This is a genomic window from Marinobacter sp. UBA3607, assembly GCF_002375525.1.
GTDB classification, from domain to species: domain Bacteria; phylum Pseudomonadota; class Gammaproteobacteria; order Pseudomonadales; family Oleiphilaceae; genus Marinobacter; species Marinobacter vinifirmus.
The window spans coordinates 12,367-68,649 of the sequence record NZ_DFLY01000017.1; the positions used below are offsets into that span (position 1 = coordinate 12,367).

Consider the following 56,283-nt stretch of genomic DNA (forward strand, 5'->3'; position numbering starts at 1 on the left):
GTGCAGGTCAGCCCCGAGAGCCAGTACAACACCGGTACCGGCTTGCCATTGGCGCCCAGTGCCGCCGGGGGCAGGAAAACCGCGAATTCCATCGCGCACTGCAGCGTGGCCGAGGTATGGCGATAGCGGCGGTGTTCGCCGTCAAAACAGACGTTGGTCGATAACAGTTCCATAGCAGTCCTGATTCTGTTGAATGGGTGCCTCAGTCCTCGGCACTGGCAAAGCGGGATTTCTCCATCGTATAGCCTGCCTTTGCCAGCTGGGACAGGATGGCTGTACGGGTAACAATACCCACCAGTTTCCCATGATCAACCACCGGATACACTTTCGGTTTACCGGCACCCAGGTTCTGGGCCAGGTCTACCACCGACATATCCGGGGATACCGTCAGCGGGTTATGGAACATCACGTCGTCTACCATGGGCTCGCCTTCGCCATGGTAGTTACTCACCAGCAGTGCATGAATGCAGTCCTGCTCCGATACAAAGCCCAGCACATGGCGCTGGTCGTCCACTACCGGCAGCCCGGAAACGTGGTTCTCAAGCAGCGCCTTCACCACCCGTGGCAGCGGTGTGCCACAGCGGATGGGTTCAATATGGTTCCACATCACTTCGGAAATCTTCAGTGAGCGCATCAACTGCTCCCCTCGGTGTCAGATTCAACTGGCCGGAAAGCGATTCCGGTTACCCTAAACATAGGCAATTCGCCCGCAAATAGGAAACCACGGCAGTAAAAACGGTTTACATGAAAAAATAGTCGACTAAACTCAATGAGTTATGCCTGAACAAGGCCAAAAAACATAATAAATCCGTGGCAAAAACCGGGAGTCTCCATGGAAGCCATTTCAAATTTTGTTAATGATATCAACGGGCTGGTTTGGGGCCCGCCCATGCTGGTCATGATTCTGGGCGTCGGCCTGTTCCTGAGCATCGGCCTGAAACTGATGCCGATCATGAAACTCGGCGCCGGCTTCCGGCTGATGTGGAGCGGCCGGGCCCGGGGCGATGACGACGACGGTGACATTCCGCCGTTCCAGGCCCTGATGACGGCGCTGTCTGCCACCGTGGGCACCGGCAACATTGCCGGCGTGGCCACGGCGGTCTTCCTCGGCGGCCCTGGTGCGCTGTTCTGGATGTGGCTGACCGCCCTGGTGGGCATGGCCACCAAGTATTCCGAAGCCGTACTGGCGGTTCGCTTCCGGGAGGTCGACGAGCGCGGCAATCACGTGGGTGGCCCCATGTACTACATCCGTAACGGCCTGGGCAGCAAGTGGGCCTGGCTGGGTGTCTTGTTTGCCGTCTTTGCCTCGATCGCAGCCTTCGGCATCGGCAATACCGTACAGGCCAACTCGGTGGCTGATGTACTGGCAACCAACTTCAACCTGCCGCACTGGGTAACCGGCGTTATCCTGATGGTACTGGTGGGCATGGTGCTGATTGGCGGTATCAAACGCATCGGCCAGGTTGCCAGTGCGCTGGTGCCGTTCATGGCGGTGTCCTACGTGCTGATCGGCCTGATTGTCCTGGCCATCAACGCCAACGCGATTCCGGACGCCATCAGCATGGTCTTCAGCTATGCCTTCAGCCCTGCCGCAGCCGAGGGTGGCTTTGCCGGTGCCGCGGTGTGGGCGGCCATCCGCTTCGGTGTGGCCCGGGGCATTTTCTCCAACGAAGCCGGCCTGGGTTCCGCTCCCATTGCCCATGCTGCGGCCCAGACCAAAAACCCGGTCAAGCAGGGCATGGTGGCCATGCTGGGCACCTTCATCGATACCATCATCGTGTGCAGCATCACCGGCCTGGTGATTATCACCTCCGGCGCCTGGACCTCCGGTGAAACCGGTGCAGCGCTTACCTCACTGGCCTTTGAAACCGGCCTGCCGGGCTTCGGTAACTATGTGGTCGCCATCGCACTGGCCATCTTCGCCTTCACCACCATCATCGGCTGGTCGTTCTACGGCGAGCGCAGCATCGAGTTCCTGTTCGGGGTGAAAGCCATTGTGCCGTACCGGGTGCTGTGGATCATTGCGATTCCGGTGGGCGCCACGGTGAACCTGGGCTTTATCTGGCTGGTCGCAGATACCCTGAACGCCATGATGGCGCTGCCTAACCTGATCGCCCTGTTGCTGCTCAGCCCGGTGGTGTTCAGGCTGACACGGGAATATTTCGAGAAGCAAAAGGCTGCCGGTTACCGTTAACCGCCAGGGATTGTCATAAGGATGTGACCAAAGTGTTGGATGATCCGGGTCAACTACCCCTTGTTATCCGGATCATCCGGTACCAGAGTTACTGGTAGACACTGGCAAAGTGGCCGTACAAAAACCGTGCAAAGGAAAGGAGACTGACTATGACCTTGCGTCTTGGAGATACCGCACCGGATTTCGAACAGGAATCCAGCGAAGGCACCATCCGGTTCTACGACTGGCTCGGGGACAGCTGGGGCGTGCTGTTCTCTCACCCGGCGGACTTCACACCGGTTTGCACCACCGAACTTGGCCTGACCGCCAAGCTGAAGGACGAGTTCGGCAAGCGTAACGTCAAGGCAATCGCCCTGAGTGTCGACCCGGTGGACTCCCACAAGGAGTGGATCAAGGACATCAACGAAACCCAGGGTTGCAGCGTTAACTTCCCGATCATTGCCGACCACGACAGCAAAGTGGCCAAGCTGTACGACATGATCCACCCCAACGCTGACAGCACCCTGACTGTTCGCTCGCTGTTCGTGATCGACCCGAACAAGAAGGTGCGCCTGATCATCACCTATCCGGCTTCTACCGGTCGTAACTTCAACGAAGTGCTGCGGGTGATCGACTCGTTGCAGCTGACTGACGAACACAAGGTGGCCACCCCGGGCAACTGGGAAAAAGGTGGCGATGTGGTGATTGTGCCGTCCCTGCAGGACGAAGAGGAAATCAAGAAACGATTCCCGAAAGGCTACAAGGCCGTTAAGTCCTACCTGCGGATGACACCAGACCCGTCCTCCAACTGGAGCGGCGACTGAGCCTCCGGCTCTGTAAAGCAGTCACGAAAAGGGCAGGTTGAACACCTGCCCTTTTCTGTTTCCGGCTTACCAGCTGGCCGCCACCCGGGTGCCGTCCGGTGAAATGGCCATGTGGTCAGAGCGGTAGCCTTCCACCTGGAAGCGCCAGGCAATCTTGCCGGTAGCCGTTTCAATGGCCACCACATCGGCAAAGCTGGGGCGGGAGACAATCAGCAGCCGGCCGTCCTGGGTGCTGTACATGTCGTCCACGTACTGGTCATGGCCTTCGCCGATCAGGTAGCGAACTGCCTTGAAAAATACCAGCCGCACCGGGTTGAACAGGATTTCGGTCATACGCCGGCGCTTGTCGGGAATACCGTTGATGCGCCCGATATTCTGGTAGGTGTCGGCGTCGATCACATCGATCATGCCTTCCCAGTTGTTACCAACAAAGATCACATCGCGGGTGTCTTTGGCCTGGGCGGTCGTCGCGGTGACGGTCAGCACGCAGGACAGCAAATAAAAAAGGACAGGTCTCAGCCTGTCCTTTTGATTTCAGTCGGTTACCCGGTTGGTATCAGAACGCCGGGACTACCGCACCTTCATACTTCTCCATGATGAAGTCTTTTACCGCATCGGACTTCAGGGCGTTGGCCAGCTTCTGCATGGCTTCGCTGTCCTTGTTGTCCGGACGGGCAACCAGGATATTCACATACGGAGACTCGGCACCTTCAATCACCAGGGCATCTTCAGACGGGTTCAGGCCTGCTTCCAGCGCGTAGTTGGTGTTGATCAGGGCAACGTCTACCTGGTTCAGGATACGCGGCAGCGTGGCGGCTTCCAGTTCCTTGAAGTCCAGGTCTTTGGGGTTGTCGGCAATGTCACGCGGGGTGGCAGTGATCTTGCTCTCGTCTTCCAGGGTGATCAGACCGGCTTTCTGCAGCAGCAACAGGGCACGACCGCCGTTGGTGGGATCGTTGGGGATAGCCACAACAGCGCCGTCTTTCAGCTCGTCCAGGGACTTGATCTTGCTGGAGTAGGCGCCAAACGGCTCAACGTGGACACCGGTGACAGTCACCAGGTCTGTGCCGCGGCCGGCGTTGAACTCATCCAGGTACGGCTGGTGCTGGAAGAAGTTGGCGTCCATACGCTTCTGGTCGACCTGGATGTTCGGCTGTACGTAGTCGGTGAAGACTTTCACGTCCAGCTCAACGCCTTGTTCAGCCAGTGCCGGCTTCACAAATTCCAGCAGTTCCGCATGGGGAACGGGCGTAGCAGCTACCGACAGCTTTTCAGCGAAGGCGGCTGAGGAGAAGGTTGCTACGGCAGCGATGGCTACCAGGGTTTTCTTGAAGTTCATTTTTGCGTTCTCCTGTGGAGCATCGTGTTTAACTTTGGTTTACGGCACGCTGCTGGGAGGCTCCTTCCGAAAAACGCCCGTGAATACGTCCCTGTAGGGCTTCGTCGCGCCGTCCATGGCGCTCCAGACTTTCGGAAGGAGCCTCCCAGCAGCCTGCCTATACCGGGCTTGGCATGGCTTTCCCGGCTCAATCACAGTCTTACTTTCTGCTGAAATACAGCACCAGACGATCACCCGCCATCTGCAACAGCTGTACGAAGATTACCAGCAAGGCCACGGTAATCACCATCACGTCGGTCTGGAAGCGCTGGTAACCGAATCGGATGGCCAGGTCGCCCAGGCCGCCGCCACCGATAACGCCGGACATAGCCGCGTAGGACACCAGCGTGATGGCAGTAACCGTAATACCCGCGATAATGCCGGGAAGCGCTTCCGGCAGCAAGGCACCGAAGATGATCTGCCTTACGTTTGCACCCATGGCCTGGGTGGCTTCGATGATGCCGCGGTCGACTTCCCGCAGGGAAGTTTCCACCAAACGGGCGAAGAAGGGTGCGCCACCGGCCACCAGCGGCGGGATGGCCCCGGCTACGCCCAGGGAGGTGCCGATCAGCATGACGGTGAACGGGATCATCACGATCAGCAGGATGATAAAGGGTACCGAGCGCAGTACGTTGACTACAAACGACAGCACCGCGTAGGCCACCGGTTGTTCCAGCAGCTGGCGTTTGCCGAACAGGAACAGCAGTACGCCGACGGGCAGGCCGATCAGGACGCTGAACAGCAACGACATACCGACCATCACCAGGGTGTCCCAGCTGGCCCAGCCGATTTCGGCCCAGTCTACGTTGCCCATCAGGGTTTCCATTAAAGCTTCCATCAGCGCACCACCTCCACGTGAACGTCGGCGGCTTCCAGCGCCTGCATGGCAATGTCGAGATCACCGCCCACCAGTGACAGGGTCAGCTGGCCGTAGGGGGTGTCTTTAATGTGGTCGATCCGGCCGGACAGGATGCTGAAATCCACACCGGATTCCCGGGCCACGCTGCCCAGCAGCGGCTTGTAGGTGGATTCGCCCTTGAAGGTCAGTCGCAGGATGCGGCCGTTGGCTTTTTGCAGGTCTTCCTGCAGTTCGTCGCGGTCTACGTTCTCGCTTTCGAACACGAAATCCCGGGTGGTGGGGTGCTGCGGGTGCAGGAACACGTCGCTCACCGGGCCCATTTCCACAACACGGCCGGCGTCCATCACGGCTACCCGGTCGCACACCCGGCGCACCACGTCCATTTCGTGGGTGATGAGCACGATGGTCAGGCCCAGTTCCTTGTTGATGTCGCCGAGCAGTTTCAGTACCGACTGGGTGGTTTGCGGGTCCAGGGCGCTGGTGGCTTCGTCACACAGCAGGATGGTCGGGCGGCAGGCCAGGGCCCGGGCGATGCCCACGCGCTGTTTCTGGCCGCCGGACAACTGGGACGGGTATTTGTTGGCATGTTCGCTCAGGCTGACCCGGGCCAGCAGTTCTTCCACCCGTTCCCGGATCTCGGTTTTCGAGTAGATACCCGCCAGCTTCATGGGGAAGGCGATGTTATCGGCCACGGTTTTGGACGACAACAGGTTGAAGTGCTGGAAGATCATGCCCACTTTGCGGCGGAAAGCCCTGAGCTCGGCGGCGCTGTAGCGGGTGATGTCTTCGTTATCGATCAGGATGCGGCCGCCGGTCGCTGGCTCGAGCATATTGATCAGGCGGACAAGGGTCGACTTGCCCGCACCGGAATGGCCGACGATGCCGAATACTTCGCCGGTTTCTATGGTCATACTGGTGGCATGCAGCGCGGGGATCGCCCGGCCGGCCACCTGATACGACTTCTGTACCTGGTCAAATACAATCACGGTCAGTGCCCTGGTTCAGTGCCTTGAGGGTGCAGGATAAAACCGGCGATTATAGCCTATTCGCTGATCAAACCCGAATCACTGCCGTGTGTACTTGCCCTTATCCGTCAATGCAGGGCGCGCATCTGCCGGGGGTAGAGCGCGGCACTCACTTCCGGCTCTTCCAGCAGGTTTGCCAGCTCCTGGTCGATATCGGTTTGCTCGCCTTCGTCCGGCAGCGGCTCGAACAGGGTACTGAGCCAGGCCGCCACGGAGGGCGCGTTATCCCGTTCGTAGTCGGTGGACAGCGCCTTGATCCGGCGGAAGCCGATGATGCGCTGGTGCCGCGGGTCGCGGATTTGTTCGAAGCCACGCCAGTAAATCCTGTCGCGGGTGTGCAGCTGTACGAACAGGGTGTCGATGGGGCCTTTGTCGTCGTCTGCATTCCCGTCATCGGCTTCTGAAGCCTGCACGTCGGACTTTTCAGACTCTTCGGGTTCTTCGCTTTCAGCCGGCTTGCGGCGGATGGTGGTCCAGGCCGGGTAAAGCACAGCCACCGCGTCGGCTTCTACATGCTCACGGGCGGCACGCAGAATCAAGCCCCAGCGGGCCTTGTCGGCATCGGTTTCCAGGGAGTTGATGGGCAGGTCGTAGCTCTCATCGCTGGAGAGAACAATTGCCATCATCGGGGCATCCAGCTCCCCCATGGCTTCGGCCTGTGCTACGGATACCAGATCGTCGATTGCCATCGATTGGTTCATAAGATGCTCGCCTCCTCGATGCCATCAGGGTGGTCAGGGAGCGGAGTCCCTGCCCTACAGCATAGCCTGTTCCACATGGAAAGATAAACGTGGAGTTTGTTGGCCCGGATCACAACCCCTGACCAACAAATCCGCACAGTTTCTTCAGAATGCCGATTCCAGGCGCTCGTAGTTGGCAAACCAGGGGTTGGCTTCCTCCAGCTGGGCGGCCAGTTGCAGCAAGCCGCCTTCGCCGCCGTGGGCCGCACCGAACTGAACGCCCACCGGCAGCCCGTCGCGGGTCCAGTGCATGGGCACCGACATTGCCGGGGTTCCGGTCAGGTTGGCCAGCTGGGTGAAGGGGGTGCGGGCCAGGCTTTCCAGGGCCATCTGGTCTACCTGTCCTGAACGGTGTACCAGTTTGCCGGCTTTCAGGCCCAGCATCAGCCGGGCGACCAGCTTCAGGTGCGCCGGGGTATCCATCTGGCCAATCTGTGCCGGCAACTGGCCGGTCGTGGGGCTCAGATACAGGTCAAAGCGGTCGAAGAACGCCCCCAGGGCCCGGGCAAAGTCATTCCACTGCTGGCGCCGCCGAACGTAGTCCGGCAGCGGCATGGTGCGGCCGAGCATTCCCAGCAGGCGGGTTTCCAGTTCAAAGTCTTTATCCGTGGCACCGAAGCGTTCCCGGGCGCTGTCCATCAGGGCCGAGACTTCCCCGAAATACAGGGACAGGTAGCACCGGGCCAGGGCCATGCCGTCAAAGTCCGGACGGGCGTATTCCACCTCATGCCCTAGCCCCTCCAGCATTCTCGCGGTTTCTTCCACCGCCGCCACGCATTCCGGGGCCACGTCGGTGTCGTAGGGTGAGGAGGTGAACACACCGATTTTCAGCTTGCCGGGGGATTGCTGCATCTGTTCGAGAAACGACGATTCGGGCGCAGGAATGCGGAACGGGTCACCGCTGGCGGGGCCGGACAGCACATCCAGCATGGCCGCGCTGTCTCGCACGGTGCGGGACACCACGTGATCGGTGGAGGCGCCTGTCCAGGCCTCACCCATGTGCGGGCCCACCGAGATGCGGCCCCGGGACGGTTTCAGGCCGAACAGGCCGTTGTAGGCCGCCGGAATACGGATGGAACCCCCGCCATCATTAGCTCCGGCCATGGGCACAATGCCAGCCGCCACCGCAGCACCGGAACCACCGCTGGAACCGCCGGGGGTAAGGTCGGTGTTCCAGGGATTGCGGCTGGGGCCCCAAAGCTCGGATTCCGTCACCGCCTTCAGGCCGAATTCCGGCGTGGCCGTGCGCCCCAGAAACACCAGCCCGGCGTTGCGGGCACGGCGCACGAATTCCGAATCCCGGGTCGGTACATTGGTGCTCAGGGCCCGGCTGCCATAGCTGCAGGGATGGCCGGCCTGCTCCTGGGCCAGGTCTTTCAGCAGTATCGGTACGCCGGCAAAGGGCCCGTCCTCAGGAAAACCCTGTTCCAGGGCTTCGGTGAACTGCGGATGACATATCGCGTTGAGTTTGCCATTCACCCGGTTGGCCCGGTCGATGGCCGCTTCGGCCACTTCCCGGGCGCTGACGTCGCCCCGGCGAATCAGGTCAGCCAGTGCGGTGGCATCAAAGCTCAGATATTCAGACTGTTTCATCGGCAACCCTGCTTGTTGTTTTGTGGTGCAATCCGGCTGGACATTTGGGGTGTAATCCGGAAACTCCGGAGCTTACGACAATCGTTAGGTGAGTGCCATGGATCTGCTGTTCCCGGAGGCCCTGAGCACGGGCGTGGGATTATTCCTGCTGGCGGCCTCCGCCGTTACCTCCATGCTGACTGCCTTGCTGGGCGCCGGTGGTGGTGTATTGCTGCTGGTGCTGATGGCCACCTGGATTCCGCCAGCGGCGATTATTCCTGTCCACGGCATGATCCAGCTGGGCTCTAACACCGGCAGGGCTGTACTGACCTTTCGCCATATAGACTGGCGGGTGATTCTCGCCTTTGCGCCGGGTGTTGTGGCGGGGGCGGCCCTGGGTGCCTGGTTACTGGTCAACCTTCCCGCTCACCTCTGGCAGCTGACCATTGCCGGCTTCGTGCTGTATCTGTGCTGGGGCCCGAAACTGCCCAAGGCCTCTTTCGGGCCGGCCGGTATTTTCCTGGCCTCGGCCATCACCAGTTTTATCAGCCTGTTTGTGGGTGCCACCGGTCCTTTGGTAGCCGCATTCATCAAGCAGATTCACACCGACCGTTTCAAAACCGTATCCACCTTTGCCGCCGCCATGACCCTGCAGCATGCGCCCAAAGCCCTGGTGTTCGGCTTTGCCGGCTTTGTGTTCTCGGAATGGCTACTGTTCATTGTCGCCATGATTGCCTGCGGCTTTGCCGGCACCTGGCTGGGGCTGCGCCTGCTGAACACCATGACCAACCGCTGGTTCAGCCTGGCGTTCAACGTGGTGCTGACCCTGTTGGCACTGCGGCTGTTATGGCAGGCGGCGCAGTCAGCCGGCTGGTTCGGCTGACACACCTCCGCACTGTTTCGAAAAGCAGCCAGCCCGTTGCAACACATTCGCATTCCCACTTGCAATTCCAGTGATAATAGTTATTATTTAGTTCTGTTTTCATTTTTCCGAGTGTTGCTTCATGGAACCCTTCAGCGCCGTAGCCGAGCCCCTTACCGAACTCAGTCCGTTAAACCAGCTGGTCGACATGGGCGGCCCGATCATGGTTGTGCTGATTGCCCTGGCGGTGATCGGTACCGTTACCTTTGTCTACCTGATGCTGTACGGCAGCTTCTACGCCCCACGATACACCCGCAAGCTGCGCACCCTGGTAGACCAGTGGCAATCTGCCCCGTCGGACACCCGCCCGGAACAGGTGCGCCAGCAAGCAGGCTTTTTCGGGCGCGGCAACCCGCTGATGCACCTGCTGGTGAATACCATGAACGCCTGCCAGACCAACCCCAACACCCCGGCCGTGCGCGAGACCGCCGTGCGGGATGCCCAGGGTGCACTGGAACCCTTTGAAGCACCGCTGAAAATCATCGAAGTGATTGCCGCCCTGGCTCCACTGCTGGGCCTGCTGGGCACCGTCATGGGTATGATGGAAGCCTTCAGCGCCATGGCCGCCACCGAAGGCCGGGCCAACGCCAGCCAGCTCAGTGGCGGTATCTACGAAGCCCTGATGACCACCGCTGCGGGTCTGATTGTCGCCATTCCCTTTGCCGCCCTGGCCGCCTGGATCGAATTCCGCCTGCGCCGCATCCATAAAACCATCAACAGCGCACTGGTCAGCGTGTTCAATGTGGTGCCCTCTGGCGAGGCCGCCGGCGCGCCGCAGGCTGTCCCAGCGGATGAATCCTTAAAAGCCGCTGACACCCGTAATTATTCCGGCAACGATAGCCCGCGCTTCGCCCATGCAGCTGGTTGAACCCCGGCCCAACCGGCCACTACCGATCCGGATTACGCCACTGATTGATGTGGTGTTTATTCTGCTGGTGTTTTTCATGCTGACCACCCGGTTGCTGCCCGTGGACTACCTGGAGCTGGGCAATAACACCGAAAGCCGCAGCAGCGTAACCGGCGAGCCCCTGCCTGAACTGCAGGTAAGCGCCAGCGGTCAGGTAATGTGGCAGGACAACCGCTACAGCCTCGGGGAATTGCTGGAAGCACTGAAGGCAGCCGGCATCCGGGAAGCCAATCTGGGCACCACCGCCGATACCCGCCTGGCAGATTTCACCCGCACCCTGAGCGCCCTGGACAACGCTGGCGTGGAAGCGCACTGGAATCGCCAAAGCACCAACGACCTATGACAGAACTGGTTCCTCCTCCATCAACCTCCGGAAAAGGCCTGCTGGACCGGGTTGAAGACGCCCTGCTGCCGCTGATCAACCTGGTGTTCCTGCTGCTGATCTTCTTTATCGTGGCCGGCCAGCTGACCAACGAGCCCCTGCCCGAGCTGCCCGGTGCAGCCCGACAGCAACAGGAACGTGCCCCCGAAGCCGACCTGATGGTCGCGGCTGATGGCCAGTGGAAAGTACAGGGCAAGGTGCTGGGCGAAGAACAGCTGCTGGCCGCCCTGCCGCAACCCGATGACAACAATCCCCTGAGAATTGCCGCAGACCAGTCGCTTACCATGTCCGACCTGGAAGCGCTGCTGTCCGTCCTGGAGCAGGGCGGCTACACCGAGGTTCTGCTGCTGACGGAGCCCGGGCAATGATGCCGGAACACAAGGGCTCCAAGTTGTTGTTTCTGGTGCTGGCCATAGCCGCTGCCGGCTTCGGGCTGACGCTGGCGGCACCGGACAAACCCATACCCCTGGCTACCCTGGGCGACAGCGCTGTGAACACCGCACCGGCTATCAAGATCAGCCTGGCTGGCCGGAAAACACCTGCGCCGGTGGAAACACCCGCGGCTCTCCCTGCCAAGCCAGAGCCCGCGCCGAAACCGAAACCCGAGCCCAAGCCAAAGCCCAAACCCGACCCCAAGCCCGAACCGGCTCCGAAACCCGAACCTCGGCCAGAACCTGAACCCGAGCCAACACCGGAGCCTGCTTCGGAACCGGCACCCACGCCGGCAGAGCCTGCCCCTGCGGCGGATGTTTCAGAAGCGACTGAGACATCCGGGGAAGAGGGCGATGCCTCGGAAAGCCAGGATGCGGTACCCCTGCAGACCGCCGGCAACTCCGCCGACGTGAACAGCTATCTGAGCAAACTCAGCCGCCACCTGGCCCGCTACTACGACTACCCGCGCCGGGCGCGCCGGCTGGGCCAACAGGGCACACCGGTGATCGTGTTCGAGTTCACCCGCGACGGCAAGCTTCTCGAGCACTCACTTCGGGACAGCTCAGGCCACCGCCTGCTGGACGATGCCGCCCTGCAAATGCTGGAACAAGCCGCGCCACTGCCTGCCGTGCCGCCGGAAATGCGGGGCCGAACCTTTGCCTATGCCCTGCCGGTTCGGTTCAGTTTGCGCTGAAAATGCACCAGCGCCTCGCAGGCTGCACTGCATCAGTGCTGCTGACCGCGCCAGGACTAGCCGGCTAACCATGCGCACACACTCGCCTTGCTATTGAAATCACTGCTTTTTCTTTAGAACTTCCGAAGCTGGCACGAACCCTGCTGAGACTCCTTCAGCAGACCAGCACTCTGCCACACCGAAAATGAACGACTTCAGACGACGGCGTCTGCTCACCTTCGCTCTCAGCGCGAATCGTGAGCGGCGCCTTTTTTTTGGCGCCGGCAACCGCGTCAGAAAACCAGGAGGAATCCGTTATGTCCTACATTCTGCCTTCCGAGTTCGTCACCAAGATGGTCGACGCCGGAGAATCGAAAATCTATATGGCCACCCGGGATGTCCTGATCCGGGCCTTCATGGCCGGTGCCATCCTGGCCCTGGCCGCCGTCTTTGCCATCACCGTCACCGTCCAGACCGGCAGCCCCCTGGCCGGAGCCATGCTGTTCCCGGTCGGCTTCTGCATGCTCTACCTGATGGGCTTCGACCTGCTCACCGGCGTGTTCATGCTCACGCCGCTGGCGCTTCTGGACCGGCGCCCGGGCGTGGATACCCGGGGCATTCTGCGCAACTGGGGCTGGGTGTTCCTGGGTAACTTCGGCGGTGCCCTCACCGTGGCCGCCATCATGGCCTTCGTCTTCACCTACGGCTTCAACACCGAGCCCGGTGTGGTAGGCGAAAAAATCGCCTCCATTGGCAAAGCCCGCACCCTGGGTTACGCCGAACACGGCGTAGCGGGCTGGTTTACCATCTTTCTGCGGGGCGTGCTGTGTAACTGGATGGTGTCGATGGGCGTGGTCGGTGCGATGATCTCCACCACGGTGCAGGGCAAGGTACTGGCCATGTGGATGCCGATCATGCTGTTCTTCTACATGGGCTTCGAGCATTCCATTGTGAACATGTTCCTGTTCCCGTTTGCCCTGCTGATGGGCGGCGAGTTCGGCATCATGGACTACTTCATCTGGAATGAAATTCCCACCGTGCTGGGCAACCTGGTGGGCGGCTTGTCCTTCACCGGCCTGACCCTCTATGCCACCCATATACGCACTGCGCCCAAGCGCACGCTGGCAGCGGACTACCGCGCACCAGCCAGCACCCGCAGCGCCTGATCACGGCTGAAGCCCCCGGTGCCGCACACACCGGGGGCTTCACTGGTTCATATCCATGTCCAGCACCCAACAGCTCACGATAGAAGCCGGGCAGTTCAGCAGCGCCGGCCGGAAACCCGTCAACCAGGACTTCCACGGCCTGCTGGTACCCGACAATCATCAGCGCCACAGCAAAGGCATTACGGCGGTGATCGCCGACGGCATCAGCTCCAGCAATGTCAGCCAGGAGGCCAGTGAAGCGGCGGTGGCAGGCTTCCTGAGCGACTACTACTCGACCCCCGAGAGCTGGTCGGTGAAACAGTCGGCCGAACGGGTAGTTCGGGCCACCAATGCCTGGCTGCACGCCCAGACCCGGCAAAGCCGTTATCGCTACGACCAGGACCGGGGCTACGTCTGCACCTTCAGTGCCCTGGTGCTGAAATCCGCAACGGCGCACCTGTTTCATGTAGGAGACGCCCGGATTTACCGGCTTCAGGGCAACACCCTGGAACAATTCACGACCGACCACCGGGTCTGGCTTTCGGCCGAGGAAAGCTGCCTGAACCGGGCCCTAGGGCTGAGCCCGCAACTGGACATCGAATATCGCAGTGTCGCCCTGCACCGGAACGACGTATTTCTGATGATGACCGATGGTGTATACGAACAACTGTCTGCAGGGGATATCACCAGATGCCTTGCAGACTGCGGGGACAATCTGGATCACGCTGCCCGGGCATTGGCGAACCTGGCACTGGAGCGGGGAAGTGAGGATAACCTGACCGTTCAGGTACTGCGCGTACTCCAGTTACCCTCTCGGACACAGGACGTCAGCGCCCAGGAGACCTATCGCGAACTGCCCTTCGCGCCCGAGCCCGCACCCGGACAGGTGCTGGACGGGTACCGGATCATCCGGGCCCTGCACATCAGTAGCCGAAGCCACGTTTACCTGGCCGTGGATGAAAGTTCCGGGAAGCAAGTCGCAATCAAGTTTCCCGCCATGGAGTTACGACAGTACCCGGACGAACTGGAGCGATTTGCCACCGAACGCTGGATTGCCCAGCGCGTGCAGAGCCCCCATGTGGTCGCCATCTTTGCCCCGGAGCGCCCGCAAAGTTGCCTGTACCTGGCCACTGACTATGTGGAAGGCTGTACCTTGCGGCAATGGATGCTTGACCACCCTCAGCCAGACCTGGAAACCGTGCGACAACTGGCCGAGCAGATTATCCGGGGACTCAGGGCCTTTCACCGGCTGGAAATGGTGCATCAGGACCTGAAACCGGAAAATGTCCTGATCACACCCGATGGCCAGGCCATGCTGGTCGATTTCGGAGCTACCCGGGTCGCCGGTCTTGAAGAAGCCGGCAAACCTGCCACCGACTATCCGGTTGGCGCAGCCCTCTACTCGGCCCCGGAACTGTTTCTCGGCGAGCCGGGCACCTGGCAGTCGGACCAGTACGCCCTTGGCGTGATTGTCTATCAGCTGTTGACCGGGCACCTGCCCTACCACACCGATGTACCCCGAATCCGCACTCGCAAACAACTGCGGGCCCTGACATACCGGCCAGCCAGGGCCTGGCGCGAAGACCTGCCACCGTGGCTGGACGCCACCCTGGCCCGGGCCACCCACCCGGAACCCCATCGTCGCTACCCGGCGTTATCGGAACTGCTCTATGAACTCCGACACCCCGGGCAGGACTGGCGCGCCCGACACCATCCTCCTCTCATGGAACGGCACCCGGTACGTTTCTGGCAAGGCGTCTCAGCCCTGCTTCTGCTGGCGCTATTAACTTCCCTGGCCGGAGGCTCCTGGATCTGAGCTCCGGGCCATTTCTTGCCCGGCCAGCAAAAGCTCGCCCGTACGCCAGGCAACGCGTTGCCCGAAGGCACTCAGGAAACGCCAGAAAAACACATAACCATATGTTTTATATAATAATTAAAAAACTGGCACGGGGATTGTTATCAGTTATGCCGTCCAGGGAACAACCTTGGGACACTCACTCACACATTGTCATGGAGCAGACTATGCCAACTCCTTGTTATATCAGCATCGAAGGTAAAACTCAGGGCAACATCACCGCCGGCGCATTCACTTCCGATTCTGTAGGCAACATCTACGTTGAAGGTCACGAAGACGAAGTGCTGGTTCAGGAATTCAGCCACGTTGTCACCGTTCCGACTGACCCCCAGTCCGGTCAGCCTTCCGGCCAGCGCGTGCACAAGCCGTTCAAGTTCACTTCCGCCCTGAACAAATCCACCCCGCTGATGTACAACGCCCTGGCTTCCGGCGAAATGCTGCCGAAAGTAGAGCTCAAGTGGTACCGAACTTCCGTAGAAGGCAAGCAGGAGCACTTCTTCTCCACCATCCTGGAAGATGCCACCATCATCGACATCGACTGCAACATGCCCCACTGCCAGGACGCCGCCAACGCTGACTTCACCCAGCTGGTAACCGTTTCCCTGTCCTACCGCAAGGTAACCTGGGAGCATGCCGTTGCCGGTACCTCCGGTGCAGACGACTGGCGCTCGCCAATCGAAGCCTGATTTTTCAGGTTCGATCCTCGGAAAACGGCTGGCCTTCGGGCCGGCCGTTTTTGTTTCCGGGCTTCATTGTCAGGAACAAACCATTGTGTAAACATACACAATAAGGATCTTATCTTGTGAAAAGTGCTGACCTGATTAAACGACTCAAAGCCGAAGGCTGGGTCAAAGTCGGTGGCAAGGGAGATCACGAAAAGTACAAACATCCGGACAAACCGGGTCATGTTGTGGTTCCGCACCCCCGAAAAGATATTCCCATCGGCACCCTGAGAAGCATTTATCGTCAGGCCGGCTGGGACTGGAGGTAAACGTGCTTTATCCCGTATACGTACACAAGGGCGACGACGAGCACGCCCACGGCGCAGAAATTCCGGACTTCCCCGGCTGTTTTTCCGCTGCCGACCAATGGCAGGAGTTGCCGGGAAAAATCCAGGAGGCCATTGAGCTTTACTGCGAAGACGAAGACATGGAGCTTCCCTCGCCGTCCTCCCTGGACGACCTGATGAATAACCGTGACTATCAGGGTGGTCTCTGGATGATGGTGGATATAGACGTTAACCGCTTGAAAACCCGATCTGTCCGCCTTAACGTCAGCCTTCCGGAAGGCCTGTTGCGTCGCATTGACGAGGAGGCCCGGAGCAGACATATGAGCCGGTCAGCCTTTTTGGCAATGACGGCTCGCAAAGAACTGGAAGCCCGTTAACTCGTGACATCTTCACTCCCCGAATTTACAAAGACACTCGGCACTCTCATGTGCCAGGCCACCCGGGACATTCTATGGGCGCCGGCTGCAAGCTGGGTTCGAAAACAGAACCAGTGTGCAGGACTGGTGCTGCGCGTAGGCTCCGGGCAAGCCACTTACCACCGTTATGATCCCCGCAAGAAGCAACACTTGATCACCTACGGGGCCAGGATGATTGCCGCCAAGCATCAACCGGAAACCGCCCAGGGCTGGTTATCCACCCGGGAAATCCGGAGCCGCGGCTATTTTGAGGGGGAAGTGAGTGTGCTGAACCTGCTGGCGCACACCTGCTGCCATGAGTTCGCCCATTTGCTGCAGCACAGCGCCGGGCAACGGCATTACGGCTCGGTGCATAACCGGCATTTCTATGAAGCGCTGGATGAGTTGCACCACAGCGGTGCCGCAAACGCCACCCGGCTATACCTTGCGGAACAGGCCAGCGGCTGCGGGATCGAGCTATCCGCCGGGCCCTTTGAGTTTCCGAGTCCCGCTGCAGAGCATCGGCACTGGCAGGTGGGGGATTCAGTGGTATTCGACGACGGCAGACGCGAAATTCAAGGCCAGGTGGTGCGCGTTAACCGCAAGACTTGCACCGTGACTGTCAGCCAGCATGCCCGGATCCTTCGTTACCGGGTGCCGCTGTCGCTGCTTCGGCGGGCTGCTGCGGCCTGACTCAGGCGGGTTCCCGGGCCCCAGTGCGAGCAAGCAGGTCCTGTATCTCCGGAAGGCAGGAGCCACAGTTGGTACCACACTTCAGGTGCTCGCCCAGTGCCTCCGGGCTGGCCATGCCCTGCTCAATGGCTTGGGCAATCTGGTGCTCACCCACGCCAAAACAGCTGCAGATAATCGGCCCCGCCGCCTCGCCTTCCACCGTCTCTGCTGCCAGTAACGACCGGCGTTGTTCCGGCCCCAGCTCACCGCTGCCGAAGCAACTGTCCAGCCAGTCCAGATCCGGCATGGCCTGAGCACAGGGTTCAACCAGTAACACGGCATCCAGGCGATCGCCGCTGAGCCAGGCGGCTCGGTAACGCTGCCTGGCGCGGTCCTCCATCACCATTTCCGGTTCCCGGGAAAAACCCCCTTGCCCCCAGTCATCCCAGTTCATGTCATGGCCACCGGCGAACCACCAGCTGTGACTGTGGGGCAAGCGCTGGCGGCTCCAGTAGACAAGGGCAGTGGTGTCCAATGAAACATCGCTGGCGTCATTCAACATCAGCCTCGCCTGCCAGCAAGTCACCAGGGGCCGGATTGTCGCCACCCCGTGCTTGCCTTCTGGCTGGCCGGAGATGGGGTCCACAACCGGCCGGATCAGGCTGGAGGCCAGGGCAGCAGAGGCAAACCGGCCATTCCAGTGAATGGGCACAAACACTTCACCGGTACGCTGCCCGGTGCTGGCCCGCACCCGACCAACGTAACCGGCACCGCCCTGCCCACGCAGCAACGCCAGCGCGCCTTCCGTCAGGCCAAAGTTGGCAATATCCGCCGGGTGCAGCTCAATAAAGGGCTCGCTGCGATGGGCAAGCAGTCTGGGGGCCACGGCCGTTCGGGTCATGGTGTGCCATTGGTCCCGGATTCGCCCGGTATTCACCACCAGTGGATACCGGGGGCTCGGTTGCTGCCCGGGCGGCAAACTGGACACAGGCACCAACCGGGCCCGGCCATCCGGCGTAGGGAACCTGCCGTGCGAAAACAGCCGGCGGGTTTGCATCCAGGCTCCTGGATTACCATCCGTAACCGGCCACTGCACCGGCGCCAGTTCGTCGTACTCCTTGTCACTGAGCTGAGACAACGCCGAAATATTGAACACACGCTCGCCCCCGTTTCCATAACCGGACAACGCAGCATGTTCACGAAAAATATCGGCCGGGGAACGGTAGTCGAAGGCTTGGGCATGGCCAAGGGCCCAGGCAACATCCCGCATAATCTGCCAATCCGGCCGAACCTTCTCCGGCAGGGTTAGAAACCGCCGTTGGCGCGAAATGCGACGCTCCGAATTGGTCACCGTTCCATCTTTCTCGCCCCAGCCGGCAGCCGGCAAGAGGATATCGGCAAACTGCGTGGTATCGGTCTGAGCCACACAGTCCGAAACGATCAACGTCTGGCAACGGGACAGTGCCTGGTGAATCCGGTCAGTGTCCGGCAGGCTGACTGCGGGGTTGGTTCCCATTACCCAGAGCACACGGATCTCACCCCGGTGAACCGCCTCGAACAACTCCACGGCTTTATGGCCAGGCCCCTTGGCCATCTGCTCGCTGTGCCAGAAATCCGAGACCCGGAGCATGGCGCCCGGGGTGTCATAATCCATATGGGCTGCCAGGGTATTGGCGAGCCCGCCGACCTCACGACCACCCATGGCATTGGGCTGCCCGGTTAACGAAAACGGGCTCGCACCCGGTAGGCCCACCCGCCCGGTAGCCAGATGGCAGTTAATGATGGCATTGGCTTTGTCGGTACCGGCGACCGACTGATTAATACCCTGGGAAAAAGCGGTCACAGTGCGCCCGGTGTCTGCAAACCACTCATAGAAGCACCGTACATCTTCTGCTGCCAGATCGCAGCCGCTGGCCACCGCTTGCACAGAAGGGGCACAGGACCGGGCGATCGCCAGGGTTTCCTCGAAACCGTTACAGTGCTTTGCAATATAGTCATCCGCCAGCGCTTCATGATCCTGCAGCCAGACCAGCAAGCCGTTGAACAACAGGGTGTCTGTTCCGGGGCGAAGCTGAAGGTGCAGGTCCGCCAGGTCGGTCGTTGCTGTCTTTCTGGGATCGATGACCACCACTCTCCGTCCCTGACGACCTGCCGCACTCATCCGCTGGTACAGCACCGGGTGGGCCCAGGCGGCGTTGCTGCCCGCAAGCACCAGCAAGTCCGCCAGCTCAAGATCCTCGTAGCAGCCCGGGACACAGTCCTCGCCAAAGGCACGCTTGTGGGCCGCAACGGCCGAGGACATGCACAGTCTGGAATTGGTATCCACATGCGGAGTGCCGATAAAGCCCTTGGCCAGCTTGTTGGCAACGTAATAATCCTCCGTGAGCAACTGCCCGGAGAGATAGAAAGCCACCGACTCCGGACCATGCTCCCGCACCGATTCAGAAATGGCCCCGGCTATCCGGTCAATGGCCTCAGCCCACGTCACCTCACGCCCCCCGACCTTTGGCTCCAACAACCGGTTCGGATCCTCCAGCGTCTCGTGCAAGGCAGAGCCCTTGACGCAAAGCCGGCCGCCATTAGCCGGATGCAGGCGATCGCCCCCGACATAGCCGGAGGTGGCCAGCACACCGCAGCCAACACCACAGTAGGGGCAGGTGGTGGCAATAGAGTCCGTTGGAGTGTCGTGGTGTTTCATGCTGTTCCTCGCTTTTAACCAAAAAAACCCGCCTCCCGGGTTCTGTTTCCAGAGCCGGGGGCGGGCTTCGTTGCCTGAGTTGTCTGTCTTTAAAGAAAGCAATTAGGAGGCCAGTGCACGCTTTGATGCCTGTAAGGGCCTTGAATGCCGCATGGTGCGCAGGTTGAAGCCAGGCTGCACCGTTAAAAAGATCCCGTGGAAAGCCTCTCGATTGGTGTTCACCTTGGTGCAATTGTCCATTTTCTGCACCAAAACCACCCCGGCACAGAACCGGGCGCCCCTGCCTGAACGACCAGAGATCCCGCAACCTACTGAAATACATGAATAGTTCCAAATGGCACGGCTTGTGCTGAGTAATTAGTGAACCATCACGACATCACAGCTCTCATTTACAGGCATCGGCGCCTGCTCTCCGGCAACGGAGGCAGGCGCTTTTTTTTGCGCGTCTGGAATGAAAGAACCGAGAGGCATCCCGATGAAGACAGTGAACCATTATGTTCGACCTTTACTGACCGCCACCCTGATCGGTCTGAGTTCCCTGGCCCAGGCCGAGATTGGCCCGGCGGAGAAACCCGACCTGAAGCTTGGCTTCATCAAGCTCACGGATATGGCCCCGCTGGCGGTTGCCTGGGAACAGGGCTACTTCATGGACGAGGGCCTGTTCGTGGAGCTCGAAGCCCAGGCGAACTGGAAGGTGTTGCTGGACCGGGTGATCACTGGCGAACTGGACGGTGCGCATATGCTGGCCGGCCAGCCGCTGGGCGCCTCCATAGGCTATGGCACCCAAGCCGACATCATCACCGCCTTCAGCATGGACCTCAACGGCAACGGCATTACCGTGTCCAACGATGTCTGGGAAGCGATGAAACCGAACCTGGAGATGGAAGGCGAGCGTCTGGCCCACCCGATTTCAGCCAGCGCCCTTAAGCCCGTGGTGGAGCAGACCCGTGCCAATGGCGAGCGCTTCCGCATGGGCATGGTGTTTCCGGTGTCCACCCACAATTACGAACTGCGTTACTGGCTGGCCGCCGGTGGCCTGAATCCCGGCTTCTACGCGCCCCAGCGCGGTGACACCAGCGGCACCCTCGAGGCCGACGTGCACCTTTCCGTAACGCCACCGCCGCAAATGCCGGCCACCATGGAAGCGGGCACCATCCAGGGCTACTGCGTGGGTGAACCCTGGAACCAGCAGGCGGTGTTCAAGGGCATCGGTGTGCCGGTGATTACTGACTACGAAATCTGGCCCAACAACCCGGAAAAGGTATTCGGGGTGACCGAATCCTGGGCGGAGCAATACCCCAACACCCACCTGCGTTTACTGCGGGCGCTGATCCGCGCCGCTTACTGGCTGGACGAAAACCAGAACGCCAACCGGGAAGCCGCCGTGGACATTCTGGCGCGTCCCAGCTACGTGGGGGCCGACAGGGAAGTCATTGCCAACTCCATGACCGGCACCTTCGAGTATGAAAAGGGCGATGTCCGGGAAGTACCGGATTTCAACGTCTTCTTCCGCTACCACGCCACCTACCCCTATCCGTCTGATGCGATCTGGTACCTGAGCCAGATGCGTCGCTGGGGACAGATTCCCGAGGCGAAATCCGACGACTGGTACATGAAGACCGCAGCCCGGGTGTACCGGGGCGATCTTTACGCCGAAGCCGCCCAGTCACTGATCGAGGACGGCCTGATGACCGCCAGTGACTTCCCGGACTTTGCCCAGGAGAACTTTGAACGTCCAATGCAGGGTGAGCTGATTGACGGTGTACCGTTCACTCCGCGCCAACCCAACGCCTACATCGATCGTTTCAGTATCGGCCTGAAAGGGTCAGAGACACCGTGAGGGAGGGCTAAAAATGACTACGTTAAGTGCAAGAATCGGTCAGTCCATGGCCAGTGGCAGCCGCCAGCTGCTTTCCGGTATGCATCCGCGCGAATGGCTCACGCGGGGCAAAGAGCTGCTGTTGCCGCTGGTTGGTATTCTGCTCTTCCTCGGCTTCTGGCACCTGGCCGCACCGCAGGTGGAAACCTCCCTGGGGGCTTTCCCCGGCCCGGTGCAGGTGTGGGAGCAATCCGGACAACTGTGGCAGGAGCACGCCAGCCAGCGGGAGCGGGCCGATAAGTTCATCACCATGCAGGAGGAGCGTAATGCCCGCATTCTGGCCGACAATCCGCAGGCAGACGTCCGCATCCGGGATTACCCGGGCGCGCCCACCTTTCTCGACCAGGTGGTCACCAGCCTGCTGACCGTACTGGCCGGTTTCGCCCTGGCGTCATTGATTGCAGTGCCGTTGGGCATTGTCTTTGGCCTGAACCGGTACTTCCAGGCTGCGGTGAATCCCCTGATACAGATCTTCAAACCGGTCTCTCCGCTGGCCTGGCTGCCGCTGGTGACCATGGTGGTGTCCGCCACCTATGTCAGTGACGATCCGATGTTCGAGAAGTCGTTCCTGACCTCGATGATTACAGTCACCCTGTGCAGTCTGTGGCCGACGCTGATTAATACCAGTGTTGGGGTAGCCGCAGTGAGTCCCGATCTGCTGAACGTCTCCCGGGTACTGCGGCTGTCATTCTGGACCCACGTGCGCAAGGTGGTTTTGCCTTCGTCGGTGCCGATGATCTTTACCGGCTTGCGGGTGTCGCTGGGTATTGCCTGGATGGTGCTGATCGCCGCTGAGATGCTGGCGCAGAGCCCGGGGCTGGGTAAGTTCGTCTGGGATGAGTTCCAGAATGGCAGTAGCCAGTCTTTGAGTCGGATTATGGTGGCGGTGCTGGCCATCGGGTTTATCGGGTTTTTGCTGGATCGGGTCATGCTGTTAATTCAGAAAAAGGTGGCATGGAATGAATAAGACACATCTGGAACTAACCGGAGTCGAGATGGCGTTTGATACGCCGAAAGGACCCTTCGTTGCCCTGGACAATGTGAACTTGAAGATCCAGAAAGGGGAGTTTGTTTCACTGATCGGCCATTCCGGCTGCGGAAAATCAACGGTGCTAAACATTGTTGCCGGGTTACTGCAGGCCTCCAGGGGTGGCTGTGTACTGGACGGGCATGAGGTAAATTCACCCGGTCCCGAGCGGGCGGTGGTGTTTCAGAATCATGCCCTGATGCCCTGGTTAACGGTGTATGAAAACGTGGAACTGGCGGTCCGGCAGGTGTTTCGCAAGTCGATGACCCGGCAGGAGCGCAAGGACTGGATTACCCATAACCTGGAACTGGTGAATATGGCCCACGCCGCCAACAAGCGGCCGGGCGAGATTTCCGGGGGGATGGCGCAACGGGTGGGCATCGCCCGGGCATTGGCCATGAAACCCAGTGTGTTGCTGATGGATGAGCCGTTCGGGGCGCTGGATGCCCTGACACGGGCCCATTTGCAGGATTCGCTGATGGAAATACAGCAGGAGCTGAACAATACCGTGATCATGATTACCCACGATGTGGACGAGGCGGTGCTGTTGTCCGACCGCATTATCATGATGACCAACGGCCCTGCCGCCACGGTGGGGGAGGATCTGCACATTGATCTGCCAAGGCCTCGCAATCGTGTGGCCCTGGCGGATGATGTCAAATATGTGCATTACCGGCAGGAGGTGTTGTCGTTCCTGTACGAGAAGCAGCGCAAGCTGGAGTCACTGAACAGTCGCCGCGGCAGCAATGCAAAACCCGAGGCGCCGGCAGCAAAACATTCAGCTTCGGCCTGACTTTATGCCGGGGCGGGGCGCCCCGTCCCGGCCTGGTTCAAGTATCAGCTTAAGACCCCTGCCATGGATACCAGTGCCCGGGCGACTTCGGGCAGTCGCTTGCCCTGATCCATGGCCAGTTTTCGCAGCAGGCGGTGGGCTTCGTCATTGCTGATGTTGCGGTGTTCCATCAACAGCAGGACGGCCTTTTCCTGGGTACGACGATCTTCCAGAGCTTCTTTGGCGCTCTGCAATTCTTCGGACATCTGACGCAGGCGGCGAGTCTGTTCCTGGACCAGGTCAAAGATGGATCGGCCTGATTGCTGCCCGACACCTTCCCCGACCCACGCGTCGGCAGCTCCGGCCTCTACACCGTTATCGCAAACCACCAGCACGGGCGTTGTGGAGGCATGGCGTTGTTCCAGCGAGGCCAGCAGGGTCTCCTGATGAGCCAGGGAGTGGCGCGCTTCGGTATAGCGCTCCACGCAGCGATGGTGGAAAGCGCTCTCAACGGAATCCTCAATCTTCTTCAGATCGTCCATGCGCTCTGTCATCAGATTGAACCAGCGGTCGGCCATGTCTTTATCCAGAGACTTATAGGGCCCGACCGAAACGGCCATCTGTCGCATCCGCTCAATTTCCAGTTCCCGCGGGTGAGCGCGCAGGGCTTGCCAGAGCGACAGGCTCTCCTCACTGGCGAAGCCGACAAACACCTCAAAACACCGCTCCTGCGCTTCAACCAGGTGCATCATGCGCCGTGACAGTGCGTTATCGAAGTGTCCGCTGGAGAACCCCGCGGAACCTGCGGCCCGCTCCTGACCACAATATTCCTTTCCGTTCATGACATGCACCATGGCCACAAGCAGTCCCGCAATCGAAGGTTCTGCCACGGTTTCTGCCGCTTCGAAAACGACCGTAATCAGTTGATGAATAGTGTCGCAGAACCACTCCGTGGCCTCCGAAACACTGGCCTCCTGGTCATTCACCCGCTGCCGCAGCCCGGGCAGTTGGTCGAGGCTGTGCAGGGCGCTGGCGATGTGCCCGAGCAGTGGGCTGCTGACCGGATGGGTGGTGAGATCCTCCTGAATGTCTGCCAACGCCCGCCGGAAGGTAGCGGCCAACTGGTCGTTTTCCTTGACCATGGCGGTACGTTCCCGGGCAAAGCGTTGGCAACCGGACCCCAGATAAAGATTGGTGGCGCCTCGCTCCCGTTGCAGGCCATGGACCAGATTGCCCACGCTCTGCACCAACCGCCCCATCTGCAGAAAGTACTCCAGATTACGGATCTCACACTGGCGGGAGGCCATCAGAAATTCCGCAGCAGTCGCTGTCGCGGTCATACGGGGATGGCGTTTGGTGTTCATGGTGCAGCTCCTGGTGTCGGTACACAGTTGGTTCCTTTCTACCCGGACTGCAGCAATTTACAGGCCAGTCATTCCGGCCCAATCATCGTGCGTTTCGCCCCATCCCGGGGCACCCTTTTGATGCCCACGAGCCGGACTCTTTCAACGGACTCACCTAAGCCATTGAATAATAAAGCCTGAAAAAGTTGGCACGGAGATCGCAAACACTTAGACAAGGACGACTGTCCCGGCCATGGAATCAGGCCGGACCATCAGATCATTGTTGTTGGCATTGGTGCCGGACCATCTGTTCTCTTCGGAGAGCATGATGCTCCGGCTTTTTTCGTTGCTGGAGGCACTCAGTTCCATGGAACACACACAGGATAACCCACTGGTGATCTGCGGCCATGGCATGGTCGCGCAGCGGCTGCTGGAGCAACTGGTAGCCCAGGGGCATCCGTTCAGCCGCATTGTGGTGTTTAACGGTGAGCCCTTCGCTGCCTACAACCGGATCCAGTTGTCGTCATTACTGGCCGATCAGATTCAGGAAACCGATCTGGAACTGAAACCCTGGCAGTGGTTCCACAAGCACCGAATAGAGGTGCACCAGCATGAGCCTGTCACCCATATCATTCCGGACCAGCGCGAGGTAACAACCGCCTGTGGTCGCACCCAGTCCTATCACACGCTGGTGCTGGCCACCGGAGCACAGCCCTCCCGCCTTGGCCTCCCCGGTGAAGACCTTGACGGCGTGATGAACTTCCGGGACCTGGCCGACACCCGCACGCTGATCCGGCAGGCAAAGTCACACCGTCGGGCCGTGGTCATCGGCGGAGGCTTTCTCGGTCTGGAGGCGGCCGAAGGGCTCAGGACCCGGGGCATGGACGTTACGGTGCTGCACCGCAGCGGTCATCTGCTCAACCGACAGCTGAACCCGATCGCTGGCGATATCCTGAAGCAGAAGTTACAGCAGCGGGGGCTGAGTATCCGAACCGGCACCTCGCCGGTCTCCCTGCTCGGTCGGAATCAGGTCCGCGCCGTGGAACTGAGTGACGGCACGGTACTGGCCACGGACCTGGTGGTTATTGCTACCGGTATTGAACCCAACAAGGGATTGGCAGCTGACGCCGGCCTCAACTGTGACCGGGGTATTCGAGTTACTCCGAACCTGATGACGTCCAACCCGCATATCTACGCACTGGGTGAGTGCTGTCAGTTTCAGGAGCACACCTTTGGCTTGGTCGAACCCGGTTACGAGCAGGCCCGAATCCTGGCACAGCTTCTTTGCCAGGTGCCGGGAGCCAGGGCATTTGAGCCTGGAGAAGTGGCCACCCGACTGAAAATCAGCGATCTGCCCATTTTTTCCTGTGGCCGGGTAGTCCCCGGCGAGCATACCGAAATTGTTGAATGGCAGGACCGAACCCACGCGGTCTACGGCCAACTGCTGCTGGATGGCAACCGGCTGGCCGGCGCCATCCTGCTGGGAGATACCGCCAACGGGCCCTGGTACAGCGAACTGATTCGCTCCGGAGCCGATGTCTCCCGCTACAGGGACACCATCGCTTTCGGCAAAACCTATTGCGACGCAGCAGCCTGATAGGCTGCCAAGAGAGAGGACAGCATGATGAGTAAACAGACCCTGATCGTGATCGGCAACGGTATGGTTGGCCATCACTTCCTGGAACAGTTTAGCCAGTCCCCGGAGGCCGAGACCTACCGGGTGATCGTGTTCGGTGAAGAGAAGCAGCTGGCCTACGACCGGGTGCATCTGTCGGAGTACTTCACCGGTTCCACTCACGCGGACCTCGCCATGGGTACAGCAGACTGGTACGCGGAACAGGGCATCGATCTTCGCCTGAATGAGCCGGTCACCGCCATCGACCGGAACACCCGCGTGCTGACGACACCGAAAGGCAAGTACACCTACGATCAACTGGTGCTGGCCACCGGCTCCTACCCGTTCGTACCGCCCATTAAGGGCAACGATCAGGATGGCTGCTTTGTGTACCGAACCCTGGACGATCTGGATGCCATTCAGGCCAGTGCCCAGTCGGCGAAAACCGGTGTCGTGGTGGGCGGCGGTCTGCTGGGGCTGGAAGCGGCAAACGCCCTGAAAAGCCTGGGCCTGCAGGCCCATGTAGTGGAATTCGCCCCGCGCCTGATGCCTGTGCAGCTGGACGATCAGGGCGGCGCCCTGTTGCGCCAGAAAATTGAAGATCTGGGCGTACAGGTACACACCGAGAAAGCCACCACGGCCATTGTGCCGGGCAGCGACGCCCGGCTGAGGATGAACTTCGCCGACGACAGCCATCTGGAAACCGATCTGATTGTGTTCTCCGCCGGCATCCGTCCTCAGGATACCCTGGCCCGGGCCTGCGGCCTGGAGGTGGGCGAACGCGGCGGGATTGTGGTCAACAATCAATGCACCACCTCAGACCCGAACATTCACGCCATCGGTGAATGCGCGCTCTGGAACAATCGCATCTTCGGACTGGTGGCTCCGGGTTACACCATGGCGCGCACCCTGGCGGCCGCTTTGAACAAAGACACCGGTGCGGCCTTTACCGGTGCCGATATGAGCACCAAGCTCAAGCTGCTGGGGGTGGATGTGGGCTCCATCGGCGATGCCCACGGCCAGACCCCGGGTGCACGCAATATCCGTTTTCACGATGAGCAGGCCGGCCACTACCGGCGCATGGTGGTGAGCCAGGACGGTAAGACTCTGCTGGGCGCCATTCTGGTAGGCGACAACGGCCCTTACGATACCCTGCTGCAGTACGCCCTCAATGGCATTGAGCTGCCAGCCAACCCGGAGGCGCTGATTCTGCCGGAAAGCGAAGGAGGCGCGCCTGCCCTGGGGGCCGACGCCCTGCCGGACAGCGCCTCCATCTGTTCCTGCCACAACGTCACCAAGGGCGATATATGTGGCGCCATTGACGCCGGCTGCACCGATCTGGGCGGCGTCAAGGCTGAAACCAGGGCCAGTACCGGTTGCGGCGGCTGTGCGGCTTTACTGAAGAAGGTGGTGGACAGCGAGCTGGAAAAGCGCGGCGTGGAGGTGTGTACCGACCTTTGCGAACACTTCCCCTACACCCGACAGGAACTGTTCCATCTGGTGAAGGTGAACGGTATCCGCACCTTCCGGGGTCTGCTCAAACAATACGGCAAGGGCCAGGGCTGTGACATCTGCAAGCCAACGGTGGGCTCCATTCTGGCCACCTGCTGGAACGAGCATATTCTGGCCACCGACCACGTGCCGCTACAGGACACCAACGACACTTTCATGGCCAACATGCAGAAGAACGGCACTTACTCCATCGTGCCACGCATTCCGGGCGGCGAGATTACCCCTGAAAAGCTGATTGTGCTGGGCGAAGTGGCCAGGGAGTACGATCTGTACACCAAGATCACCGGCGGGCAACGGGTGGATCTGTTCGGCGCCACCCTGAGCGAACTGCCGGAGATCTGGGAGAAGCTGATCGCCGCCGGTTTTGAAACCGGCCACGCCTATGGCAAGTCCCTGCGTACGGTGAAGTCCTGCGTGGGCAGCACCTGGTGCCGCTACGGCGTGCAGGACAGCGTGGGCATGGCGATCACCCTGGAGAATCGCTACAAGGGCCTGCGGGCGCCCCATAAGGTGAAGATGGCGGTGTCTGGCTGTACCCGCGAATGCGCCGAGGCCCAGAGCAAGGATTTCGGGGTGATTGCCACGGAGAAGGGCTGGAACCTGTACGTGTGTGGTAATGGCGGCATGCGGCCACGGCATGGGGATCTGTTTGCCACCGATCTGTCGGATGAAGAGCTGCTCCGCACCATCGACCGGGTGGTGATGTTCTATGTACGCACGGCGGATCGGCTGCAGCGGACGTCGGTGTGGATGGAAAACCTGGAGGGTGGTCTGGCGTATCTGAAGCAGGTGGTGCTGGAGGACAGCCTCGGCATTGGCGAGGAGCTGGAGCAGCATATGGCGGATCTGGTGGACACCTATCAGTGCGAGTGGAAGACCGCCGTTGAGGATCCGGAGAAGCGCAAGCGGTTCCGGGAGTTTGTGAATGCGCCGTTGCAGAGGGATCCGGTGCAGCGTTGGACTTCGGAGCGGGGGCAGCGTCGGCCTGTTTTGGAGGTGGTTTCTTCCTAGCCTTCTGATCCGGTGCAGGAGCCAGGCGGCATGGGGGTGCTTTCCTTTCGGAAAAAACAACTCGCTTCGCTCAGACATCTTTTTTCCTGCAGGAAAGCACCCCCATACCACCTTGCTCTTTGGGCTTGGTGGGAGAGGCACTCAGTATTGGTGAACAAACAGGAGAGATTTATGAAAGCTCGGACTTGTTGGGAAGCGGTTTGTACGGTGGACGATCTGGTGGCGGATTCCGGGATTGCCGTCTGGACGGAGGACGGGCCGGTCGCGGTGTTTTATCTGCCGCATCGGTTGCCGGCGTTGTTTGCCATCAGCCATAGCGATCCGTTCAGTGGTTCGAACGTTTTGGCCCGGGGGATTACCGGGGATTTGAACGGGGAGCCGGTGGTGGCTTCGCCGCTGTACAAGCAGCATTTCAGTTTGCGGACCGGGCGGTGTCTGGAGGATGCGGGTGTGCAGGTGAAGACGTATCCGGTGCTGTTGGATGGCAACCGGATTCGGCTGGAGGTGCCGGTGGCTCAGGCGGCGTCGGTGGCGGCCTGAGCCCCTGGGGTCGCTGAACGGGCGTCAGCCGGGTTTGTTTGGGTCAATCCGGTGTCGGGCAAGTTGCGGTAGTATCATCTCTATCCTCAACAACACGAGATGCACCGTGATACCTCTCAGCCCCACCGACCAATTGTTCCTCTGGCTGGAAAAGCGCCAGCAACCCATGCACGTGGGTGGGCTTCAGCTGTTTTCCTTTCCCGAAAACGCCCCGGACGATTACGTTGCCCGGCTGGCGGAGCAGTTGCGGCAGCAGCATCAGGTAACCGCGCCGTTCAACCGCCGGCTGAGCTACCGGCTGGGCCAGCCGGTGTGGGTGGAAGACGATCAGCTGGACCTGGAGCACCACTTCCGCTTTGAAGCGCTGCCAACGCCGGGTCGCATCCGGGAGCTGCTGTCGTTTGTGTCGGCCGAGCACTCGCACCTGATGGACCGGGAGCGACCGATGTGGGAGGTGCACCTGATTGAAGGGCTGAAAGACCGCCAGTTTGCCTTGTACACCAAGGTGCATCACTCGCTGATCGATGGGGTTTCCGCGATGCGCCTGGCCACCCGGATGCTGAGCGAGAATCCGCAAGAAACCGGCATGCCGCCGATCTGGGATATGACACCAAGGGCGCGTTCCGGTGGCGATGATGGCAGCCTGTCACTCTGGCGCAGCGTTACCCACCTGCTGGGCAGCTCCGGCAAGCAGCTGGGTACGATTCCCACGGTAGCGAAGGAGCTGCTGAAAACCATCAACCAGGCCCGCAAAGACCCGGCCTACCACTCCATCTTCCACGCCCCGCGCAGCGTTCTGAACCAGAAAATCACCGGTTCCCGCCGCTTCGCCGCCCAGTCTTACTGCCTGAAACGCATCAAGGCGGTGTGTGAAGCCTACGGCACCACCGTGAACGACGTGGTCACCGCCATGTGTGCCTCAGCCCTGCGCACCTATCTGATGAACCAGGATGCCCTGCCGGCGAAACCGCTGATCGCCTTCGTGCCGGTTTCCCTGCGCCGGGACGACAGTTCCGAAGGCAACCAGGTCGGCGTGATCCTGGCCAACCTGCACACCGATGAAAACAATGCCGGCCAGCGCCTGATGAAAATCCACCAGAGCATGGAGGAAGCCAAGGACCGCTACCGGAACATGTCGTCAGAGGAAATCGTCAACTACACCGCCCTGACCCTGGCCCCGGCGGCCTTCCACCTGCTCACCGGCATGGCGCCAAACTGGCAGACCTTCAACGTGGTGATCTCCAACGTACCCGGCCCCTCCGAGCCCCGCTACTGGAACGGCGCCAGGCTGGAAGGCATGTACCCGGTCTCCATCGCCATGGACCGCCTGGCCCTGAACATGACCCTGACCAGCTACAACGGCCAGGTAGAATTCGGCCTCATCGGCTGCCGCCGGACGCTGCCCAGCATGCAGCGAATGCTCGACCACCTGGAAGAAGGCCTGGCCGAGCTGGAAACCGCCGCCGGCCTGTAATCAGCCGAAACGGACTTCGTGGTTACGTTCGGAAACCTGGGTGTTCAGGGTCCAGAAGTCGTACAACACGCCGATGAAGAACAAGCCGCCAGTCAGCAGGTAGATCAGCCCGGTAATCCACTTGCCCATGTACATGCGATGGATGCCGAACACCCCCAGGAAGGTGAGCAAAATCCAGCTGATGTTGTAGCTGACCTCGCCTTCCTGAAAACGCCGGTCGGCCTGTCTGTCCATACTGGGGATCAGAAACAGGTCGATGATCCAGCCGATGAAGAACAGCCCTAAGGTGAAGAACCAGATGGTGCCGGTGATCGGTTTACCATAATAAAACCGGTGCGAGCCCAGGAATCCGAAGATCCAGAGCAGGTAGCCTATGACTTTGCTGTGTGTGTCTGGTTGTCCGTTCATCCTGGTTCCTTTTTTTGAGTTTGGGTTCGGCTTGGGCCCTAGCCTGTTGGTTTTGGGGGCGGGACTGGGGAGGTTGGATTATTTTTCCCTTGGAAAAAACAACTCGCTTCGCTCAGACATATTTTTTCTGGCGGGAAAAATAATCCAACCTCCCCGTCCGTCACAATATCGGGGCATAGGCGGGGAAGACAAGGCGCAACAATCAAACTATCAGGGGCCGACATCAGGCGCCGGATCCACCCCACCTTCCCGAAATTCAGAGGCAGACTTCCCGGTCCACTTTCGAAACGCCCGACTGAAGTTGGACAGGTCGGCGTAGCCCAGTTCATAGGCGATCTCGCTGACGGACTGGGTGGTATAGCGTAACAGCTGGATAGCCCGGTCTTTCAGGACGGCTTCTACGATTTCCCGGTAACTGGTGTCCCGGTCCGCCAGCCGGCGCTTGAGGGTTCGGGATGAGACGTGGAACCGCTCGGCCATGGCTTCCAGGGACGGTAGCGGCCCCGGGGTCATTCTAAGCATGTTGCGGATGGCCAGTACGATGTCGCCTTGCTCTTTCAGGGCCTTTTGCAGCTCGAACTCGCATTGGTCCCGGGCCATTTGGGAGGCTTCGGCGTCGGCCAAGCGCATTCTTACATCCAGCATCTGGCGCGGGAAGATCAGCATTTCTTCCGGCTGGCCGTAGTCGAACCGCACCGGCAGCTGGCTGGCAAAGGCTGGGTAATAGCCGGGTTCCGGGGCGCTCAGGCGTACTGAGACGCCGGGTAGCTTGCCATCGGACAGGGCAAAGCCTTTGGCCTCGGCGTCGCTGCGGTCCAGTAGCTGCTCGGTCAGCAGAATCAGGGTGGCGCTGACGGTTTCGGCCAGGAAGTTGTACAACCCGGGCACATCAAACTCGGTGCACAGTTGCACCAGTACCTGATCGCCAGCGAGGGACTGTTTCATGCTCAGGAACGGCGCCCGCAGTTGCAGGTAGCGACGGACGGAATCCAGGGCGCCTTCAAAGGTGGGGCTGGTGAGGGCGGCGAAGCCGAGGGTGCCGTGGATGGTTACCCGCAGCTCCCGCGCCAGCTGGAAGCTCAGGCCATCCTTTCCGGCCAGTTCCAGTGCCCGCTGGGCCATGAGGATGGCGTCGGTGACAAACACGCGGCTGTCGTTGGCTTTGAGGTCTTCAGCGGTGAAGGCCAGCCCCTGATACAGGGAGCGGTCGTTATGGCCCAGCTTGCGTACGGTTTCTGCCAGTACCCGCAGGTAAACGCCCGGCACCAGAAACAGCCCTAACATCTGCTTCTCGGTGTCCGCTCCCGTTGCTGCCATAGTCTGTTCCTGAATTGATAAATGTCTGGTTACTGACTGTACCAGAACCCCATCAAAGCAACAGTGGGGCTGCGGGCCGCATGTTTGCCGTCATACCGGTCAATGCGGGGCTCCGGTGGCCCATTGTGAACGATGGCCGGCCCGTTTGCGCATTCAGCTTGTTGGTTGACTGGCCCACACTGGAGCCATGACATCAGCCAAAGCGTTCAAACGCACAGGAGTAACAACATGCTGACCACCGCACACGCCAACGGCCAGGCCAAGGCCTCACATACCCCGGACAACGTCGCCATCAAGCCCCAGCGCATGGGCTTCGAGTTCGATGAGAAGGTGCCCCGCTACTGGCTGGACAATAACTATCTGATCAGCCACACCATGAACGCACTGTCTGTGCTGTTTCCGGAAGGCGAGCAGTTTTTTGTGGATTCTGTGCGGGCGTTCCGCGATCAGATCAACGATCCGAAGCTGAAGGCGGAGGTTCGGGGCTTTATTGGCCAGGAGGCCATGCATTCCCTGGAGCATATTGCCATGAACCAGCATGTTCGCGATCAGGGCATGCCGGTGGAGGAGATGGAGAAGGATCTGAAGGTGATTCTGGACCTGGCCCGCAAGCTGCCCAAGCGCCACCAGCTGGCGGTGACCTGTGCCCTGGAGCATATCACGGCGATGATGGCGGATATGCTGCTGGAGCGGGACGATGTGCGTGAGGATATGCACGAAACCATGCGCCCACTGTGGGTATGGCATGCCATTGAGGAAACCGAGCACAAGGCGGTGGCCTATGATGTGTTCCAGCAGGTGGGCGGCACCTATGCCGAGCGGGCTTTCTACCAGTTGTTCGCGACGGCTGCACTGGGTGTGGTGGCGACCTGGTTTACCGGGCGGATGGTGATGAAGGATCGCAAGCACTTTTCGGTGAAGGGTGCGGCGAAGGGGATGTGGCGCATGTGGGGTAAGGATGGCGCTTTCTCTAGCCTGATTCCGGCCTGGGCGGAGTATTTCAAGCCGGATTTCCATCCCTGGGATAAGGACAATAGCGAGCTGATCGGGCGGTTCAAGGCGCAGATTCAGCAGTATATTGCGCCGCAGTATAAGAGTGGGAATCGGCGGACCTTGCAGTAAGGTTTCTTGCTGGAGTTACGCTGGCGAGCGGGTTGGAGGGGCTTTCCTTTCGGAAAAAACAACTCGCTTCGCTCAGACATCTTTTTTCCTGCAGGAAAGCCCCTCCAACCCACTCTCCTGCTTGACCTGACTATGTTGTTCTCTCCAGCTTCTCCTGACTGTGTTCTCCGGGCTCTTTAGGCCCGGTTTATGCTTTTTTGCCTGACATCACGACCTCTCCCTTCTTCCACAGCCTCCATTCGCCGGGCTGGTAGACATCCCATTTTTCATCGGTGGTCAGGGGTTCTGTCACGATCACGCTGACGATGTCGTTGGGGGTGGTTTCGGATTCGAAGTCGACGGTGACGTCGGCGTCTTTCAGCCGGGCCGGGCCGAACGGAGCCCGGCGGGTGATGCTGGCCATTTTGGTGGTGCAGTAGGTGAACAGCCAGTCGCCGTTGCTGAGCAGCAGGTTGAATACGCCTTCGCTGGCGTAGCTCCGGGACAGGTCGACGAGTCTGGTGACGACGTCTTCGAGTGGGGTGTCGCGGTCGCAGTGGCTGCGCAGGTGGTTGAGGATGTCGCAGAACAGGGCTTCGCTGTCGGTGTCGCCGACCGGCTCGTAGAATCCGGGTTCGGGGCGGAAGCCGGTGAGTTGGCCGTTGTGGGCGAAGACCCAGTATCGGCCCCAGAGTTCACGGATAAACGGGTGGGTGTTGGCCAGGCAGATTTCGCCGACGTTGGCCTGGCGGATGTGGCAGATGGCCACTTCGCTTTTGATGGGGTGGGTCTGAACCACTTCGGCGATGCGGGAGTTGGCGCTGGCGTCGGCGTCGTGGAAGCTGCGCACGCCCTTGCCTTCGTAGAAGGCCACGCCCCAGCCGTCTTTATGGGGGCCGGTGTCGCCGCCGCGGCGGGTCAGGCCGGTGAAGCTGAAGCACAGGTCGGTGGGGGTGTTGGCGCTCATGGCCAGCAGTTCGCACATGGCAAAGCGATCCTTGGCTGATGGTGATTCAGCCAAGGATACCGTAATTTGACGGCAGCTCCAGTGCTGCCGGGGCTTGTCAGGTCAGATGTACAGGTTCTTGCGGGAGAAGCGTTCGACCAGCGGCTGGTAGGCGGAGCCGAGCAGGCGGTTGATGGCGTCGATGCCCCAGGCATCCGGGCCCACGAGGATGCGGGATTCGTTTTTCAGGATGCCTTTCACGATAATTTCCGCAGCCTTGTCCGGGGTGGTCATGGCAATCTTGTCGAAGCCTTTGCGCTGGGCTTCACCGTTTTCGGATTTACCCATGCGGGCGGAGTTGGCGATGTTGGTGCGGATTCCGCCGGGGTGTACGCAGCTGACCTGCACCGGCTGGTTTTCCAGTTTCATTTCCTGGCGCAGGGATTCGGTAAAGCCCCGCACGGCAAACTTGGCCGCGTTGTAGGCGCTCTGTTTGGGCACGCCGATCAGGCCAAATACGCTGGAGACGTTCACCACATGGCCCTCACCGGATTCGATCAGGTGGGGCAGGAAGGCGCGGGTACCGTGGGCCACGCCCCAGAAGTCGATATCCATCACCCATTTGAAGTCTTCGTCGGTCATCTCGCGAACGGAGGCCGACAGCGCCACACCAGCGTTGTTGATGACCAGGTTAACCTTGCCGAAGTCCGCCCGTACCTGTTCGGCGTGGGCGTAGATGGCTTCGCGGTCAGAGACATCGAGAAGGTACGAACGCACGTCGGCACCACCGCAGGCGGCCACGGTTTCCGCCAGCCCGGCTTCGTTAACATCAGACAGCGCCAGCCGGCAGCCTTTGGCGGCTAACACACTGGCAAGGGCCCGGCCGATTCCGGAACCGGCTCCGGTTACCACAGCCACTTTGTTCTTGAGATCCTTCATGATTACGACCCTCTGTCTTGTTTTTGCTACTGATGCAGGTACTTTAGAACTCCGGTACTGTAACAGCTGGGCCGCCATGCAAAATGGCATCACACGCCCCCAGAAACGGGCGCTCCGGCCACTTGATTCGACGACGGGATAAAACTGACTATGGAATGGAGTCTTACCCACTTCTGGCTGATTCTGGCCCTGGCCCTCAGCCTGGCCGAACTCACCTCCGGCGTACTGCTGTTGCTCGCCCTCGGCGTGGCGGCCGCACTGACCGCACTGGTGGCGTCTCTCGGCGCATCTTTTGAATGGCAACTGGTAGCAATGGGCGTTCTGTCCGGCATTCTGGTTCCGGTGGCCATCCTCTGGATACGCCCCAGGTTCTCCCCCAAAGGGGTTGCCTATGGCACTACAGGCACCGGCGTGGAACACGGCAAGCTCTACCACTCTCAATTACGTGACTTTGACGGCACCACCGGCATTGAGGTCAATGGCGACTTCTATCGCCTGAAACTCGTGGACGGCAGCAGCCCTGAACTGCCGGAAGGCACGCCAGTGGTTTTTGAAACGTTTGATGGCACAACCGCCATCGTGCACCTCGCACATCCCAACAAGGAGCAGTAAACATGGAAGCATTGATTACCCCGGGGCTGGTCATCAGCCTTATCGTTGTCGCTGTTGGCGTTTTCGTTATTGCCAAGGGGCTGGTCATTATCCGGCAGTCCGAAGTTATGGTGATCGAGCGCCTGGGCTCGTTTAACCGGGTGCTGGAGAGCGGCATCAACATCATCATTCCGTTCATCGAGAAACCCCGCCCGATCAGCATGATCCGCTACATGCGCATGGGCGATGAGTATCACCCGGTCACCACTGACGAAGTCCGCATTGACCGTCGCGAAACCGTGATGGACTTTCCCGGCCAGCCGGTGGTCACCACCGACAACGTTACGGTGAAAATCAACGGGGCGCTTTACTACCAGATCATCGACCCCCGCCGGGCCGTATACGAAGTCGCCAATATGAGCCAGGCGGTGGAGGTGCTGGCCAAGACCACGCTGCGTTCGGTGGTGGGCAAGATGGAGCTGGACAAGCTGTTCGAATCCCGCAGCGAGGTCAACAATGCCATCCAGGCGGAAATGGAAGATGCCGCTTCGAAATGGGGCGTCAAGCTGACCCGGGTGGAAGTGCAGGACATCAGCATGCCCGAAGAGGTGGAAGAAGCCATGCGCCTGCAAATGGCCGCTGAGCGTAAGCGCCGGGCCACCGTAACCGAGGCGGAAGGCGAGAAATCCGCCGCCATTGCCATGGCCCAGGGCCAGCGCGAGTCCGCGATCCTGAACGCCCAGGGCGACAAAGAATCCGCGATTCTGCGCGCCCAGGGTGAGCAGGAGTCGATCCGCCTGGTACTCAACGCCATTGGCGATTCGGAGGAAAACAAGCGCACCGTTGTCGGCTACCTGCTGGGCCAGAGCTACATCAAAGCCCTGCCCACCATGGCGAAAGACGGCGAGCGGGTCTTCGTACCTTACGAATCCTCCGCCCTGCTGGGCTCCATGGGCATGTTCCGGGAACTGGCCGGCAGCCCTGAAGATGCCGTTCGGGACGGCCTGCGTGGTGGCATGGTGGCCTCAGCCGGCAACAGCTAAGCCATAAACCCGGTTACAGTGCTCGCTAGCCCAGCAAATGGTCCAGCGGGCGCTCGTAACTGGGTGCAAACACCTCCAGAAAGTACAGCACTTCCGGCAGGGCCTGCTGTTGCAGGCCATGGAGTATCTGCTCCGCCGCCGGCTCGAATTCCTTGTTGCCGGTCTGGATCTCGGCCCGGCACTTCAACAGGGCTGACAGCCGGTCTGCTGCCTTGATCAGCTCTTTCTCCGCCTGGCCCAGCTGCGACTCCCGCACGTAGGGAGCGAAATCCTCCCGCAAGTCATCGGGTAGCAGTGCCAGCAGTTCCGCTTCGGCCTTGTGTTCAATATCCCCGAAGGCTTCCCGCATCACTTTCGAGTGGTACTTCACCGGGGTCGGCATATCACCGGTAATTACCTCGGTAGCATCGTGGTACAGCGCGGCAGCGGCGATGCGGTCGGCATTCACAGCCCCGTCAAAGTGCCGGTTGCGGATCAGCGCCAGGGCGTGGGCGATGGTGGCTACTTCCCAGGAATGGGTGGCCACGTTTTCTTCGATGGCATTGCGCATCAGGCCCCAGCGCTTGATCCAGCGAAGGCGCGACACATAGGCAAAGAAATGACTGGCAGCACGTGCCTTTAGACTGGCCATAAGCCTTCCTGATCCGGTGGTTGTTCAGCGTACATCCAGGTTGAACGGTACGGTCACCTGGCCCTGATCATCCACGGCCGCCTGCCGGGACGGCTCCAGGGTGAACAGCTGGTCAGAGGGCACACCATGGGTGTCCTGCAGCAGGCGGCGCACCGCCACCCCCCGGTCTGTGGCCAGTTTGCCCAGTGTCTCCGGTGGCAGCGACAGCTCACCATTGCGATAAGCCTGCTGCGCCTGCTCCCAGGCTTCACCGGTTACCGGTTCACCCCGGGCTTCACGCTCGGCTTTGAGCAGGGCCAGGCCATCGGCTTCGGCGGCTACGGCGCCACGGATATTCAACAGCAGGTCCGGCCGGTCATTGAGGGCGCCTGCCAGGGCAGACAGCTTTTCCGCCTCGCCGCTGGCCAGCTGCACACTGCCCGGCACAAAGCTTACCTGCCCCAGTTCTTCGCTGCTGAAACCGGCCAGGTCCGCCAGGGAGCCGAGCATGCTGAACGGCGAGGCGGCCGCCTTGACCAGCAGATTCACGAAGGCCCGCATAACAATCTGGCCCATGCTGAATTGCGGGTCCGACAGGTCGCCCTCGATGGGCAGGTCCACTTCAATCACGCCCTGGCGATCGGTCAACAGGGCGAGCCCCAGCTTTACCGGGGCGTTGACCGCCTCCTCACTGGCCACAGCCTGGCCCAGTTCCATTCGGTCCAGCACCACCTGGTTCGAAGCTTTCAGCCGGGTTCCGGTGAATTCGTAGTCCAGGTCCAGTTTCAGTTTGCCGCTGTCCACGCCGTAGCCCAGAAAGCGGCCAAAGTAGGGAGACAGCACCGGCAGGGCCAGGTCGTCCATATTCAGTTGCAGCTCACTGGGGTCTTCCGTACCCAGGGCGCCCAGGGTGCCCTTGAAAGTGACCGGCGCCACGCCCGCCAGCCGGCCCTGCAAGTTCACCGAGCCCTGCTGGGGTGGCACGTTGCTGATGCCGGTTACGCTGCCGCTCAGGGTATCAAAGGTGGTGTTAAACACCGGCTCCATGGTGCGGTCGGTATAGGCTACGGAGCCTTCTTCCACCAGCAGCTCGCCAATGCGGAAGATAAGTCCTGGCTCGCCGGATTGTTCGGCTGCGCTGTCATCTTGCGCCGCATCGGCTTGTTCCGTGCCGGCATCGGTGCCGGTTTTGACAATGCGCTCCACGTTATGGGCACCGCCGGTATCCCGCACCAGGTTAAAGGCCGGTTGTGCCAGGGTTACTGTGCCGATTTCCAGCCGGGCCGGGTTAACGTTGAATTCCACCGGCGCCAGTCGCAGCAACTGCCAGGACACCAGTTGCCCGTCCTGGTCTGCCAGCCGCAGGTCCAGGTTGGCAATTTGTGCGGTACCACTGAAGGTACCGGTCATGGGGTCATCCTGGCTGTCCAGGTCCAGGTTGCCGTCAAAACCCAGACGGCCTTCGTTTACCGCCAGGTTGGCGCCCAACTGCAGATAGGGTTCTACCGCCGCCAGCGCAATGTCTGTGCCGGCCAGGGCACCTTCAAAATTGAACGGTGCGGGTGTCACCTGGCCGTCTGCACGCAGGCTGCCACCGCTGGCCAATCCCGCCGACAGGCTGTAGGGCACAGGCTCATCCATCCGCTGTGACAGCCCGCCCAGAGTGACGGTCAGGTCGGTCAGGGCCAGTTCCGCCGGGGTTTCCGGAACCCGGTCACGCCACCGGACGCCACCTTCGGTCAGTTCCACACCCTCAACAGACCAGCGGAAAGCCGAGGCGGAGCTTGCGGGTTCTTCCCCGGCGGCCTCCGCCGCTTGCTCACCGGCCGGCAGCGAGGTTACCCAGTCGACCATACCTTCGGCATCACGGCTGGCGGCCACGAACGGGGCCTCGATGGTCACTATGCCCAAAGAAGCTTCCCGGGCGGTGAGGTCAAAGCCAATGTCATTCACGGTCAGGGCCCGGGTTGTGAGGGCCGGCTCGTCGTCACCTTCGTTCAGGGCCAGGGCCAGGTCACGGATCGACAGCTTGCCACCGGAGGTAATCAGTTCAAACTGGTCACCACCGGCCAGCTGGTAGCGGGATTCCACAGTGACGGCGCCATCCCGCAGTTGCCAGGGCAAATAGGGGGCCAGGAAGTGGGCCAGGGTGTCGTGGCGAACATCGGCAATACGCAACCGGCCTTCGGAATACAGCGGCGTTACGCTCAGGTCGCCCTGCCAGTCGATGTGCTGGTCCCCGATAGCGGCGGTGACAGAGTACTGGCTGTCAGACCCTTCCCTCTGCCAGGTGGCCAGGTCGTTCAGGGCAAGATCCAGCGGTTCGATGAGGAATTCGGCCGGTTCCGGCTGGGAGAAATCCCGGAACAGCAGCTGGCCACCTTCAATGGCGATCTGCCGGAAAAACAGCCTGGGTGGTTCCGAAGGCTCCGACGGCTCCTGAACCGGCTCAGGTTCGCTGGCGGGCGGGTTGGCGTTTTGCCAGTCCCGGGCGTAGTTCACCGAGTAGTCTTCCAGCAGATCCAGGCGGATATCCGGTTCGGTCAGGCGGATTTCCTCGAAGCCGATAATGCCCCGCACCAGCTGGAGGAAACTCACATCCACACGCAGTTTTTCAAAGGCCGTGACCGGTTCGTCTGCCTGGTCACGGGCGGCAAAGCCTTCGGCTTCCATGCTCAGGGCAAACGGATTAACCCGAATGCTTTCCACCTGCGCCTGCCAGCCCATACGCTGTTCCAGCTGTTCGGGCAGGGCTTTTTCCAGCCACCAGGGCAGCAACAGGAACCCCGCCAGTGCGTACAACCCCACCAATACCGCCAGCACGATGGCACTATTTCGCGCCAGATGACGTTCTGCCTTTTGCTCGGCCACAGACCACTCCCTCTGAAACAGCACTGAAATTCCGGATACTCCTTCAAGCATACCGCCGGGCGCCAGTCTTTGTCAGCCAGACCTGACAGCCGGCACTGAACCCGATATCCTCGCAAGACGTAACACTCCCTGTGCAACCCAACGGAGAGAGCAGTATGGACATCGGCGATATGCGTCGGGATTTTGAAAGTGAAGGGCTGGATCGCGAACACCTGAACGACGACCCGGTTTTGCAGTTCCAGGCCTGGTTTGAAGATGCCCGCACCGCAGGTATTCTTGAGCCCAACGCTATGTCGCTGGCCACCGCCGGTACCGACCAGATGCCGGACCTGCGTACCGTGCTGCTGAAATACTTCGATAACCGGGGCTTTGTGTTCTACACCAATTACGGCAGCCGCAAGGCGCTGGAACTGGAGCAGAACCCCAAGGCAGCGCTGCTGTTTCCCTGGATCGGCCTGAACCGTCAGGTACGTGTTCAGGGGCCGGTGGAAAAGGTCAGCAAGTCGGAATCCCTGAAATACTTCGCCTCCCGGCCCCGGGGCAGCCAGATTGGCGCCTGGGTATCGGAGCAGAGCAAGGCGATTACTTCCCGGGGCCTGCTGGAACAGAAAGTGGCGGAGATGAAACGCAAGTTCAGCTCCGGCGAAATTCCCCTGCCCAGTTTCTGGGGCGGTTACCGTGTGGTTCCGGAGCGGATTGAATTCTGGCAGGGGCGGCCAAGCCGACTGCACGATCGCTTCGAATACGTGAGAGAGGGTGATGGCTGGACCATCCAACGCCTGCAGCCCTGACCGGCCCCAGATCTGGCTGTGTCACCAGATCCAGCGGGACCTGCCCGCACCGCCGGAGTGGATGACCCGCTTTGAGGCCGACACCATGGCCCGGCTAGAGGGTGTCCGCAGGCGGGAATTCCTTGCCAGCCGCTGGCTGATGCGGCAGGGTATCAGCCAGGCCAGTGGTACGGCCCCCGAGCATTGCCGGCCGATGGACGGACGCCCGGTGGCGACCGTTTCTCCCCCGCACTGGTGCCTCAGCCTCAGCCACAGCCGGGAACTGGCCGCCGTGGCCACCGGCGGCCGGCCGCTGGGTATTGACATCGAACCGGGCCAGCGCAAGCCGGACTGGACCGGCGTGGCCAGGCGCTGGTTTTCGCCGGTGGAGCAGGAGTGGCTGTTCCGGGCCGATGATCCCTTTTCTTTCCTGCAGGTCTGGACTCTCAAGGAAGCCTGGCTGAAAGCCACAGGGCGGGTCATTGCCGGCAACCTGCAAACCCTGGAAGTACGCAAGAACTTCGAACTCTACGGCGACCAGCCTGATGGCCTCTGGCAGGCCAGCTGTTTCTATGCCGAAGGCTTTGTGATTACTCTGGTGCACCAGGCGTCCACCGATGGCAACCGCACGCTGTGGCCGGACATCACCCTGCTGGAGCCGCCGGCGGACGACTTTGCACTGACCCCGGCGCGGCCAACAGACACCAGTTGGGAACCCCTGTTCCAACGCATAATCCGCGCCAGGCGCTGACCCGGAGGCCCAATGAGCACAACCCGCGAACGCTGCCCCTGGTGCGGAACCGACCCGCTCTATGTGCACTACCACGACACCGTCTGGGGTCGCCCGGAATATGATGACCAGGCGCTGTTCGAAAAGCTGTGCCTGGACGGCCAACAGGCCGGCCTGAGCTGGATCACCATTCTGCGCAAGCAGGAAAGCTACCGCGCCGCCTTCGCCGGCTTTGATCCGGAACAGATCGTGCGCTTCACCGAGCAGGACCAGGCCCGGCTGCTGGAGAACCCCGGTATTATCCGCAACCGCCTGAAAGTGCAGTCCATTATCCGCAATGCCCGCAGCTACCTGGCGCTGAAGGAGCAAGGCATCGGCTTTGCCGATTTTCTCTGGCAGTTCGTGGAGCACCAACCCCGGCAAAACCACTGGCAAACCATCGAACAGGTACCGGCCACCACCGCAGAATCCGAGGCCATGTCCCGGGCCCTGAAAAAAGCCGGTTTCAATTTTGTCGGCCCAACCATCGTGTACGCCTTTATGCAGGCTACCGGTATGGTGAACGATCACCTGGTCACCTGCCCGGCCCATCGGGAATGTCTCGAACTGGCCCGATGATCCCGACGGGCATGGCAAGCGTAAATCTCCCTGTATCGCAATTCAGGGAGCTATACCGTGCGAATAATTCTCAATGAACTGAAACCGAGGCAGCGGTCGTGATCGCCGTTGCCCGCCTTGCCATTCTGGTCGGCATTGCCGGCCTGGTTCCGTTTATTACAGGGGTTGTCGGCCTGTTTGCCCTGCCCGCCAACAGTGTCGCTATTCTCGGTTGGTTCTATCTTTACAGCGCCGGGATACTTGCCTTCATGGGAGGCATTTACTGGACCATGGCGTTGCAGCTGGAGAACCGCTCCTACCCGCAATCGCCACTGGTAACCATGTTGTTAAGCCAGGTCTTCTTTGTGGGCGCCGGGCTGGGACTGTTGTTGCACACACCCCAGAAAATCCTGCTCTACACCGTGGCCTTCGCCTTACTGTATTTGGTGGATGCGCGCTGGATGCGCCAGTACTGGCCGGCCTGGTACCTGAAATTGCGACTGCTGCTGACGGTGGTGGTATTGCTCTGCCAACTGACGGTCGGCGCCTGGTTCTGGCTGTTGCACGGCGGCTGAAGGGAAAGAAAACGGGGGAAGGAAAGGTGATCGGCCACGCCCGGCCATAATAACTCGCCAGAGGCGAGACGGCCGACCGGGCGCCCGATCAGGAGGCAAGACGTCCTCCATCACCCGCAAGCGAAGCGACCGGTTCCGCTTGCGGGCAATTCTTCAGGCGGTGGTTGCCGCCACGATAGCGTATTCGTGGTTATGGGGCTCGATGAGCGCCCCGTGCAGGGCCACAATCGCCTGGTTGTAATGGTCTTCGTCAATCACGAACTGGATGTCCACCTGGCGCATGCACTGGTGAATGGCCAGCACGCTGATTTCCTTGTCTGCCAGCGCCTTCACAGAGCGGGCCAGAATGCCGGGCACCTTCATGTCGCTGCCACAGGCTGACACCAGGGCCACCTTGCGGGTGCTGACTTCGGCATTCGGAAACTCTTCTTCCAGCGCCTTGACCACTCGCTTCACATGCTTGAGCGTCGTGCCCACATAGTGAGTGATGGTGTTGGCGTTGGTGTCCTTCGACATGAAGCGCACCTTGAAGCGGGTCAGCACGTCCAGGATCTTGCGATCCGAGCCGGGCTCGCCCTGCATGTCCTGGTCGAACACTTCGATGGCAAACACACCCTTGGCGCCGGCAATGATTTCCACCTGTGGTTTCTCGCTGATGTAATCACCGGTAATCAGGGTGCCGGTATGCTCCGGCTCGAAGGTGTTCATCACCCGCAGCGGAATCTCGTTCTGGCGCAAGCCCTTACCGGCCCGGGGGTGGATGGCTTCCATACCCAGGTTGGCCAGCTGGTCCGCCACGTCGTAGTTGGTACGACCCAGGGGAACTACCTTGTCTTCACCCACCACTTTCGGGTCGGCGGAGCTCAGGTGATATTCCTTGTGGATGATGGCTTCGCGGGCGTTGGTCATCACAGCCACCCGGCTGAACGTCATCTCGCTGTAGCCACGATCGAAGGTGCGCATCAGACCTTCCTTGCACTGGGCGTAGCCGGTCACAATCGGCAGCTCGCGGCTCAGGTCGATGCTGTCGAACGCCTGCTTCAGCTTTTCGTCCAGCGGCAGCAGCTCGGCATCACGCCAACCGGTCAGGTCGACAAAGCGGGCATTAATGCCCTCCTGCTGCAGCTTCAGGGTGGTGTTGAACGCACTGTGCGCTTCGCCGATACCCGCCAGCATTTCCCGGACAGTCAGCAGGTGCTCTTCAAGCTGGAACTGGCCGTAGGAACACAGGCGCTGCAGGTCGATCAGGCAGCCGCGAACACCTTCAATACGGTCAGTGATGAACTGGTCCGCCTGCTGCTTGAGCATCGGGTCTCTGAACAGCTCGCCGTTGATGTCGGTCAGCAACTGGATCAGCTTGGTGAGGTCGTCACCCCAGGCCCAGTCCGATTCGGCATCGGCAAACAGGGCGTAAACGCCCGGCTCGCCGGTTTTCTTGTGTTCCAGCAATTCGTTGGTTACGCCGCCATAGGCTGAAACCACGAAAATCCGCTGGTAGAGGTCGCTCTTCTTGCGCTTGCCAATAATGATATTGTCGCGCACGGCCTCGTAATTACTCATTGATGTACCGCCAATTTTCTCGACGGTGTGCTGTGCCGTAGTCATATCCTTGCCTTCGTAATCTGCGTTTTGGAAAGGTGGGGGAAACGGGCGTCTTACGACGCCTCGTTCACACCTTCCTGCATGATCTCGTCAACAGACTCGCCCAGCAGTTTCGCGCCCAGACGCAGGTCATCTTCGCTGGTGGTCAGCGGCATCAGGCACTTGATCACTTCATCGTTCGGGCCACTGGTCTCGATGATCAGGCCCTTCTCGAAGCAGCGCTTGGTGATCGGACCGGTCACGTCTGCATGCTTGGCTTCGATACCACGCATCAGGCCACGGCCTTTCATCGAGAACTCACCCGGGTACTTGTCGCAGATCGCCTGCAGGGCATCGCCCAGCACCTTGGTCTTGGCCTTCACTTCGTTGGCGAAGGCATCGTCTTTCCAGTAGGTTTCAACGGCAGCGCGGGCCGTTACGAACGCCATGTTGTTACCACGGAAAGTACCGTTGTGCTCACCGGATTCCCACACGTCCAGCTCCGGCTTGAACAGCACCAGCGCCATCGGCAGGCCGTAGCCACTCAAGGACTTGGATACCGTCACGATGTCCGGCTTGATGCCAGCAAATTCAAAGCTGAAGAACTCGCCGGTCCGGCCGTTACCCGCCTGGATGTCATCCACAATCAGCAGGATGTCGTGCTTCTTGCACAGCTCGGACAAGCCTTTCAGCCATTCAGCGCGGGCCGCATTCAGACCGCCTTCACCCTGAACGGCCTCAACGATAGCCGCCGCCGGCTTTTCAACACCGGAGGAGCTGTCAGACAGCACCTTGTCCATGATGTCCAGGGTGTCTACGTCTTCACCCAGGTAGCCGTCGTAGAACATGAAGTCCACGTGGCCCAGGGGTACGCCTACACCACCACGGTGATGTTCGTTACCGGTGGCGGCAACGGCACCGGCCGTTACGCCGTGGAAACCGTTAGTGAAAGAAATGATGTTGGTACGGCCTTTCACCTTCCGGGCCAGCTTCATGGCCGCTTCCACACAGTTGGTACCGGTGGGGCCGGTGAACTGCATCTTGTAGTTCAGGCCACGGGGATCAAGGATGTACTTCTTGTACGATTCCATGAAGTCGTGCTTGGCGGTGGTGAACAGGTCCAGGCCCTGGCTCACACCGTCTGCCTCGATGTACTCGAGCAGTGCTTTCTTCAGGACATCGTTGTTGTGGCCGTAGTTCAGGGAACCGGCACCGGCCAGGAAGTCCAGGTACTGTTTGCCGTCTTCGGTGTACAGGTGCGCGTTCTTGGCACGGTTGAAAATCACCGGAAAGGCACGGGAATAAACACGAACTTCGGATTCAGTAGACTTAAAAATTTCCATTGTCTTGCCTCTTAGCATGTCAGGTTCGAGGTAAATGCGCGGTGGCCTGCTGGTAAAACGTGTCGGTCGCAACAGGCCCGCCGTGCGTTGATGTCAGCCATCTGGCAGGCCCACCTCGGGTGGCCTGCCGGCTGTTCAGATTCGCAGTCAGCGATTCACATACCGTGAATCAGGGCTCTCAGACAGGCTTCGTGAAAGGCCCGATGCGCAGCAGGAACTCAGAATCGTGCTTGCCGCCAAAGTGGGTCTCTTTCTCGAAGTGCTCGTGATAGGTGAGCTCGGCTCCCAGATCACGGGCAAATGAGCGGAACAGCGCCCAGGAAGCCTCGTTGTCTTCGGTAATCGTGGTTTCCAGGTGCGTGACGTTCTTGCACGCGTCCCGACCTACGATTTCCTTAAGCATCCGCTTGGCGAGGCCCTGGCCACGACCTTTCTCGTGTACCGCCACCTGCCAGACAAACACGGTCTCGGGCTGTTGGGGAGGGATGTATCCGGAGATAAAGCCGACCAGATCGCCGTCCTTCTCCGCCGCCACGCCGGTCTCGGCAAAGTGGCTGCACTGCAACAGGTTGCAGTAAATCGAGTTGGGGTCCAGCGGCGGGCATTCCGCAACCAGCTGGTGGAGCCTGTAGCCATCATCCTTGGTGGGTTTGCGCAAGGTGATGGCGGTGGTATTCGATCCTTCTGATGTCATAACGTGATCAATTCGCTTCGAAAGTTAGAGCTGAATTATATAGACCACAAAATATATTTCAAGTCGACCCTCTCTGGCTACCGCCCTCCCTGACACTGAATGGTACCAATAGCTTCTTGGTCAAACTCTTTTAACCTGATGTTTTTTATGGATTATTTTGACAATTTACCGTAAACCCCCGAATGAGTAGCTACCCAAGGCTAAAGAGCCGAAACCAAATTGTTTAGGCCTCCAAACATCAGCGCCGTTAACCGGCAATACGGTTAACCTGTTCGATGAACGACGGCGTCAGCACGTCCACCACCGGGCGTTCTCCTTCCGGGCCCGCCACCGCGGGCGCATCCTGCTCGGTCATGACAATCACCGGCTGATCAGACCACTGCAGCAACTGCAGTTCGCCATCGGTTGTTTCCACCAGGGCCGAGCAGTGCTCAACCCAGTCACCATCATTGCAGTATAGACCGTCCTCGCCACGCAAGAAGCCAGCAGAGTGAATATGTCCGCAAATAAAACCATCGAAATCGCCCTTCTCCGCGGCCGTCAGCGCTGCCAGTTCAAACCGGCGAATAAAGGTTCTGGCCTTACCTATGCGGCTTTTGATCCAGGCCGCCAGCGACCAGTAGGGCCTGCCCTGCAAACGGCGCAGGGCGTTGAACCAGCGGTTCAACCGCAGCAGCAGGCCGTGGGCATGGTCACCCACCAGCAACATCAGGGGGCTGCATCGCACTACCTGGTCGAACTGGTCACCGTGGCATACCAGAAAGCGGCGGCCATCCGCGGTGGTATGCACGGCCTTGTAGAGAAGCTCCACACCGGAGAGGGTCTGGCCACAGAAGCGGCGGAAGAATTCATCGTGGTTACCGGGCACATAGACAACGCGGGTGCCGGTGGCGGCCAGCTCCAACAGTTTGTGAACAACCTGCCGATGGCTTTCCGGAAAGTGGGCCCGACGCTGCATGGCAATCAGGTCGACGATGTCGCCTACCAGGTACAGGGTGTCGCACCGGATGGTATTGAGGAAATCCAGCAGTTGTCCGGCCTGGCAATCCGCTGTGCCAAGATGGACATCCGAGATGAAGACGCTGCGATAATTGCCCATGGTGCCTCCTGCATTGTCAGGCCAGCCGTCAGAGTGCAGGAAAAACTCTGACAAGGCCGGGTGACACGCAGGTGACAACCACGAGACAGTTAGATGAAGACAGGCGCGGAGCCGCTGCAGCCCCGCACCGTCAGAACCCGCTCAGCGCAGATCCGGATTGAGGGTGTAGGTACCGGTTACCCGGGCACTGGCCAGCACATGCCCGGCCATGGCCTGGCGCACGTCGTTGCCGTCAAATTCGCCATCCAGGCCCAGCGTTTCCACATCCAGCGCATGCACTTCGTAGTGGTAATGGTGGATGATCTCATCGTTCCAGGGCGGGCAAGGGCCGTCGTAACCGGCGTAGGTGCCGGCCATGTCCGGATTGCCGGCCAGGAACTGGGTGTAGTTATTCACACCGCGCACCCCGATCGGGCCGGGGCCGTGATCCTTGCCCTTGGGGCTGACGCCGTCACTGTCCTCACCTTCCGGGATGCGAGCAACGCTGGCCGGGATGTCCACCAGCAGCCAGTGGAAGAAGTCTACCCGGGGCAGGTCGGCCGCTACGGTCTTGCCTTCCTGGTTCACATCGTCGGCCACGCCGGGCACATCCGGGTCAAACATCACTACCACAAAGCTTTTGGTGCCCTCCGGCGCGCCTTCCCACACCAGTTCCGGGTTCCGGTTGGGGCCAAAACTCATGTGGTCCTGTTCACTGAATACACCAAACGCGAACTTTTCGGGAATCGGCTGGCCGTCCGCAATGCCTTTGACTTCCAGTTTCACAGTGGTTCTCCTGTTAGCAGGGTTAGGGTCCAAGCCTCTGTGGGCGTTTACCCTAAAGTGCCGCATGGCATCGGATTAATCAATCGCGAGCAGGCCCAACGAGGCAGCAAAAAGCCACTTTCGTTGAATTGTCATGCCGGAACTACGACGTTAGTATTAGCCGCCTCCAGTCAGGGACTGGACAAAGTCAGTGAGGACAGCCAAGCGTTTTTCGCCGAAAGAGCGCTTGGCTCTCTTCACTTCAAGGCGATCGTTATGGAAAACCTGCACCACATCGTAGTTGTCGGCGGTGGCGCCGGCGGCCTGGAACTGGTCACCCGGCTGGGCAACAAACTGGGCAAGAAACACAAAGCCCGCATTTCCCTGGTCGATGCCGGCCTGACCCACGTCTGGAAACCCCTGCTGCACGAGGTCGCGTCCGGTTCCCTCGACGCCAGCGCCAACGAAATCAACTACCGCGCCCACGCCCGCAAGCACCATTACGAATTCCAGCTTGGCCGGATGAGCGGGCTCGACCGCTCAGCGAAGGAAATCGTCATTGCCGCCTTCCACGATGACGAAGGCAATGAAGTGGTGCCCGAACGCCGCATCCGGTACGACACCCTGGTGATTGCGGTAGGCAGCACTGCGAACGATTTCGGCACTCCGGGTGCCCAGGAACACTGTCTTTTCCTGGACAGCCTGCGCCAGGCACGGCGGTTCCATAACCTGATGCTCAATGCCTTCCTGCGCAAGAATCATGAAGCCCTGCAGGGCAAGCCCCACAGCCTCAACATCAGCATCATCGGGGCGGGCGCCACGGGTGTGGAACTGGCCGCGGAGCTGCGGCTGGCCTCCCGGGAACTGCCGGTATACGGCATGAACCACCTGAAGTCGTCAGACGTTTCCATCAGTGTGATCGAAGCGGCCGACCGCATTCTGCCGGCGCTGCCTGGCCGGCTGTCTGCCGCCGCAACCCGGGAACTGCAGCGCCAGAAAGTGCAGGTATTGACCGGCCAGCCGGTCAGCGAAGTACGGGAGAACAGCCTGGTGATGAAAGACGGCACCGAACTGCCGTCCGAGATGACCATCTGGGCCGCCGGTATCAAGGCTCCGGGTTTTCTGGCCGACCTGGACGGGCTGGAGGCCAACCGCGGCAACCAGCTGATGGTAGAACAGACCCTGAAAACCACCCGGGACGACCACATCTTCGCCTTCGGTGATTGCGCCGCCTGCCCGCAACCGGATTCTGACCGGCCGGTGCCTCCACGGGCCCAGGCCGCCCACCAGCAGGCAGATACCCTGTTCGAAACCCTGTGTAACCGGCTTGAAGGCAAGGAAGCGGTAGCCTTTGTATACAACGACCACGGTTCACTGATCAACTTCAGCAAATACACCACCGTTGGCAACCTGATGGGCAACCTGTCTGGCCGCAGCATGTACATTGAGGGCAAGGTGGCCAGGCTGTTTTACGTGTCCCTGTACCGGATGCACCAGGTAGCCCTGCACGGGTTTGTGCGCACGGGCATTATCTGGCTCATGGACAAGATCAGCCGGGCCATGCACCCGAGACTGAAGCTGCACTGAGGGGAAATTGCCGGACTGGAGCGGGCGATGGGAATCGAACCCACGTCACCAGGTTGGGAACCTGAAGCTCTACCATTGAGCTACGCCCGCCGGCATAATAGCTGTTCAAGCAATATAAGCCCGCCGCCATGGCCGGGCAAGCCCCTTTAGTTGGAGTCTGATGGATCCCACCTTCACCCTGATCGGCGCCCTGATGCTGGTTTTCAGCATCGTGCTCAGCCCCCTTTCCAGCCGCGTTGGCATGCCTGTGCTGCTGGTCTTCCTGGTGGTGGGCATGCTGATGGGCGAGGACGGGCCCGGGGGTATCGAGTTCGATAATGTGGAGCTCGCCTTCCTGATTGCCAACCTGGCCCTGGGCGTCATTCTGCTGGACGGCGGTATGCGCACCCGGGTGGACACCTTCCGGGTTGGCCTGAAGCCCGCCATGATGCTGGCCACCGTGGGTGTCGCGCTAACGGCGGGCGGAGCGGCAATCGTTGCCTGGTGGGTGTTCGACCTGCACTGGCTGATCGCCTTGCTGATCGGCGCCATTATCTCCTCTACCGATGCCGCTGCGGTTTTCTCCCTGCTTCAGGGCCGGGGGCTGCATCTGAACGAACGGGTCAGCGCCACTCTGGAAATCGAATCGGGCAGCAACGACCCGATGGCTATTTTCCTGACCCTGATGCTGGTTACCCTGATCAGCCAGCACCAGGACGGCGCCTTTGCCTCTGGCCTGCTGATGCTGGTCCAGCAATTCGGTATCGGCGCGCCAGCGGGCATTCTGGGCGGCTTTGCCATCGTCGCCCTGACCAACCGGATGCGCCTGACCCCCGCTCTTTACCCCCTGTTAGTGGCCGCAGCCGGCATCGCCGTGTTTTCGGCCACCAACGCCATTGGCGGTAGCGGTTTTCTCGCCATCTATCTGAGTGGTGTGGTGATCGGTAATCGCCACGTGCGCATGATGCCCATGATCCTGCAGGTACACGATGGCCTGGCCTGGCTGGCCCAGCTGTGTCTGTTCCTGATGCTGGGGCTGCTGGTGAACCCGTCCGACCTGGTACCGCTGGCCGGTGGCGGCCTGATCCTGGCGCTGGCACTGATTTTCGTGATTCGCCCGCTGACTGTCCTGCTGACGCTCTGGCCCTTCGGCTTCAACCGCCGGGAACTGGGCTTTATCAGCTGGGTGGGTCTGCGGGGCGCGGTACCGATTGTCCTGGCCCTGTTCCCGATCATCGCCGGCCTGCCGGATGCCCAGCTGGTGTTCCATGCTGCTTTCTTCATCGTGCTTGTGTCGCTTGTGGTACAGGGAACCACCATGGCACCGCTGGCCCGCAAACTGAAACTGGAGGTTCCGGCCGGCGAAGACCCCTACCGGCGCCTGCCCCTCGATGCCCCTGCGGCGGGCGACCACGAGTTGATGCTGTTCCCGCTCCGGGGCCAGAACTGGGAATCACCGAAACGGCTCGGGCAGCTGCGGCTTCCGGACAACACCGCCGTTGCCGGGGTCTTCCGGAATCGCCAGTGCCTGCAGCCCACCAAAGACCTGGAAGTCTCGACCGGAGACGTCGTCGCCATGTTCGCCACACCTGCGGTACTTCCGGAACTTGGCAAGGCCCTGAGTGGCCGGCAGGCACCGAAACACCTGGCCGAGCGTGCCTTCTTCGGTGACTTCGTGCTCAATGGCGACGCCTTGCTGGGGGATGTAGAGCAGGTGTATGGCATCGAATTCGATGAATTGCCACCGGATCTTTCGCTCGCAGAATGCTTTGCCAAGCGCACCAAGGGCCACCCCGTGGTGGGCGACAAGGTCGTTCTGGGCCCGGTCACCCTGGTAGCCCGTGCCACCGAGGCAGACCGGGTAACCAAGGTGGGCCTGAAGATGGACGCAACATAAAATGTAACAAAACCCCTTATCAATCCGCCTGCCGGCTGTGTTATAAACTGCATGAACAAAGTTTAACCACTGGATATCCATCGCCGGCGCCATGATTTTTCGAGCTTTTCTGATCGTTTTTGTAGCACTCCTTACCCCCTTTGCCGGGGCTACCGAGCTGTTAGCCCGGGCCGACACCCGGATGACTCCGGCTATCCCGGAACCCGGGCTGGCTGACCACTTCGAAATTACCCAGGTGGTAGTGAATAAAGGCGAGCGCCGCCTGCACCTGCTCAGTGGCGACCGCAAGGTGCGCAGTTACCGGATTTCCCTGGGCGACAACCCGGTCGGCCACAAGCTTTATGAAGGCGACTCCCGCACCCCGGAAGGCGACTACACCCTTGACTGGCGCAACCCGGAGAGCAATTTCTACAAATCCATCCATATTTCCTATCCGAGCCCGAAAGACCGGGAGCTGGCACAGGCCTGGGGGCTCGACCCGGGTGGCAGTATCATGATTCACGGCCTGCCCAACGATGTCGGCGACATGGCCTTTGCCTATGTAGGTCTGGACTGGACAGAGGGCTGCATTGCCGTGACCAATGAAGAGATGGATGAGATCTGGGCCCTGGTCAACGACGGCACTCCCATCCGGATCATGCCCTGACCCCGGTACGTTTATGACACGCCGATTAAGTTGTTGTCATAAGCTAAGAATTTTTACCTATCCTCAGTTAACATTTTGCTTCATAGTGTTTTACACTGTTTAACGACTCCGGTAGTCACTGCCTATCGGGCATAGCTGACAGGAAGTCGTCTATACTGACTTCTGGATCACAGGAAATAAAACGACCAATAAGGGGATTTACCATGCGTAAACTGACGATCGCTGGGTTTGCACTGGCCACTGCTCTGACTGCAGGTTGTGCCACCACTGACCAGGCTGCTATCGACGAAGCCAATGCAACTGCAAGCTCCGCTGAGCAGACTGCTAACAACGCTCTGAACACTGCTAACAGCGCTGCAAGCGATGCTCGCACTGCTCAGCAGACTGCTGAAGAAGCCCTGGCTGCTGCCCGCGCTGCTCAGAAGTCCGCTGACGAAGCAAACGAGCGCGCCAAGCGCATGCTGGAGCGTGCCAGCCAGAAGTAAGGCTGACGCAAAGCAGAAAAAGGCCGGTTCAACCGGCCTTTTTTGTGGGTGTTTGAAAAGCCGGGGAGTTACTGATCCAGCTTGCCAGATGCCTTGTTTCCGGACTGATTGTCCAGAAAGTTCTTGATCATATCCATCGGCAGCGGGAACACGATGGTGGACGAGTTGTTATTGCTCATATCCGCCAGCGTTTGCAGGTAGCGCAGCTGCATGGCCCCGGAGTTGGCCGACATCACTTCTGCCGCCTCCACCAGTTTCTTTGAAGCCTGCAGTTCACCTTCGGCGTGGATAACCTTGGCCCGCCGCTCCCGCTCAGCCTCGGCCTGCCGGGCGATGGCGCGTATCATCGATTCGTTCAGGTCTACGTGTTTGATTTCCACGTTGGCCACCTTGATACCCCACTCCTCGGTCTGGGCATCGATGATCTCCTGGATGTCCGCATTCAGCTTGTCACGTTCTGACAACATCTCGTCCAGGTCGTGTTTACCCAGCACCGAACGCAGGGTGGTCTGGGCCAGCTGGCTGGTCGCCGCGCCATAGTCTTCCACCCGGATAATCGCCTTTTCCGGATCCACTACCCGGAAATACAGCACGGCGTTCACCCGCACGGTCACGTTATCCTTGGAGATCACATCCTGGCTGGGCACATCCAGCGTGATCACCCGCAGGTCTACCCGAACGATCTGCTGGATACCGGGAATCACGATAATCAGGCCCGGCCCCTTCACGCCCTGGAAGCGCCCCAGGAAGAACACCACGCCACGCTCGTATTCGGGCAGGATCTTGATCGCTGACCCGAGGATCAGCAACAGCACCACGGTGGGTGCGAGATAGGGAATGAAATCACCCAGATTCATACGGCCTCCTTGTATTGCCTGTGATTGTTCTACCTTGCGTCAGACCCGGGCTCTACCTGCAGGGTCAGCCCGTCGATGCCGGTTACCCTGACTTCCATGCCGTCCGTAATGGCCGAATCGCTGCGGGCATTCCAGCGCTCGCCACTGACCCGCACATGGCCAAGGAACTGGTCATGCTCCGGCTTGAAATCGTCCAGCGCCAGGCCATGTTCATGGACAATCTGCTCGCTGCCGCTAACCGGGTGCCGGCGCCGCAGGCCGATAAAGCGGGTGACTGTCCACAGCATAAAGCCGCCAGCCACCACCGCTGTTCCGCCAATGGTGGGCAGGGAAATCTGCCGGTGGCTGCCATCCATCAGGATCACCGAACCGGTCACAAAGGCGACAATGCCGCCAATACCCAGTATCCCGAAGCTGGGCACAAAGGCTTCCCCCACAATGAATGCCAACCCCAGCATAATCAGCGCCAGGCCGGCGTAATTCACCGACAGTACCTGGAAGGCAAACAGCGCCAGCACCAGACTGATGGCGCCGATCACGCCCGGCACCACGGCCCCCGGGTTCGCCAGCTCAAAAATAATGCCGTAGAAGCCGATGATCATCAGGAAGTAGGCCACGTTGGGATCGGTGATCACCGACAACAGGCGGGTGCGCCAGTCCGGCTCGGCCCGAACCAGTTGCAGCCCGGCGGTTTCAAGGGTGCGCGGGCCAGAGGCCATCTGCACGGTGCGACCGTCAACGGCGGACAACAGTCCTGCCAGGTCCGGAGCCACCACATCGATCACGTTGAGCTCAAGCGCCTCACTGGACCCCAGGTTTACCGCCTCGCGCACAGCCTCTTCCGCCCAGTCACCGTTGCGGCCGTGGCGTTCGGCCAGGCCACGGATATAGCTGACGGCATCCTCCAGCACCTTGCGTTCCATAGCGGTGTCACCACGGCGTTTTTCCGGTTCAGCGCTGGTGTCTTCGGTTTCGCCGGCGTCTTCAGGTGCGTTGTCTGCAGGGGAAGGAGATTCTGGTTCCGGAGAGCCGGGCAGGCCGCCCATCTGTACCGGCGTGGCAGAGCCCAGGTTGGTGGCCGGGGCCATGGCCGCGATATGACTGCCGTAGAGGATATAGGTACCGGCACTGGCGGCGCGGGCGCCCTGGGGCGAAACGTAGGTGGCAACGGGCACGTCGGAGGCAAGGATGGCCTTGATGATCTCCCGCATGGAGTCCATCAGGCCACCCGGGGTGTCCAGCTCCAGGATGACCAGCCCTGCATTATCCTGCTCGGCCCGGCGAAGACCCCGGGTTACGTAATCCATGGTGGCGGGGCCAATGGCACCTTCTACGGTCAGCACCAGGGCGGTTCCGCGCCGTTCCTGCTGGGCCAGTACCTGCCATGACAGGCTGACCAGTAACAGCAGGGCTCCGGCCAGGAATACTAGCCCCCAGAAGGTTGCCCTCCGGTGGCTGGATCGACTCTGGAATGGCGGTGCGTGCATCATGCCCTCCGGTCGGGATGGTCAGAACATGCGCGCCAGAACGGCCTCCGGCAAGCGCCTGATAATGAAACCCAGCGGTGCCCAGGGCAAGGCCGGCACAAAGTGCTCGGCCTTTCCGGCTTCTATGGCTTTCACCATAGCACGGCACCCGGTCTGTGCATCCACAATAAACGGTGTGTTCTTCACCTTTTCGTTGATCTCGGTGCGAATGTACCCCGGGTACAGGGTGGTCACACGGATCGGCGAACGGCGCTTTTTCAGTTCGACACGCAATCCCTCGCAAAGTGCCGCAAGGCCGGCCTTGGTGGCAGCGTAGGTGGTCACATTGCCCGGCATGCCGCGTACCGCCGTTACTGAAGATACGGCCACCAGGTGGCCCTGGTTCTGGGCCCGGAAAATTTCCATGGCCGCTTCCATCTGGGCCAGGGCTGCGACAAAGTTGGTTTCAGCGGTCTGCCGGTTGGCGTCAAAGCGCCCGGTGCCCAGGGGCTGCCCCTTGCCAATGCCGGCGTTCACAATGATCCGGTCCAGCTGGCCGAATTCCTGGTGAAA

Annotated in this window: 55 protein-coding genes and 1 tRNA gene (1 of these 56 only partly in view); 31 read left to right on the forward strand and 25 right to left on the reverse strand. The window is 60.3% G+C overall.

Features of this window, described 5'->3' with window-relative positions; genetic code table 11:
- Both B2589_RS06270 and B2589_RS06275 read right to left on the reverse strand, forming a co-directional pair.
- Positions 1–173: alpha/beta hydrolase-fold protein (locus B2589_RS06270; RefSeq protein ID WP_286816074.1), on the reverse strand; the 173-nt coding region annotated here is incomplete at its 3' end.
- A gap of 29 nt (positions 174–202) precedes the next feature.
- Positions 203–634: a CBS domain-containing protein gene (locus tag B2589_RS06275; protein ID WP_022990545.1), complete on the reverse strand. Its 432-nt coding sequence runs from the start codon at positions 632–634 to the stop codon at positions 203–205.
- A gap of 198 nt (positions 635–832) precedes the next feature.
- Here B2589_RS06275 and B2589_RS06280 point away from each other — a divergent pair, with 198 nt between their 5' ends.
- Together B2589_RS06280 and B2589_RS06285 are read left to right on the forward strand one after the other, a co-directional pair.
- The gene (locus B2589_RS06280) at positions 833–2,194 is read left to right on the forward strand and encodes an alanine/glycine:cation symporter family protein (protein WP_058342285.1); all 1,362 of its coding nucleotides are present in this window, start codon (positions 833–835) and stop codon (positions 2,192–2,194) included.
- A gap of 149 nt (positions 2,195–2,343) precedes the next feature.
- Entirely contained in the window at positions 2,344–2,997 is a 654-nt protein-coding gene (locus tag B2589_RS06285) for a peroxiredoxin (RefSeq protein ID WP_058342284.1), read from the forward strand.
- Between the two features lie 66 nt (positions 2,998–3,063).
- On the opposite strand, the gene B2589_RS06290 is transcribed toward B2589_RS06285, so the two are convergent.
- The 6 genes from B2589_RS06290 to B2589_RS06315 form a co-directional block, all read right to left on the reverse strand.
- Positions 3,064–3,483: a hypothetical protein gene (locus tag B2589_RS06290; protein ID WP_286815967.1), complete on the reverse strand. Its 420-nt coding sequence runs from the start codon at positions 3,481–3,483 to the stop codon at positions 3,064–3,066.
- 70 nt (positions 3,484–3,553) lie between these two features.
- Positions 3,554–4,336, reverse strand: coding sequence for a MetQ/NlpA family ABC transporter substrate-binding protein (locus B2589_RS06295; protein WP_286815968.1), 783 nt, complete (start codon positions 4,334–4,336; stop codon positions 3,554–3,556).
- A gap of 199 nt (positions 4,337–4,535) precedes the next feature.
- Positions 4,536–5,213 (reverse strand): methionine ABC transporter permease, encoded by a 678-nt coding sequence (locus tag B2589_RS06300; protein ID WP_036220240.1) that lies wholly within the window; start codon positions 5,211–5,213, stop codon positions 4,536–4,538.
- A complete protein-coding gene (locus B2589_RS06305; protein WP_022990539.1) occupies positions 5,213–6,220 on the reverse strand; it encodes a methionine ABC transporter ATP-binding protein in 1,008 nt (335 codons plus the stop codon). The genes B2589_RS06300 and B2589_RS06305 overlap by 1 nt, the downstream gene beginning before the upstream one ends.
- A gap of 107 nt (positions 6,221–6,327) precedes the next feature.
- Positions 6,328–6,960: a hypothetical protein gene (locus tag B2589_RS06310; RefSeq protein ID WP_232902403.1), complete on the reverse strand. Its 633-nt coding sequence runs from the start codon at positions 6,958–6,960 to the stop codon at positions 6,328–6,330.
- A 144-nt stretch (positions 6,961–7,104) separates the two neighbouring features.
- Positions 7,105–8,592 carry an amidase gene (locus tag B2589_RS06315; RefSeq protein ID WP_286815970.1) on the reverse strand — a complete coding sequence of 496 codons (1,488 nt, stop codon included), beginning with the start codon at positions 8,590–8,592 and terminating at the stop codon, positions 7,105–7,107.
- Between the two features lie 97 nt (positions 8,593–8,689).
- Between B2589_RS06315 and B2589_RS06320 the strand changes: the two genes are divergently transcribed.
- From B2589_RS06320 to B2589_RS06370, 11 genes are all read left to right on the forward strand, one after another.
- Positions 8,690–9,454 (forward strand): sulfite exporter TauE/SafE family protein, encoded by a 765-nt coding sequence (locus tag B2589_RS06320; protein ID WP_286815971.1) that lies wholly within the window; start codon positions 8,690–8,692, stop codon positions 9,452–9,454.
- Positions 9,455–9,575: 121 nt separating this feature from the next.
- Entirely contained in the window at positions 9,576–10,361 is a 786-nt protein-coding gene (locus B2589_RS06325) for a MotA/TolQ/ExbB proton channel family protein (protein WP_286815972.1), read from the forward strand.
- A complete protein-coding gene (locus B2589_RS06330; protein ID WP_286815973.1) occupies positions 10,348–10,743 on the forward strand; it encodes an ExbD/TolR family protein in 396 nt (131 codons plus the stop codon). The genes B2589_RS06325 and B2589_RS06330 overlap by 14 nt, the downstream gene beginning before the upstream one ends.
- Positions 10,740–11,150, forward strand: coding sequence for an ExbD/TolR family protein (locus B2589_RS06335; RefSeq protein WP_094624400.1), 411 nt, complete (start codon positions 10,740–10,742; stop codon positions 11,148–11,150). Before B2589_RS06330 ends, B2589_RS06335 begins: the two co-directional genes overlap by 4 nt.
- On the forward strand, positions 11,147–11,908 hold the full coding sequence (locus B2589_RS06340) for an energy transducer TonB (protein ID WP_286815974.1): 762 nt from the start codon (positions 11,147–11,149) through the stop codon (positions 11,906–11,908). Before B2589_RS06335 ends, B2589_RS06340 begins: the two co-directional genes overlap by 4 nt.
- Before the next feature lie 296 nt (positions 11,909–12,204).
- On the forward strand, positions 12,205–13,053 hold the full coding sequence (locus B2589_RS06345; RefSeq protein WP_199457754.1) for a formate/nitrite transporter family protein: 849 nt from the start codon (positions 12,205–12,207) through the stop codon (positions 13,051–13,053).
- Positions 13,054–13,108: 55 nt separating this feature from the next.
- Complete coding sequence (locus B2589_RS06350; protein WP_286815976.1) at positions 13,109–14,848, forward strand: bifunctional protein-serine/threonine kinase/phosphatase; 1,740 nt, start codon at positions 13,109–13,111, stop codon at positions 14,846–14,848.
- Between the two features lie 206 nt (positions 14,849–15,054).
- On the forward strand, positions 15,055–15,573 hold the full coding sequence (locus B2589_RS06355; RefSeq protein WP_058342275.1) for an Hcp family type VI secretion system effector: 519 nt from the start codon (positions 15,055–15,057) through the stop codon (positions 15,571–15,573).
- A 116-nt stretch (positions 15,574–15,689) separates the two neighbouring features.
- The gene (locus B2589_RS06360) at positions 15,690–15,878 is read left to right on the forward strand and encodes a type II toxin-antitoxin system HicA family toxin (RefSeq protein ID WP_058342274.1); all 189 of its coding nucleotides are present in this window, start codon (positions 15,690–15,692) and stop codon (positions 15,876–15,878) included.
- A 2-nt stretch (positions 15,879–15,880) separates the two neighbouring features.
- The gene (locus B2589_RS06365) at positions 15,881–16,273 is read left to right on the forward strand and encodes a type II toxin-antitoxin system HicB family antitoxin (RefSeq protein ID WP_094624551.1); all 393 of its coding nucleotides are present in this window, start codon (positions 15,881–15,883) and stop codon (positions 16,271–16,273) included.
- 48 nt (positions 16,274–16,321) lie between these two features.
- Positions 16,322–16,984, forward strand: a complete 663-nt coding sequence (locus B2589_RS06370; RefSeq protein ID WP_286815977.1) for a hypothetical protein — start codon at positions 16,322–16,324, stop codon at positions 16,982–16,984.
- A 1-nt stretch (position 16,985) separates the two neighbouring features.
- Here the strand turns inward: B2589_RS06370 and B2589_RS06375 are convergent, their stop codons facing one another.
- Positions 16,986–19,661: a nitrate reductase gene (locus B2589_RS06375; RefSeq protein WP_286815978.1), complete on the reverse strand. Its 2,676-nt coding sequence runs from the start codon at positions 19,659–19,661 to the stop codon at positions 16,986–16,988.
- 475 nt (positions 19,662–20,136) lie between these two features.
- Between B2589_RS06375 and B2589_RS06380 the strand changes: the two genes are divergently transcribed.
- From B2589_RS06380 to B2589_RS06390, 3 genes are read left to right on the forward strand one after another with little or no spacing between them, the layout of a single operon-like run.
- Positions 20,137–21,501, forward strand: coding sequence for a CmpA/NrtA family ABC transporter substrate-binding protein (locus tag B2589_RS06380; RefSeq protein WP_199457751.1), 1,365 nt, complete (start codon positions 20,137–20,139; stop codon positions 21,499–21,501).
- A gap of 13 nt (positions 21,502–21,514) precedes the next feature.
- The gene (locus B2589_RS06385; protein ID WP_036220238.1) at positions 21,515–22,507 is read left to right on the forward strand and encodes an ABC transporter permease; all 993 of its coding nucleotides are present in this window, start codon (positions 21,515–21,517) and stop codon (positions 22,505–22,507) included.
- Complete coding sequence (locus B2589_RS06390) at positions 22,500–23,360, forward strand: ABC transporter ATP-binding protein (RefSeq protein WP_286815979.1); 861 nt, start codon at positions 22,500–22,502, stop codon at positions 23,358–23,360. The genes B2589_RS06385 and B2589_RS06390 overlap by 8 nt, the downstream gene beginning before the upstream one ends.
- A 44-nt stretch (positions 23,361–23,404) precedes the next feature.
- Here the strand turns inward: B2589_RS06390 and B2589_RS06395 are convergent, their stop codons facing one another.
- A complete protein-coding gene (locus tag B2589_RS06395; RefSeq protein WP_199452021.1) occupies positions 23,405–24,703 on the reverse strand; it encodes a nitrate regulatory protein in 1,299 nt (432 codons plus the stop codon).
- Positions 24,704–25,049: 346 nt separating this feature from the next.
- On the opposite strand from B2589_RS06395, the gene B2589_RS06400 reads away from it, so the two are divergent.
- From B2589_RS06400 to B2589_RS06415, 4 genes are all read left to right on the forward strand, one after another.
- Positions 25,050–26,279, forward strand: coding sequence for an NAD(P)/FAD-dependent oxidoreductase (locus B2589_RS06400; protein ID WP_286815980.1), 1,230 nt, complete (start codon positions 25,050–25,052; stop codon positions 26,277–26,279).
- Positions 26,280–26,306: 27 nt separating this feature from the next.
- Positions 26,307–28,820 (forward strand): nitrite reductase large subunit NirB, encoded by a 2,514-nt coding sequence (nirB, locus tag B2589_RS06405; protein WP_286816075.1) that lies wholly within the window; start codon positions 26,307–26,309, stop codon positions 28,818–28,820.
- Positions 28,821–28,991: 171 nt separating this feature from the next.
- Positions 28,992–29,360 (forward strand): nitrite reductase small subunit NirD, encoded by a 369-nt coding sequence (gene nirD / locus B2589_RS06410; RefSeq protein WP_199457746.1) that lies wholly within the window; start codon positions 28,992–28,994, stop codon positions 29,358–29,360.
- A gap of 106 nt (positions 29,361–29,466) precedes the next feature.
- Complete coding sequence (locus B2589_RS06415; RefSeq protein ID WP_286815981.1) at positions 29,467–30,834, forward strand: WS/DGAT/MGAT family O-acyltransferase; 1,368 nt, start codon at positions 29,467–29,469, stop codon at positions 30,832–30,834.
- Here B2589_RS06415 and B2589_RS06420 read toward each other — a convergent pair whose 3' ends face one another.
- Together B2589_RS06420 and B2589_RS06425 are read right to left on the reverse strand one after the other, a co-directional pair.
- Positions 30,835–31,242 (reverse strand): NINE protein, encoded by a 408-nt coding sequence (locus tag B2589_RS06420; protein WP_058342267.1) that lies wholly within the window; start codon positions 31,240–31,242, stop codon positions 30,835–30,837.
- 210 nt (positions 31,243–31,452) lie between these two features.
- Complete coding sequence (locus tag B2589_RS06425) at positions 31,453–32,559, reverse strand: AraC family transcriptional regulator (RefSeq protein ID WP_286815982.1); 1,107 nt, start codon at positions 32,557–32,559, stop codon at positions 31,453–31,455.
- 228 nt (positions 32,560–32,787) lie between these two features.
- Between B2589_RS06425 and B2589_RS06430 the strand changes: the two genes are divergently transcribed.
- Positions 32,788–33,681, forward strand: coding sequence for a metal-dependent hydrolase (locus tag B2589_RS06430; protein ID WP_286815983.1), 894 nt, complete (start codon positions 32,788–32,790; stop codon positions 33,679–33,681).
- Between the two features lie 187 nt (positions 33,682–33,868).
- Here the strand turns inward: B2589_RS06430 and B2589_RS06435 are convergent, their stop codons facing one another.
- The gene (locus B2589_RS06435; protein WP_286815984.1) at positions 33,869–34,645 is read right to left on the reverse strand and encodes a class II glutamine amidotransferase; all 777 of its coding nucleotides are present in this window, start codon (positions 34,643–34,645) and stop codon (positions 33,869–33,871) included.
- A gap of 84 nt (positions 34,646–34,729) precedes the next feature.
- Complete coding sequence (locus B2589_RS06440; protein ID WP_058342263.1) at positions 34,730–35,545, reverse strand: SDR family NAD(P)-dependent oxidoreductase; 816 nt, start codon at positions 35,543–35,545, stop codon at positions 34,730–34,732.
- Positions 35,546–35,695: 150 nt separating this feature from the next.
- Here B2589_RS06440 and B2589_RS06445 point away from each other — a divergent pair, with 150 nt between their 5' ends.
- Entirely contained in the window at positions 35,696–36,157 is a 462-nt protein-coding gene (locus B2589_RS06445) for a nodulation efficiency, NfeD-like protein (RefSeq protein WP_286815985.1), read from the forward strand.
- Positions 36,158–36,159: 2 nt separating this feature from the next.
- Positions 36,160–37,179 (forward strand): SPFH domain-containing protein, encoded by a 1,020-nt coding sequence (locus B2589_RS06450; protein WP_286815986.1) that lies wholly within the window; start codon positions 36,160–36,162, stop codon positions 37,177–37,179.
- A gap of 25 nt (positions 37,180–37,204) precedes the next feature.
- Here B2589_RS06450 and yfbR read toward each other — a convergent pair whose 3' ends face one another.
- Both yfbR and B2589_RS06460 read right to left on the reverse strand, forming a co-directional pair.
- Complete coding sequence (gene yfbR / locus B2589_RS06455; protein WP_022990511.1) at positions 37,205–37,810, reverse strand: 5'-deoxynucleotidase; 606 nt, start codon at positions 37,808–37,810, stop codon at positions 37,205–37,207.
- A 24-nt stretch (positions 37,811–37,834) separates the two neighbouring features.
- The gene (locus tag B2589_RS06460; protein WP_286815987.1) at positions 37,835–40,660 is read right to left on the reverse strand and encodes a DUF748 domain-containing protein; all 2,826 of its coding nucleotides are present in this window, start codon (positions 40,658–40,660) and stop codon (positions 37,835–37,837) included.
- Positions 40,661–40,815: 155 nt separating this feature from the next.
- Here B2589_RS06460 and pdxH point away from each other — a divergent pair, with 155 nt between their 5' ends.
- The 4 genes from pdxH (at position 40,816) to B2589_RS06480 (ending at position 43,332) form a co-directional block, all read left to right on the forward strand.
- On the forward strand, positions 40,816–41,451 hold the full coding sequence (gene pdxH, locus B2589_RS06465) for a pyridoxamine 5'-phosphate oxidase (RefSeq protein ID WP_022990509.1): 636 nt from the start codon (positions 40,816–40,818) through the stop codon (positions 41,449–41,451).
- Positions 41,420–42,181, forward strand: coding sequence for a 4'-phosphopantetheinyl transferase family protein (locus tag B2589_RS06470; RefSeq protein ID WP_286815988.1), 762 nt, complete (start codon positions 41,420–41,422; stop codon positions 42,179–42,181). The genes pdxH and B2589_RS06470 overlap by 32 nt, the downstream gene beginning before the upstream one ends.
- Positions 42,182–42,193: 12 nt before the next feature.
- Complete coding sequence (locus B2589_RS06475) at positions 42,194–42,778, forward strand: DNA-3-methyladenine glycosylase I (protein WP_094624381.1); 585 nt, start codon at positions 42,194–42,196, stop codon at positions 42,776–42,778.
- Between the two features lie 98 nt (positions 42,779–42,876).
- Positions 42,877–43,332: a DUF3429 domain-containing protein gene (locus tag B2589_RS06480; RefSeq protein ID WP_286815989.1), complete on the forward strand. Its 456-nt coding sequence runs from the start codon at positions 42,877–42,879 to the stop codon at positions 43,330–43,332.
- A 153-nt stretch (positions 43,333–43,485) separates the two neighbouring features.
- On the opposite strand, the gene B2589_RS06485 is transcribed toward B2589_RS06480, so the two are convergent.
- The 5 genes from B2589_RS06485 to B2589_RS06505 all read right to left on the reverse strand — a co-directional run bounded on the left by B2589_RS06485 (position 43,486) and on the right by B2589_RS06505 (position 48,814).
- Positions 43,486–44,937, reverse strand: coding sequence for an aspartate kinase (locus B2589_RS06485; RefSeq protein ID WP_022990505.1), 1,452 nt, complete (start codon positions 44,935–44,937; stop codon positions 43,486–43,488).
- A gap of 50 nt (positions 44,938–44,987) precedes the next feature.
- Positions 44,988–46,256: a diaminobutyrate--2-oxoglutarate transaminase gene (gene ectB, locus B2589_RS06490; protein ID WP_022990504.1), complete on the reverse strand. Its 1,269-nt coding sequence runs from the start codon at positions 46,254–46,256 to the stop codon at positions 44,988–44,990.
- A 178-nt stretch (positions 46,257–46,434) separates the two neighbouring features.
- Positions 46,435–46,950 (reverse strand): diaminobutyrate acetyltransferase, encoded by a 516-nt coding sequence (gene ectA / locus B2589_RS06495; protein ID WP_232902691.1) that lies wholly within the window; start codon positions 46,948–46,950, stop codon positions 46,435–46,437.
- A gap of 247 nt (positions 46,951–47,197) precedes the next feature.
- Positions 47,198–48,049, reverse strand: a complete 852-nt coding sequence (locus B2589_RS06500; protein ID WP_232902692.1) for a UDP-2,3-diacylglucosamine diphosphatase — start codon at positions 48,047–48,049, stop codon at positions 47,198–47,200.
- Positions 48,050–48,190: 141 nt separating this feature from the next.
- Positions 48,191–48,814, reverse strand: coding sequence for a YbhB/YbcL family Raf kinase inhibitor-like protein (locus B2589_RS06505; protein ID WP_022990501.1), 624 nt, complete (start codon positions 48,812–48,814; stop codon positions 48,191–48,193).
- Positions 48,815–49,069: 255 nt separating this feature from the next.
- Here B2589_RS06505 and B2589_RS06510 point away from each other — a divergent pair, with 255 nt between their 5' ends.
- Positions 49,070–50,380, forward strand: a complete 1,311-nt coding sequence (locus B2589_RS06510; RefSeq protein WP_022990500.1) for an NAD(P)/FAD-dependent oxidoreductase — start codon at positions 49,070–49,072, stop codon at positions 50,378–50,380.
- A 16-nt stretch (positions 50,381–50,396) separates the two neighbouring features.
- Here B2589_RS06510 and B2589_RS06515 read toward each other — a convergent pair.
- Positions 50,397–50,470: transfer RNA gene (locus tag B2589_RS06515), tRNA-Gly, on the reverse strand.
- Positions 50,471–50,540: 70 nt separating this feature from the next.
- Here B2589_RS06515 and B2589_RS06520 point away from each other — a divergent pair.
- The 3 genes from B2589_RS06520 to B2589_RS06530 all read left to right on the forward strand — a co-directional run bounded on the left by B2589_RS06520 (position 50,541) and on the right by B2589_RS06530 (position 53,387).
- A complete protein-coding gene (locus B2589_RS06520; RefSeq protein ID WP_286815990.1) occupies positions 50,541–52,256 on the forward strand; it encodes a potassium/proton antiporter in 1,716 nt (571 codons plus the stop codon).
- Positions 52,257–52,347: 91 nt separating this feature from the next.
- Positions 52,348–52,902, forward strand: a complete 555-nt coding sequence (locus tag B2589_RS06525; protein ID WP_286815991.1) for a L,D-transpeptidase family protein — start codon at positions 52,348–52,350, stop codon at positions 52,900–52,902.
- Between the two features lie 203 nt (positions 52,903–53,105).
- The gene (locus B2589_RS06530) at positions 53,106–53,387 is read left to right on the forward strand and encodes an Lpp/OprI family alanine-zipper lipoprotein (RefSeq protein WP_058342253.1); all 282 of its coding nucleotides are present in this window, start codon (positions 53,106–53,108) and stop codon (positions 53,385–53,387) included.
- A 68-nt stretch (positions 53,388–53,455) separates the two neighbouring features.
- Here the strand turns inward: B2589_RS06530 and B2589_RS06535 are convergent, their stop codons facing one another.
- The 3 genes in view from B2589_RS06535 to B2589_RS06545 are tightly spaced (at most 29 nt apart) and all read right to left on the reverse strand, a layout consistent with a single transcriptional unit that may run on beyond the window.
- Complete coding sequence (locus B2589_RS06535) at positions 53,456–54,244, reverse strand: slipin family protein (RefSeq protein WP_286815993.1); 789 nt, start codon at positions 54,242–54,244, stop codon at positions 53,456–53,458.
- A 29-nt stretch (positions 54,245–54,273) separates the two neighbouring features.
- Positions 54,274–55,731, reverse strand: a complete 1,458-nt coding sequence (locus B2589_RS06540) for an NfeD family protein (protein ID WP_286815994.1) — start codon at positions 55,729–55,731, stop codon at positions 54,274–54,276.
- 21 nt (positions 55,732–55,752) lie between these two features.
- On the reverse strand, positions 55,753–56,283 hold the 3' portion of the coding sequence (locus B2589_RS06545; RefSeq protein ID WP_286815995.1) for an SDR family oxidoreductase. Its footprint extends 222 nt past the window's final position; the window shows 531 of its 753 coding nt (coding positions 223–753); its start codon lies beyond the right edge, outside the window; the stop codon is at positions 55,753–55,755.

Bases quoted from the DNA above. Each gene is read 5' to 3' on its own strand.
- yfbR (WP_022990511.1), bottom strand. From the start codon at position 37,810: ATGGCCAGTCTAAAGGCACGTGCTGCCAGTCATTTCTTTGCCTATGTG.
- B2589_RS06380 (WP_199457751.1), top strand. From the start codon at position 20,137: ATGAAGACAGTGAACCATTATGTTCGACCTTTACTGACCGCCACCCTG.
- B2589_RS06485 (WP_022990505.1), bottom strand. From the start codon at position 44,937: ATGACTACGGCACAGCACACCGTCGAGAAAATTGGCGGTACATCAATG.
- B2589_RS06325 (WP_286815972.1), top strand. From the start codon at position 9,576: ATGGAACCCTTCAGCGCCGTAGCCGAGCCCCTTACCGAACTCAGTCCG.
- ectA (WP_232902691.1), bottom strand. From the start codon at position 46,950: ATGACATCAGAAGGATCGAATACCACCGCCATCACCTTGCGCAAACCC.
- B2589_RS06335 (WP_094624400.1), top strand. From the start codon at position 10,740: ATGACAGAACTGGTTCCTCCTCCATCAACCTCCGGAAAAGGCCTGCTG.
- B2589_RS06450 (WP_286815986.1), top strand. From the start codon at position 36,160: ATGGAAGCATTGATTACCCCGGGGCTGGTCATCAGCCTTATCGTTGTC.
- B2589_RS06400 (WP_286815980.1), top strand. From the start codon at position 25,050: ATGGAACACACACAGGATAACCCACTGGTGATCTGCGGCCATGGCATG.
- B2589_RS06470 (WP_286815988.1), top strand. From the start codon at position 41,420: ATGGCTGGACCATCCAACGCCTGCAGCCCTGACCGGCCCCAGATCTGG.
- ectB (WP_022990504.1), bottom strand. From the start codon at position 46,256: ATGGAAATTTTTAAGTCTACTGAATCCGAAGTTCGTGTTTATTCCCGT.
- B2589_RS06540 (WP_286815994.1), bottom strand. From the start codon at position 55,731: ATGCACGCACCGCCATTCCAGAGTCGATCCAGCCACCGGAGGGCAACC.
- B2589_RS06310 (WP_232902403.1), bottom strand. From the start codon at position 6,960: ATGAACCAATCGATGGCAATCGACGATCTGGTATCCGTAGCACAGGCC.
- nirB (WP_286816075.1), top strand. From the start codon at position 26,307: ATGAGTAAACAGACCCTGATCGTGATCGGCAACGGTATGGTTGGCCAT.
- nirD (WP_199457746.1), top strand. From the start codon at position 28,992: ATGAAAGCTCGGACTTGTTGGGAAGCGGTTTGTACGGTGGACGATCTG.
- B2589_RS06520 (WP_286815990.1), top strand. From the start codon at position 50,541: ATGGATCCCACCTTCACCCTGATCGGCGCCCTGATGCTGGTTTTCAGC.
- B2589_RS06275 (WP_022990545.1), bottom strand. From the start codon at position 634: ATGCGCTCACTGAAGATTTCCGAAGTGATGTGGAACCATATTGAACCC.
- B2589_RS06300 (WP_036220240.1), bottom strand. From the start codon at position 5,213: ATGGAAGCTTTAATGGAAACCCTGATGGGCAACGTAGACTGGGCCGAA.
- B2589_RS06355 (WP_058342275.1), top strand. From the start codon at position 15,055: ATGCCAACTCCTTGTTATATCAGCATCGAAGGTAAAACTCAGGGCAAC.
- B2589_RS06510 (WP_022990500.1), top strand. From the start codon at position 49,070: ATGGAAAACCTGCACCACATCGTAGTTGTCGGCGGTGGCGCCGGCGGC.
- B2589_RS06375 (WP_286815978.1), bottom strand. From the start codon at position 19,661: ATGAAACACCACGACACTCCAACGGACTCTATTGCCACCACCTGCCCC.
- B2589_RS06530 (WP_058342253.1), top strand. From the start codon at position 53,106: ATGCGTAAACTGACGATCGCTGGGTTTGCACTGGCCACTGCTCTGACT.
- B2589_RS06435 (WP_286815984.1), bottom strand. From the start codon at position 34,645: ATGTGCGAACTGCTGGCCATGAGCGCCAACACCCCCACCGACCTGTGC.
- B2589_RS06320 (WP_286815971.1), top strand. From the start codon at position 8,690: ATGGATCTGCTGTTCCCGGAGGCCCTGAGCACGGGCGTGGGATTATTC.
- B2589_RS06440 (WP_058342263.1), bottom strand. From the start codon at position 35,545: ATGAAGGATCTCAAGAACAAAGTGGCTGTGGTAACCGGAGCCGGTTCC.
- B2589_RS06345 (WP_199457754.1), top strand. From the start codon at position 12,205: ATGTCCTACATTCTGCCTTCCGAGTTCGTCACCAAGATGGTCGACGCC.
- B2589_RS06315 (WP_286815970.1), bottom strand. From the start codon at position 8,592: ATGAAACAGTCTGAATATCTGAGCTTTGATGCCACCGCACTGGCTGAC.
- B2589_RS06350 (WP_286815976.1), top strand. From the start codon at position 13,109: ATGTCCAGCACCCAACAGCTCACGATAGAAGCCGGGCAGTTCAGCAGC.
- B2589_RS06280 (WP_058342285.1), top strand. From the start codon at position 833: ATGGAAGCCATTTCAAATTTTGTTAATGATATCAACGGGCTGGTTTGG.
- B2589_RS06285 (WP_058342284.1), top strand. From the start codon at position 2,344: ATGACCTTGCGTCTTGGAGATACCGCACCGGATTTCGAACAGGAATCC.
- B2589_RS06525 (WP_286815991.1), top strand. From the start codon at position 52,348: ATGATTTTTCGAGCTTTTCTGATCGTTTTTGTAGCACTCCTTACCCCC.
- pdxH (WP_022990509.1), top strand. From the start codon at position 40,816: ATGGACATCGGCGATATGCGTCGGGATTTTGAAAGTGAAGGGCTGGAT.
- B2589_RS06385 (WP_036220238.1), top strand. From the start codon at position 21,515: ATGACTACGTTAAGTGCAAGAATCGGTCAGTCCATGGCCAGTGGCAGC.
- B2589_RS06370 (WP_286815977.1), top strand. From the start codon at position 16,322: ATGTGCCAGGCCACCCGGGACATTCTATGGGCGCCGGCTGCAAGCTGG.
- B2589_RS06420 (WP_058342267.1), bottom strand. From the start codon at position 31,242: ATGAACGGACAACCAGACACACACAGCAAAGTCATAGGCTACCTGCTC.
- B2589_RS06390 (WP_286815979.1), top strand. From the start codon at position 22,500: ATGAATAAGACACATCTGGAACTAACCGGAGTCGAGATGGCGTTTGAT.
- B2589_RS06340 (WP_286815974.1), top strand. From the start codon at position 11,147: ATGATGCCGGAACACAAGGGCTCCAAGTTGTTGTTTCTGGTGCTGGCC.
- B2589_RS06535 (WP_286815993.1), bottom strand. From the start codon at position 54,244: ATGAATCTGGGTGATTTCATTCCCTATCTCGCACCCACCGTGGTGCTG.
- B2589_RS06500 (WP_232902692.1), bottom strand. From the start codon at position 48,049: ATGGGCAATTATCGCAGCGTCTTCATCTCGGATGTCCATCTTGGCACA.
- B2589_RS06475 (WP_094624381.1), top strand. From the start codon at position 42,194: ATGAGCACAACCCGCGAACGCTGCCCCTGGTGCGGAACCGACCCGCTC.
- B2589_RS06445 (WP_286815985.1), top strand. From the start codon at position 35,696: ATGGAATGGAGTCTTACCCACTTCTGGCTGATTCTGGCCCTGGCCCTC.
- B2589_RS06430 (WP_286815983.1), top strand. From the start codon at position 32,788: ATGCTGACCACCGCACACGCCAACGGCCAGGCCAAGGCCTCACATACC.
- B2589_RS06425 (WP_286815982.1), bottom strand. From the start codon at position 32,559: ATGGCAGCAACGGGAGCGGACACCGAGAAGCAGATGTTAGGGCTGTTT.
- B2589_RS06330 (WP_286815973.1), top strand. From the start codon at position 10,348: ATGCAGCTGGTTGAACCCCGGCCCAACCGGCCACTACCGATCCGGATT.
- B2589_RS06395 (WP_199452021.1), bottom strand. From the start codon at position 24,703: ATGAACACCAAACGCCATCCCCGTATGACCGCGACAGCGACTGCTGCG.
- B2589_RS06295 (WP_286815968.1), bottom strand. From the start codon at position 4,336: ATGAACTTCAAGAAAACCCTGGTAGCCATCGCTGCCGTAGCAACCTTC.